At 65.4% G+C, this 45,235-nt stretch carries 44 protein-coding genes; 23 read left to right on the forward strand and 21 right to left on the reverse strand.

The features are described 5' to 3' along the window. Positions 1 to 92: 92 nt before the first annotated feature. On the reverse strand, positions 93 to 869 hold the full coding sequence (locus tag D7Y61_RS08275; RefSeq protein WP_180865882.1) for a DUF481 domain-containing protein: 777 nt from the start codon (positions 867 to 869) through the stop codon (positions 93 to 95). A 106-nt stretch (positions 870 to 975) separates the two neighbouring features. Then, positions 976 to 1,578 (reverse strand): hypothetical protein, encoded by a 603-nt coding sequence (locus D7Y61_RS08280; protein ID WP_180865883.1) that lies wholly within the window; start codon positions 1,576 to 1,578, stop codon positions 976 to 978. Positions 1,579 to 1,659: 81 nt separating this feature from the next. On the opposite strand from D7Y61_RS08280, the gene D7Y61_RS08285 reads away from it, so the two are divergent. Both D7Y61_RS08285 and D7Y61_RS08290 read left to right on the forward strand, forming a co-directional pair. Next, positions 1,660 to 2,631 (forward strand): helix-turn-helix transcriptional regulator, encoded by a 972-nt coding sequence (locus D7Y61_RS08285; protein WP_046987544.1) that lies wholly within the window; start codon positions 1,660 to 1,662, stop codon positions 2,629 to 2,631. A 26-nt stretch (positions 2,632 to 2,657) separates the two neighbouring features. Continuing rightward, positions 2,658 to 3,452 carry a MetQ/NlpA family ABC transporter substrate-binding protein gene (locus tag D7Y61_RS08290; protein ID WP_180865884.1) on the forward strand — a complete coding sequence of 265 codons (795 nt, stop codon included), beginning with the start codon at positions 2,658 to 2,660 and terminating at the stop codon, positions 3,450 to 3,452. A gap of 177 nt (positions 3,453 to 3,629) precedes the next feature. Here D7Y61_RS08290 and glpK read toward each other — a convergent pair whose 3' ends face one another. The 3 genes from glpK to D7Y61_RS08305 all read right to left on the reverse strand — a co-directional run bounded on the left by glpK (position 3,630) and on the right by D7Y61_RS08305 (position 7,413). Next, entirely contained in the window at positions 3,630 to 5,129 is a 1,500-nt protein-coding gene (glpK, locus tag D7Y61_RS08295) for a glycerol kinase GlpK (RefSeq protein ID WP_180865885.1), read from the reverse strand. A gap of 31 nt (positions 5,130 to 5,160) precedes the next feature. Further along, complete coding sequence (gene glpD / locus D7Y61_RS08300) at positions 5,161 to 6,648, reverse strand: glycerol-3-phosphate dehydrogenase (protein WP_180865886.1); 1,488 nt, start codon at positions 6,646 to 6,648, stop codon at positions 5,161 to 5,163. Positions 6,649 to 6,777: 129 nt separating this feature from the next. Continuing rightward, positions 6,778 to 7,413: an OmpW/AlkL family protein gene (locus tag D7Y61_RS08305; RefSeq protein ID WP_010481310.1), complete on the reverse strand. Its 636-nt coding sequence runs from the start codon at positions 7,411 to 7,413 to the stop codon at positions 6,778 to 6,780. Between the two features lie 186 nt (positions 7,414 to 7,599). Here D7Y61_RS08305 and D7Y61_RS08310 point away from each other — a divergent pair, with 186 nt between their 5' ends. The 3 genes from D7Y61_RS08310 to lpdA all read left to right on the forward strand — a co-directional run bounded on the left by D7Y61_RS08310 (position 7,600) and on the right by lpdA (position 11,911). Then, positions 7,600 to 8,115 (forward strand): DNA-deoxyinosine glycosylase, encoded by a 516-nt coding sequence (locus tag D7Y61_RS08310; protein ID WP_430543702.1) that lies wholly within the window; start codon positions 7,600 to 7,602, stop codon positions 8,113 to 8,115. Between the two features lie 167 nt (positions 8,116 to 8,282). Then, positions 8,283 to 9,995 (forward strand): dihydrolipoyllysine-residue acetyltransferase, encoded by a 1,713-nt coding sequence (gene aceF, locus D7Y61_RS08315; protein ID WP_180865888.1) that lies wholly within the window; start codon positions 8,283 to 8,285, stop codon positions 9,993 to 9,995. 107 nt (positions 9,996 to 10,102) lie between these two features. Beyond that, positions 10,103 to 11,911 (forward strand): dihydrolipoyl dehydrogenase, encoded by a 1,809-nt coding sequence (gene lpdA, locus D7Y61_RS08320; protein WP_180865889.1) that lies wholly within the window; start codon positions 10,103 to 10,105, stop codon positions 11,909 to 11,911. Here lpdA and D7Y61_RS08325 read toward each other — a convergent pair. Further along, a complete protein-coding gene (locus D7Y61_RS08325) occupies positions 11,866 to 12,216 on the reverse strand; it encodes a hypothetical protein (protein ID WP_180865890.1) in 351 nt (116 codons plus the stop codon). The two genes, lpdA and D7Y61_RS08325, sit on opposite strands and share 46 nt — an antisense overlap. An 88-nt stretch (positions 12,217 to 12,304) precedes the next feature. Here D7Y61_RS08325 and D7Y61_RS08330 point away from each other — a divergent pair, with 88 nt between their 5' ends. Then, complete coding sequence (locus D7Y61_RS08330; RefSeq protein ID WP_180865891.1) at positions 12,305 to 13,123, forward strand: hypothetical protein; 819 nt, start codon at positions 12,305 to 12,307, stop codon at positions 13,121 to 13,123. Positions 13,124 to 13,203: 80 nt separating this feature from the next. Here the strand turns inward: D7Y61_RS08330 and D7Y61_RS08335 are convergent, their stop codons facing one another. Continuing rightward, a complete protein-coding gene (locus tag D7Y61_RS08335) occupies positions 13,204 to 14,022 on the reverse strand; it encodes a hypothetical protein (RefSeq protein ID WP_049435856.1) in 819 nt (272 codons plus the stop codon). 461 nt (positions 14,023 to 14,483) lie between these two features. Between D7Y61_RS08335 and D7Y61_RS08340 the strand changes: the two genes are divergently transcribed. From D7Y61_RS08340 to D7Y61_RS08380, 9 genes are all read left to right on the forward strand, one after another. Then, complete coding sequence (locus D7Y61_RS08340; protein WP_006394654.1) at positions 14,484 to 14,849, forward strand: hypothetical protein; 366 nt, start codon at positions 14,484 to 14,486, stop codon at positions 14,847 to 14,849. A gap of 31 nt (positions 14,850 to 14,880) precedes the next feature. Then, positions 14,881 to 15,681, forward strand: a complete 801-nt coding sequence (gene atpB, locus D7Y61_RS08345) for a F0F1 ATP synthase subunit A (protein ID WP_010481316.1) — start codon at positions 14,881 to 14,883, stop codon at positions 15,679 to 15,681. Between the two features lie 73 nt (positions 15,682 to 15,754). Next, entirely contained in the window at positions 15,755 to 16,060 is a 306-nt protein-coding gene (gene atpE / locus D7Y61_RS08350; protein WP_005411133.1) for a F0F1 ATP synthase subunit C, read from the forward strand. 106 nt (positions 16,061 to 16,166) lie between these two features. Continuing rightward, on the forward strand, positions 16,167 to 16,637 hold the full coding sequence (locus D7Y61_RS08355; RefSeq protein ID WP_005419512.1) for a F0F1 ATP synthase subunit B: 471 nt from the start codon (positions 16,167 to 16,169) through the stop codon (positions 16,635 to 16,637). Positions 16,638 to 16,639: 2 nt separating this feature from the next. Next, positions 16,640 to 17,167 carry a F0F1 ATP synthase subunit delta gene (locus D7Y61_RS08360; protein WP_180865892.1) on the forward strand — a complete coding sequence of 176 codons (528 nt, stop codon included), beginning with the start codon at positions 16,640 to 16,642 and terminating at the stop codon, positions 17,165 to 17,167. A 44-nt stretch (positions 17,168 to 17,211) separates the two neighbouring features. After that, complete coding sequence (atpA, locus tag D7Y61_RS08365; RefSeq protein ID WP_108750368.1) at positions 17,212 to 18,759, forward strand: F0F1 ATP synthase subunit alpha; 1,548 nt, start codon at positions 17,212 to 17,214, stop codon at positions 18,757 to 18,759. A gap of 97 nt (positions 18,760 to 18,856) precedes the next feature. Then, entirely contained in the window at positions 18,857 to 19,720 is an 864-nt protein-coding gene (atpG, locus tag D7Y61_RS08370) for a F0F1 ATP synthase subunit gamma (RefSeq protein WP_010481324.1), read from the forward strand. 37 nt (positions 19,721 to 19,757) lie between these two features. Next, the gene (gene atpD / locus D7Y61_RS08375; RefSeq protein ID WP_010481327.1) at positions 19,758 to 21,164 is read left to right on the forward strand and encodes a F0F1 ATP synthase subunit beta; all 1,407 of its coding nucleotides are present in this window, start codon (positions 19,758 to 19,760) and stop codon (positions 21,162 to 21,164) included. Between the two features lie 2 nt (positions 21,165 to 21,166). Beyond that, positions 21,167 to 21,589 (forward strand): F0F1 ATP synthase subunit epsilon, encoded by a 423-nt coding sequence (locus tag D7Y61_RS08380; RefSeq protein ID WP_005411127.1) that lies wholly within the window; start codon positions 21,167 to 21,169, stop codon positions 21,587 to 21,589. Positions 21,590 to 21,811: 222 nt separating this feature from the next. Here D7Y61_RS08380 and D7Y61_RS08385 read toward each other — a convergent pair whose 3' ends face one another. Beyond that, positions 21,812 to 22,195 (reverse strand): GtrA family protein, encoded by a 384-nt coding sequence (locus D7Y61_RS08385; RefSeq protein ID WP_180865893.1) that lies wholly within the window; start codon positions 22,193 to 22,195, stop codon positions 21,812 to 21,814. Positions 22,196 to 22,277: 82 nt separating this feature from the next. Here D7Y61_RS08385 and glmU point away from each other — a divergent pair, with 82 nt between their 5' ends. Next, positions 22,278 to 23,645, forward strand: coding sequence for a bifunctional UDP-N-acetylglucosamine diphosphorylase/glucosamine-1-phosphate N-acetyltransferase GlmU (gene glmU / locus D7Y61_RS08390; RefSeq protein WP_180865894.1), 1,368 nt, complete (start codon positions 22,278 to 22,280; stop codon positions 23,643 to 23,645). Then, positions 23,614 to 24,162: a GNAT family N-acetyltransferase gene (locus tag D7Y61_RS08395; RefSeq protein ID WP_180865895.1), complete on the forward strand. Its 549-nt coding sequence runs from the start codon at positions 23,614 to 23,616 to the stop codon at positions 24,160 to 24,162. The genes glmU and D7Y61_RS08395 overlap by 32 nt, the downstream gene beginning before the upstream one ends. Before the next feature lie 413 nt (positions 24,163 to 24,575). Here D7Y61_RS08395 and D7Y61_RS08400 read toward each other — a convergent pair whose 3' ends face one another. The 7 genes from D7Y61_RS08400 to D7Y61_RS08430 form a co-directional block, all read right to left on the reverse strand. Continuing rightward, a complete protein-coding gene (locus D7Y61_RS08400) occupies positions 24,576 to 25,928 on the reverse strand; it encodes a sensor histidine kinase (RefSeq protein ID WP_180865896.1) in 1,353 nt (450 codons plus the stop codon). Continuing rightward, positions 25,925 to 27,271, reverse strand: a complete 1,347-nt coding sequence (locus D7Y61_RS08405) for a sigma-54-dependent transcriptional regulator (protein ID WP_180865897.1) — start codon at positions 27,269 to 27,271, stop codon at positions 25,925 to 25,927. The genes D7Y61_RS08400 and D7Y61_RS08405 overlap by 4 nt, the downstream gene beginning before the upstream one ends. Before the next feature lie 123 nt (positions 27,272 to 27,394). Then, positions 27,395 to 27,772 carry a PDZ domain-containing protein gene (locus D7Y61_RS08410; protein ID WP_180865898.1) on the reverse strand — a complete coding sequence of 126 codons (378 nt, stop codon included), beginning with the start codon at positions 27,770 to 27,772 and terminating at the stop codon, positions 27,395 to 27,397. A 16-nt stretch (positions 27,773 to 27,788) separates the two neighbouring features. Next, a complete protein-coding gene (locus D7Y61_RS08415; RefSeq protein ID WP_180865899.1) occupies positions 27,789 to 29,006 on the reverse strand; it encodes an ABC transporter permease in 1,218 nt (405 codons plus the stop codon). A gap of 20 nt (positions 29,007 to 29,026) precedes the next feature. Beyond that, positions 29,027 to 30,325 carry an ABC transporter permease gene (locus tag D7Y61_RS08420; RefSeq protein WP_043035642.1) on the reverse strand — a complete coding sequence of 433 codons (1,299 nt, stop codon included), beginning with the start codon at positions 30,323 to 30,325 and terminating at the stop codon, positions 29,027 to 29,029. 10 nt (positions 30,326 to 30,335) lie between these two features. After that, positions 30,336 to 31,061, reverse strand: coding sequence for an ABC transporter ATP-binding protein (locus D7Y61_RS08425; RefSeq protein ID WP_049429240.1), 726 nt, complete (start codon positions 31,059 to 31,061; stop codon positions 30,336 to 30,338). A 35-nt stretch (positions 31,062 to 31,096) separates the two neighbouring features. Further along, positions 31,097 to 32,380 carry an efflux RND transporter periplasmic adaptor subunit gene (locus tag D7Y61_RS08430; protein ID WP_180865900.1) on the reverse strand — a complete coding sequence of 428 codons (1,284 nt, stop codon included), beginning with the start codon at positions 32,378 to 32,380 and terminating at the stop codon, positions 31,097 to 31,099. A gap of 203 nt (positions 32,381 to 32,583) precedes the next feature. Here D7Y61_RS08430 and glmS point away from each other — a divergent pair, with 203 nt between their 5' ends. The 4 genes from glmS (at position 32,584) to D7Y61_RS08450 (ending at position 37,814) form a co-directional block, all read left to right on the forward strand. After that, on the forward strand, positions 32,584 to 34,422 hold the full coding sequence (gene glmS, locus D7Y61_RS08435) for a glutamine--fructose-6-phosphate transaminase (isomerizing) (RefSeq protein WP_180865901.1): 1,839 nt from the start codon (positions 32,584 to 32,586) through the stop codon (positions 34,420 to 34,422). A 250-nt stretch (positions 34,423 to 34,672) separates the two neighbouring features. Beyond that, positions 34,673 to 35,134, forward strand: coding sequence for a DUF2846 domain-containing protein (locus tag D7Y61_RS08440; protein ID WP_053518720.1), 462 nt, complete (start codon positions 34,673 to 34,675; stop codon positions 35,132 to 35,134). A gap of 416 nt (positions 35,135 to 35,550) precedes the next feature. Further along, a complete protein-coding gene (locus D7Y61_RS08445) occupies positions 35,551 to 35,982 on the forward strand; it encodes a CBS domain-containing protein (protein WP_164137747.1) in 432 nt (143 codons plus the stop codon). Positions 35,983 to 36,119: 137 nt separating this feature from the next. Next, positions 36,120 to 37,814, forward strand: coding sequence for a hypothetical protein (locus D7Y61_RS08450; protein ID WP_180865902.1), 1,695 nt, complete (start codon positions 36,120 to 36,122; stop codon positions 37,812 to 37,814). A gap of 64 nt (positions 37,815 to 37,878) precedes the next feature. Here the strand turns inward: D7Y61_RS08450 and D7Y61_RS08455 are convergent, their stop codons facing one another. Beyond that, positions 37,879 to 38,307 carry a VOC family protein gene (locus D7Y61_RS08455; protein ID WP_107231948.1) on the reverse strand — a complete coding sequence of 143 codons (429 nt, stop codon included), beginning with the start codon at positions 38,305 to 38,307 and terminating at the stop codon, positions 37,879 to 37,881. 93 nt (positions 38,308 to 38,400) lie between these two features. Continuing rightward, positions 38,401 to 38,916 carry a lactoylglutathione lyase gene (gloA, locus tag D7Y61_RS08460; protein ID WP_180865903.1) on the reverse strand — a complete coding sequence of 172 codons (516 nt, stop codon included), beginning with the start codon at positions 38,914 to 38,916 and terminating at the stop codon, positions 38,401 to 38,403. Between the two features lie 124 nt (positions 38,917 to 39,040). On the opposite strand from gloA, the gene D7Y61_RS08465 reads away from it, so the two are divergent. Next, on the forward strand, positions 39,041 to 40,153 hold the full coding sequence (locus D7Y61_RS08465; protein WP_180865904.1) for a PLP-dependent cysteine synthase family protein: 1,113 nt from the start codon (positions 39,041 to 39,043) through the stop codon (positions 40,151 to 40,153). 160 nt (positions 40,154 to 40,313) lie between these two features. On the opposite strand, the gene D7Y61_RS08470 is transcribed toward D7Y61_RS08465, so the two are convergent. After that, entirely contained in the window at positions 40,314 to 40,718 is a 405-nt protein-coding gene (locus D7Y61_RS08470; protein ID WP_180865905.1) for a hypothetical protein, read from the reverse strand. Between the two features lie 170 nt (positions 40,719 to 40,888). Between D7Y61_RS08470 and D7Y61_RS08475 the strand changes: the two genes are divergently transcribed. Continuing rightward, entirely contained in the window at positions 40,889 to 42,919 is a 2,031-nt protein-coding gene (locus tag D7Y61_RS08475; RefSeq protein WP_180865906.1) for a M3 family metallopeptidase, read from the forward strand. 283 nt (positions 42,920 to 43,202) lie between these two features. Here the strand turns inward: D7Y61_RS08475 and D7Y61_RS08480 are convergent, their stop codons facing one another. The 3 genes from D7Y61_RS08480 to D7Y61_RS08490 form a co-directional block, all read right to left on the reverse strand. Beyond that, positions 43,203 to 44,006 carry an SDR family oxidoreductase gene (locus tag D7Y61_RS08480; RefSeq protein ID WP_180865907.1) on the reverse strand — a complete coding sequence of 268 codons (804 nt, stop codon included), beginning with the start codon at positions 44,004 to 44,006 and terminating at the stop codon, positions 43,203 to 43,205. Beyond that, positions 44,003 to 44,569: a DUF1415 domain-containing protein gene (locus tag D7Y61_RS08485; RefSeq protein ID WP_180865908.1), complete on the reverse strand. Its 567-nt coding sequence runs from the start codon at positions 44,567 to 44,569 to the stop codon at positions 44,003 to 44,005. Before D7Y61_RS08485 ends, D7Y61_RS08480 begins: the two co-directional genes overlap by 4 nt. A gap of 102 nt (positions 44,570 to 44,671) precedes the next feature. Continuing rightward, the gene (locus D7Y61_RS08490) at positions 44,672 to 45,154 is read right to left on the reverse strand and encodes a YajQ family cyclic di-GMP-binding protein (RefSeq protein ID WP_006471121.1); all 483 of its coding nucleotides are present in this window, start codon (positions 45,152 to 45,154) and stop codon (positions 44,672 to 44,674) included. Positions 45,155 to 45,235 lie beyond the last annotated feature (81 nt).

Here is a 45,235-nt window from a genome sequence, read left to right on the forward strand (position 1 = left end):
GGCCGGCAACCTTGCGTTCCCAGTTGAATGCAGTTGCCGGCCAGCGGCCGGCACTACCGAAAGCAGAACGGGCGCCTTGGCGCCCGTTCTGATTACTTGAACTTGTAGACCACGTTCATCGTGGTCAACGTATCGGTCTTGCGCTTGTCTTCGGCCACGTCGCTGTTGTAACGCGCCTGCCAGCCGGCCTTCAGCGCCAGGTGCTCGTTCATGCTCACCGAGACGCCGAAATCGTTCTGGCCGAAGGTGTTGTATGAGCCGGATTCGACCAGCAGGGTGTTGATCAGATCGGTGTTGTCGGTCAGCGAGTACTTCAGGTCGAACAGCCCTCGGCCGATCATGCCGGTGCGGGTGCGGTCGTCCTCGGTGCTGTGGGTGCGGCGCACACCGGGGCCGATCTGCGCGTCGAAGGAGAAGCGCTCGGTGTTCCACAGGCGGGTGCCATAACCCAGGCCGAACGAGCTCTGGCGGTCGTAGGTGGCGAAGTCGTCGCGCTCGGTACGCACGGTGGCGGTCAGCTGGCGGTGCTCACCCAGCTGCAGCGCGCTGCCGGCACTGCCGGTGTAGCGGTTGGCGGTGGTGTTGTTGCGGCGGCTGGTGGAGCCATCGTCGCGGGTCTCGATCACCTTGGAGCTGGAGCGCAGACCGGCCAGATCCATGCTGTGCACCCAGTCGCCATCGGTGTAGCGCAGGCGCAGGCGACCGTTGAAGCTCTCGGTGCTGCTGTTGCCGCGTGCCGAGGCGAAGCCGAGTTCGCCGCCGCTGCCGCTCCACGGCGAGGACATCGCCGCCAGTTCGGAAGCGTCCTGTGCATACGCCAGCGGCGCGCATAGCAGCAGGGGGATCAGCAGGGACACGCGCAGGGACATCGAGGCTTCTCCGAAGCGGTTGACAGCCGGTGATGATACTGGAAGCGTGATGGCGGTCCGAATCGATCCAATGCGCGCTTCAGCGAACGTTGTCGGGATCGCCCATTCAGGGCAGATCGATGCGCAATGCAGGGTCGTTGAAGCGTGAATAGCGCAGCCGCAGCTGGAAACTGCGGCCATTGCTGCTGCCGCTGCGCACGATCTGCCGCGGCAGGCCCTGGGCGTCCAACCAGTACTCCAGGCGTTCGCCGGCCTGCGCACCGCGCAGGCGGTAATGCCGGGTTTCGATCCCGTCCAGTGCCTGGCTGCCGAGGTCTTCGGCCTGCAGGTCGGCGGGCAGGGCGTCGACCGGCAGCGGGTTGCGCCACTGCTCGAGCAGGCCCGGCGGGGTTGGTACCTGGCGGACTGCACCGTCGCCCTGCAGGAACATGGTGTCGCCAATGATCGTCTGCGCCCCGGCCGGGGTCAGAACCCGGAAGCGGTCCGGAGCGACGAAGTCCATGGCACTGCGTACCGGTTGCGGTGCACCCAGCACCTCCAGTTCGGCGTGGAAGCTGTGCAGGGCAGCAAAGCGCTGGCTGGCGCCCAGCACCGCCTGTGCCGGATCGGCTGCGGGTACGGGGGCTTCGGTGCTGGCCGGCGCCGGTGCGCGATCGCAGGCAGCCAGCAGCAGGCAGGCCAGCAGGGACAGGGCGGGCAACCGGCGCATCGGGCGTTCCATGGGGGTGGGGGCGACCACGATAGCCCAAACGTCCCACACAAGACCCGCGACTCGGACATAATCGGGGGTATGGACCGATACGAACGCATCACCGCCCTGCATCGTCTGCTCAAGTCCGCGCGCTATCCGGTGACGGTGGCGACCCTGCAGGACAAGCTCGGTTGTTCCCGTGCCACCGTCTACCGCGACCTGGCCTTCCTGCGCGATGCGCTGATGGCACCGATCGAGGGCGACGGCGAGGCCGGCTTCCGCTACCAGGCCGACGAAAGCGACCGCTTCGAGCTGCCCGGCCTGTGGCTGAGCTCGGAGGAGCTGCATGCCCTGCTGGCCTCGCAGCACCTGCTGGCGCGAACCGGCGGCGGCGTGCTGTCCTCGGTACTGGCGCCGCTGCAGCAGCGTATCGAGAGCCTGTTGGCAGCCCAGGCCGGTGTTTCCAACTGGCCGGTTGACCGCGTGCGGGTGATTCCGCACCGCGGCCGCAAGTTCGATGAAGGCAGTTTCCGCAGCGTGGCCTCGGCGGTGCTGGAGCGCCGCCAGTTGGCATTCGAGTACCGGGCCCGTTCCACCGACGAGCCGACCAAGCGCACCGTCTCGCCGCAGCGCCTGACCCACTACCGCGACAACTGGTACCTGGACGCCTGGGACCACGATCGCGAGGCACTGCGCAGCTTTGCAGTGGACCGCATCCACAAGGCGCGGGTGGTCGACAGCACCGCCCGCGACGTGGCCGACAGTGAGCTGGACGAGCAGCTGGGCGCCAGCTACGGCATCTTCTCCGGCGCGCCGAAAGGCTGGGCGACCATTCTGTTCAGCGCCAAGGCTGCACGCTGGGTGGCCGACGAGCACTGGCATTCCAAGCAGCAGGGCCGCTTCCTGGCCGATGGCCGTTATGAACTGAAGGTGCCGTACAGCGTCTCGCGAGAGCTGCTGATGGACGTGCTGCACTACGGCTCGGACGCCGAGATCGTCGAACCGGTGATGCTGCGCGAGCAGGCCAAGGCGCTGCTCGAGCTCGCCCTGAGCAACTACGACAACTCCTGACACTCCCCCCGAGAACCCTTCCGCCCATGAAAAAGACCCTGTTGCTGCCCCTGCTCGCCGCTGCGTTGGCCCTGACCGCCTGCGGCAAGTCCGGCGAGCCCTCGCAGAAGCTGGTGGTGGCCGCCACGGCCGTGCCGCACGCAGAGATCCTCGAGGTGGTCAAGCCGATCCTCAAGCAGGAAGGCGTGGATCTGGAGGTGCGCGTGTTCAACGACTACGTGCAGCCCAACGATCAGCTGGTGCAGAAGCAGGTGGATGCGAATTACTTCCAGACCGAGCCGTACCTGGATGCCTACAACCGCGACCGTAAGACCGACCTGGTGAAGGTGATCGGCGTGCACATCGAACCGTTCGGTGCGTACTCGCGCAAGATCAAGTCGCTGGCCGAGCTGCGCGAAGGCGCCGACGTGGTGATCCCGAACGACCCGAGCAACAACAGCCGCGCGCTGATCCTGCTGCACAAGGCCGGCGTGATCGCGCTGAAGGACCCGACCAACGCGCTGTCGACCCAGCGCGACATCATCGCCAACCCGAAGAACCTGAAGTTCCGCGAGCTGGACTCTGCCATGCTGCCGCGCGTGCTGGACCAGGTCGACCTGGCCTTGATCAACACCAACTACGCGCTGGATGCCGGCCTCAACCCGACCCAGGACGCACTGGCGATCGAAAGCAAGGATTCGCCGTACGTGAACTTCCTTGTCGCGCGCCCGGACAACAAGGACGACGCCCGCGTGCAGAAGCTGGCCAAGGCGTTGACCAGCCCGCAGGTGAAGACCTTCATCGAGACCAAGTACAAGGGCGCGGTGCTGCCGGCGTTCTGATCGCGGCTGATCTGTTGATCTGAATGGTGGGTGTCGACCTTGGTCGACACTGCCTTCCCTGTAGAGCCGAGCCCACGCTCGGCTCTGCTGTTTTCGACGTTCCACCAACGGCAGCCGAGCATGGCTCGGCTCTACAGAGTCAACCCAGGTGCCGCAGCAGGACGGGGTGGCGCGGTTTCAATCGACGTGGAAGGCGAGGGTGGCGGCAACGGCCTGCTGCCATCCGGCATACAGCTTTTCGCGCCGGGCCACCTCCATCTGTGGCTCGAAGCGCCGGTCCAGACCCCACTGCGCGGCGATCTGCTCGCGGCTGGACCAGAACCTCACCGCCAGACCAGCCAGGTAGGCCGCGCCCAGCGCAGTGGTCTCGGTCAACCGCGGCCGCAGCAGCGGAACGCCGAGGATGTCGGCCTGGAAGCCGGCCAGGAAGTCGTTGCCGATCGCACCGCCATCTGCGCGCAGTTCGGTCAGCGCGATACCGGCATCGGACTGCATCGCATCGAGCACGTCGCGGGTCTGGTAGGCCATCGCTTCCAGCGCCGCGCGCACGAAGTGCGCCTTGCGCGTGCCCCGGGTCAGGCCGAACATCGCGCCGCGCACATCACTGCGCCAATAGGGCGCGCCCAGGCCGACAAACGCCGGCACCAGGTAGGCACCGCCGCTGTCGGGCACCTGCGCGGCCAGTGCCTGGCTGTCGCTGGCGCGTTCGATCATCCGCAGGCCGTCGCGCAGCCACTGCACCACCGAGCCGGCGATGAAGATTGAACCTTCGAGTGCATATTCCACGCGCCCGTCCAGGCCCCAGGCGATGGTGGTCAGCAGTCCGTTGCGCGAACGCACCGCCTGCGTGCCGGTGTGCATCAGCATGAAGCAGCCGGTGCCATAGGTGTTCTTGACCATGCCCGGCTGGAAGCAGGCCTGGCCGAACAGCGCCGCCTGCTGGTCTCCGGCGATGCCGGCGATCGGGATCGGGTGATCGAAGAAGAACTGTGGCCGTGTATGCGCGTATACGGCGCTGGAATCGCGCACCTGCGGCAGCATCGCGCGCGGGATGTCCAGCAACGCCAGCAGGTCGTCGTCCCAGTCCAGCGTGTGTATGTTGAACAGCAGGGTGCGCGCGGCGTTGCTGTAGTCGGTCACATGCGCCTGGCCGCCACTGAGGTTCCACACCAGCCAGCTGTCGATGGTGCCGAACAGCAGTTCGCCACGCTCGGCGCGCTGCTGGGCGCCTTCCACGTGATCGAGGATCCAGCGCACCTTGGTCGCGGAGAAATAGGCGTCGATCAGCAGGCCGGTACGCTCGCGGATCAGTGCCTCATGCCCTTCGGACTTCAGTCGCTCGCAGATCGCGTGGCTCTGCCGCGACTGCCAGACGATGGCGTTGTGGATCGGCTGGCCGCTGGCGCGGTCCCAGACCACGGTGGTTTCGCGCTGGTTGGTGATGCCCAGCGCGGCGATATGCCGTGGGTCGATCTGTTCACGGCTGAGCAGTTCGGTCAGCGTGGCATAGACGCTGGTCAGAATCTCGCGCGGGTCATGCTCGACCCAGCCCGGTTTCGGGAACATCTGTGCAAATTCGCGCTGCGCACTGCCGACAATGTCGCCGGCGCGGTCGAACAGGATCGCGCGCGAACTGGTAGTGCCCTGGTCAATGGCCAGCACGTAGCGGGGCGTCATGCAGCGTCTCCGGTAGTACGGGCAGGGTAACTTACCTTTCTCTCTGTAGCGCCATCCACGCCTGCAGCCGCGCGACCTGCGCAGCATCCAGCCGCAGGCCCAGCTTGCTGCGCCGCCACAGCACATCCTCGGCGGTACGCACCCACTCACGGTCGCGCAGGAAGGCCACCTCGCGTGCATGCAGTCCAGCACCGAAATCTTCGCCAAGATCGGCCATGCCCACGGCATCCTGCAGCAGGGCCTCGCTGCGGCTGCCGTAGGCGCCCGCCCAGCGTCGCGCGATATCTGCAGGCAGCCACGGTGCCAGTGCCCGCAGGCGTACGCCTGCCTGCGCAGCGTCGCCCCAGTCGCTGCCCGGCAGCGGCGCACCTGTTGCAGTCCAGGCCGGTCCCATATTCGGCAGGGCAGGGCGCAGCAGTTCCAGGGCCTCTTCGGCCAGCACCCGATAGGTGGTGAGTTTGCCGCCCAGCACATGCAGTGCCGGGGCCGGCTCGGTCTGCAGCTGCAGGCGGTAATCGCGGCTCAGCTTGGCCGCGCGCGGGTCCGGATCGGCCAGCAATGGGCGCACACCGGCGAAATGCCAGACCACATCGTCCGCAGTGATGGGCTCGCGCAGGTAGCGATTGGCGGCCTCGCACAGGTAGGCCACTTCGGACGGCAGTACGCTGCACCGGGCCGGGTCGCCGCGGTAGTCGGTATCAGTGGTGCCGACCAGCAGATGGTCGTGGGCGAACGGCAGCAGGAACACAACACGGCCGTCGGGTTGTTGCAGCAGGCAGGCGCTGTCAGCGGGCCAGGGACGGCGCAGCACGATGTGGCTGCCCTGCACCAGGCGCAGCGCAGGGCCACCGCTGCGCGCCTGCATCCGCTCCAGCAGGCCGCCGGCCCAGGGGCCCGCGGCATTGACCACGGCACGCGCGGTCACATACTGCTGACCATCGGCAGATTCCAACGTGGCCTGCCAACGGCCCTGCACAGGGTTCAGCTCAATGCAGCGGCTATGCACATGTACCTGCGCGCTACGCTGGGCAGCGTCCAGGGCGTTGAGCAGCACCAGGCGCGCGTCATCGACCTGCGCGTCGGCGTAGCTGAAGGCCTGCCGCAGGTCCGGGGAGAGCCAGAGGCCGAGCGGATCACGCTGAAGGTCCAGGGCGCTCGAGGCGGGAAATGCTGGACTGAGCCGGCCCAGGTGGTCGTACAGCCACAGTCCCGCGCGCAGCATCCAGCGCGGTCGCAGGTGCGGTTCCCACGGCAGCACGAAGCGCAGTGGATGGACCAGATAGGGGGCCTGGCGGCGCACCACCTCGCGCTCACCCAGCGCCTTGCGCACCAGGCCGAGCTCGCCCTGTTCCAGGTAGCGCAGGCCGCCGTGGATCAGTTTGCTGCTGGCACTGGAGGTATGCGCGGCCAGGTCGTGCTGCTCGCAAAGCGTCACGCGCAGGCCACGGCCGGCCGCATCACGGGCGATGCCGGCACCGTTGATGCCGCCACCGATCACCAGCAGGTCGACCTCGTCCATCGCGCCTCCGTGTCCTGTGTGTGTGCGTAGAGTCGACTGACAGTCGACTCTACAGACAGCAGGTGACGGAAACGACGACGGGCCCCGCAGGGCCCGTCGCGTTACATCATTGAAGCAGGTACAGCTGGATCAGAAGCGGGCACCGATGCCGAAGCCGACGGTCCACGGATCCATCTTGGCTTCGCCGATCTTCTCGCCGCCAACCTTCACGTCCGGACGCGAACGCATGTAGCGGGCGTCAGCACGGGCGAACCAGGTGGAGTTGATGTTCATGTCCACGCCGACGGTACCGATCACGCCCTTGGCATCCTTGAAGCGGATGTCGGTGTCGGCGCCGTTGCCCAGCTTCTCGTTGCTGAAGCTCGACTGGTAGTAGCCCACGCCCACGAACGGACGGAACACGTTGTCAGCCTGGCCGAAGTGGTACTGGCCGCTCAGCGCGATCGGCTGCTGCTCGACCGAGCCCAGGCGGGCGTTGTCCGGGCCCTTGAACTTGTTGTCGAACTTGTCGGCAGCGCCCCACAGCTCAACGGCCCAGTTGTCGTTGATGTAGTAGCTGAAGCTGACGGTCGGCGCCGGGCCACCATCGGTCTTCTTCACGCCGGTGATCGGGTCGTTCTTCGGTTCCAGCAGCGAGATGCCGCCAACAACGGCAAAATGCTTGCCCGAAGCGGTGTCGGTGCTGCTGCTGTCCTGGGCGAAAGCGGCCGGCGCGAAGGCGGCGGAGGTCAGCAGGGCGAGACTCAGGATACGGATGGAGCGCATGGGGGTATCTCCTAATGTTTCTTGTTTTGGGCCCCCGGTTGCGGGGCGAGCACACCGTAGTCGCCCCAACATGAATCGAATCCGACGCACGTTAAAAAATAGTTTTCCTTGTTCAGCGACTAGAGCGAAAAGCCTGTTTTCATGGGCTTTCCGGCCCTCGGAGACATTCATTCAGTTGGAGAAGATGTGAGCGAAGCAACGTTGTGCATCGGCCTGCAAGCGCAGGTGAACATGGAGTGCCGGGTCTTGCTGTTGGGTTCGATGCCCGGCGTTGCGTCATTGCAGGAGCAGCGCTACTACGCGCATCCGCGCAATCGCTTCTGGCCGCTACTGGCCGATATCTGTGGCTTCGACGCGGGTCTTCCCTATGCGCAGCGACTGCAGGCACTACGGGCGGCAGGTGTCGGCCTATGGGATGTGATCGGCCAGTGCGAGCGGCGTGGCAGCCTGGATGCCGACATCGTGCGTGGCACGGAAGTACCCAATGCGCTGCCGGCATTGATCGCTTCGCTTCCTGAGCTGGAGCTGATCGGCTGCAACGGTGCCGCAGCGCTGAAGGCATTCCAGCGCTGGGTGCTGCCCTGCCTGGAGACCCCGCCAAGGCTGCTGCCACTGCCGTCCACCAGTCCGGCCAATGCGGCCTGGTCGCTGCCGCGCCTGCGTGTGGCCTGGCAGCCGGTGGCCGACGCACTGGCGACATGAAGCGGACATCGTCCGGACAATACGCTACCGACTGGTCGCGGCCGCACCCCATGGGCAACAGCCTGTCCCGGCTGCGTGCGTACTGAAAACACCTGTAACGGTTGGCGCTGGCCCCCGCTGGCCGCACAATAGACGTTTCCCTACACCAGATTGCCGGAGTTATCCCCATGGCCGAAATCAAGGAAGCACTTGTCCCCGATATCGGTGACTACAGCGATATCCCGGTAATCGAGGTGCTTGTCGCCGTCGGCGACACGGTCAAGAAGGACCAGGGGCTGGTGACGCTGGAAAGCGACAAGGCCACCATGGAAGTACCGTCCTCGGTGGCGGGCGTGGTCAAGGAACTCAAGGTCAAGGTCGGCGACAGCCTGTCCGAAGGCAAGGTCGTGGCCCTGATCGAAGTGGCCGAAGGTGAGGCCGAAGCCGCCAAGTCGGCCGCTGCGCCGGCCCCGGCCAAGGCTGCTGCCCCGGCGGCCGCAACCCAGAGCGCGCCGGCCCAGGCCGCAGCTGCGCCTGCCGCTCCGGTTGCCAGCGGTGGTGCGGTTGAAGCGCTGGTGCCGGATATCGGCGACTACTCCGGCATTCCGGTCATCGAAGTGCTGGTCGCCGTCGGCGATACGGTCAAGAAGGACCAGGGCCTGGTCACGCTGGAAAGCGACAAGGCCACCATGGAAGTGCCGTCGTCGGTGGCCGGCGTGGTCAAGGAGATCAAGGTCAAGGTCGGCGACAATCTGTCGCAGGGCAATGTGGTCGCCATCATCGAAGCCGAGGGCGCCGCCGCGCCGGCGCCGACCAAGGCTGCCGCTGCGGCCGCTCCGGCTGCCGCCGAGACCGCCACCAAGGTCGAGCCGGTCGCTGTTCCCGCGCAGCCGGACAAGCTGGCGGCCCGCGAGATTGCCTCGGCCGGTACTCCGAGCAGCCCGCCGGTGCAGTTCAACGCCGAAGGCGTGCTGCCGGCCAAGGTGCCGTATGCCACCCCGGCGGTGCGTGTGTTCGCCCGCGAGCTGGGCGTGGACCTGCTGCAGATCAACGGCACCGAGAAGGGTGGCCGCATCACCAAGGGTGACGTGCAGAAGTTCGTCAAGGCCGCGCTCAGCGGTGGCGTCCCGGCTGCCGGCGGTGCCGTTGCTGCTGGCGGTGGCCTGAACCTGCTGCCGTGGCCGAAGGTCGACTTCAGCAAGTTCGGCGAGACCGAAGTCCAGCCGCTGTCGCGCATCAAGAAGATCTCGGGTGCGAACCTGGCCCGCAACTGGGCCATGATCCCGCACGTCACCCAGTTCGAACAGGCCGACATCACCGATCTGGAAGGCCTGCGCGTGGCGCTGAACAAGGAAAACGAGAAGGCCGGCATCAAGCTGACCATGCTCGCCTTCCTGATCAAGGCCAGCGCCGCGGCGCTGAAGAAGTTCCCGGAATTCAACGCCTCGCTTGATGCCAGCGGTGAAAACCTGACCCTGAAGAAGTACTTCCACATCGGCTTTGCCGCCGACACGCCGAACGGCCTGGTCGTGCCGGTCATCCGCGACGTGGACAAGAAGGGCGTGGTGCAGATCGCGCAGGAAACCGGCGAACTGGCCAAGAAGGCACGCGACGGCAAGCTCGGCCCGGCCGACATGAGTGGTGGTTGCTTCTCGATCAGCTCGCTGGGCGGCATCGGCGGCACCGCGTTCACCCCGATCGTCAATGCACCGGAAGTGGCCATCCTCGGCGTCTCCAAGTCGTCCATCCAGCCGGTCTGGAACGGCAAGGAGTTCGCACCGAAGCTGATGCTGCCGCTGTCGCTGAGCTACGACCACCGCGTCATCGACGGCGCACTGGCCGCACGCTTCACCACGTACCTGTCGCAGGTACTGGCCGACATGCGCCGCGTGCTGCTGTAAGGCACCGCTTCGCCCCCACCGTGCGGCCGCCGCCCCTGGCGCGGCCGTGTGAACAGATGCAGTGACAGCCCGCCGGCACCGTCGCGCGGGCACGAGGAAAACCCACCATGGCCACGATTGAAGTCAAGGTTCCCGACATCGGCGATTACAGCGATGTGCCGGTGATCGAAGTGTTGGTCGCCGTCGGCGACACGGTGAAGAAGGATCAGGGTCTGGTGACCCTGGAGTCGGACAAGGCCACCCTGGAAGTGCCGTCCTCGGCCGCCGGTGTGGTCAAGGAAATCAAGGTCAAGTTGGGCGACACCCTGTCCGAAGGCGCTGTGGTCGTGGTGCTGGACGCCGAAGGCGCCGCCGAAGCCCCGGCCAAGGCCGCCGCGCCGGCCGCAGCTGCGGCCGCCCCGGCCAGCAAGCCGCCGGTGACCCCGTCGCACCGCGCCCCGGCTGAGCCGGCGGCGCCGAAGCCGGCGTTGTCCAGCGGCAAGCCGGCCGACATCGAATGCGAAATGGTCGTGTTGGGCTCGGGCCCGGGCGGCTATACCGCCGCCTTCCGCGCTGCCGACGTCGGCCTGGACACCGTGCTGGTCGAGCGCTACGCCAGCCTCGGCGGCGTCTGCCTCAACGTGGGCTGCATTCCGTCCAAGGCCCTGCTGCATGCCGCAGCGGTGATCGACGAAGTGGCCCATGCCGGTGATTTCGGCGTCGAATTCGGCAAGCCGACCATCACCCTGGACAAGCTGCGCCAGTACAAGGAAAAGGTCGTCAGCCAGCTGACCAAGGGCCTGGCCGGCATGGCCAAGCAGCGCAAGGTCCGCAGCGTGCAGGGCGTCGGCAAGTTCGTTTCCGCCAACGAGCTGGAAATCACCGCGGCTGACGGCAGCACCCAGCTGCTGCGCTTCCAGAAGTGCATCATCGCCGCCGGTTCGCAGGCGGTGAAGCTGCCGAACTTCCCGTGGGACGACAAGCGCGTGATGGACTCCACCGACGCGCTGGAGCTGGCCGAAGTGCCGGGCTCGCTGCTGGTCGTCGGTGGCGGCATCATCGGCCTGGAAATGGCTACCGTGTACGGTGCGCTGGGCAGCAAGGTGACCGTGGTCGAGTTCATGGACCAGCTGATGCCGGGCGCCGACAAGGACCTGGTCAAGCCGCTGGCCGACCGCCTGAAGAAGCAGGGCATCGAAGTCCACCTGAAGACCAAGGCTTCGGGCGTCACCGCCGATGCCAAGGGCATCACCGTGACCTTCGACGCCGCCGAGGAAGGCCAGGCACCTGCGCTGGCGCAGGGTACCTTCGACCGCGTGCTGGTGGCCGTGGGCCGTTCGCCGAACGGTAAGAAGGTCGATGCCGAGAAGGCCGGCGTGCAGGTCACCGACCGTGGCTTCATCCCGGTCGACCGCCAGATGCGCACCAACGTGCCGCACATCTTTGCCATCGGCGACATCGTCGGCAACCCGATGCTGGCCCACAAGGCCACGCATGAGGGCAAGCTGGCCGCCGAAGTGGCTGCCGGCCACAAGAAGGAATGGGTCGCCCGCGTGATTCCGTCGGTGGCCTACACCAACCCGGAAATCGCCTGGGTTGGCGTGACCGAGACCGAAGCCAAGGCCAAGGGCTTGAAGGTCGGCGTGGCCAAGTTCCCGTGGGCCGCCAGCGGCCGCGCAATCGGCATCGGTCGTACCGAGGGCTTCACCAAGCTGATCTTCGACGAAGAGACCCACCGCATCATCGGTGGTGCCATCGTCGGCGTGCACGCCGGTGACCTGCTGGCCGAGATCGGCCTGGCCATCGAAATGGGTGCCGAAGCCGAAGACATCGGCCACACCATCCATGCCCACCCGACGCTGAGCGAGTCGGTGGCGATGGCCTCGGAAATCTACGACGGCACGATCACCGATCTGTACATGCCGAAGAAGAAATAAGGCGCCTGCGCCTGGTAGCGCCGGACCATGCCCGGCGGGTACTGCGTGCGGCACGAAAAACCCGGCGAAAGCCGGGTTTTTTGTTGCCGCCTGATCACGCCAATTCTGTCGTATTTGCCCTGATGCGACCCGTGGCGCTCCTCGCGCCCGGCGCGCGCGGGAGTGAGTTTCATCGGGAGCCAGTCCGTGTCGCTCAATGCGCAGATAGGGGCATTGCGCGGCCAATTGCGGCGGTGAATGGCGTGAACGGCCTCGAGCGCGTCTCGGCATCGCCTGTGCAGGTTTGATGGAGCGGCGAACGTCATCGCGGTGAACAGTCGGTATTTGATGTGGCCGGAAATCAGGAGCTATCTTCTCCCGCCCAATCATCGGCCAACCGGCGCGACCCCAACCATGACGCAGCTGCAATCTCCTCAGACCGGGGAGCTGATCGAAACCTTCACATACCGCAAGTGGCCGCTTGTACTGATGTACGCCTTGGCAGGGATATTCTTTCTGGCAGCTGCATTCGTGCTCGTGCTGGAGAGCCAGGTACAGGTCGATGACTCAAAGATCATCCTGCAGGCCATTGCGCTACCGGTGGTGTGTGGACTGGCTGTTCTGGGTCTGACGGTATGGCAGGGAACGCTGCGCAAGGCCCGGTATGAAGTCTATGAGCGCGGGATTACAGAGGTTGTCGGCAGGAAGCGCACCTATATCGCGTTCGCTGAGATGCAGGACCTCTACCTGTTTGGTACAGGCAAGCTGGGAGCGGCGGGGTTTCTTACCGATGTCGCCTACCGCCTCGCACCAACGACCGCCTTCCACTGGGCAAACCAACATCTTGGGCGGCATCTCGAATTCATGCAGCTGGTCTGCCAGCTGCACGTGCGGGAACGCCTCCCGGTGATGATCACGGCATTGAGCTCGAACTCAGTGGTTACCTTCAACTACGTCTTCAGCGCACAGGTCTGGAAAAAGCGCATCCTGGGGAAATACCTTGATGTCACAACCCAGTCCATCCTGTTGACCCGCAACCACATCGACGTGGGTGGGCGCCGCATTCCAACGGCAACGCTGGCCCAGGTCGATATCAACCAGTGGAGCGAGCGCATCACGATCAAGGATGCATCAGGTGCCGTGGCGCTTTCCACGATAGCGAGCGGGATCTTCAGTCTGGATCTCTTCCTGGAAACGTTGGCCTGGATCCTTCGAGATGAAAATCGCGCCTGACTGAACGGGCAACAAAAAGCGCGGCCCCGATGTTCCGGAGGCCGCGCCAGGAGAGAGAGTGCCGTGGAAGGGGCGTGGGATCAGAACACGAAGCTGACGCCGGCCACCGGGCCCTTGAATTCCTGCTTCAGGCCGATGGTGCCATCGCTGCCCTTCTTGTCCGCGTCGAGCTTGAACCAGTCGTAGCCAGCGAACACACCGAAGTTCTTCGTGAAGCGGTAATCCACGATGGCGTTGGCGCGGCTCAGGTCGCCCTTGTAGTCATCGAAGCTGCCCCAGCGCGTGTTGAGGTACTGGCCCTGCAGCGTGATCATCCACTTTTCCGACGGGGTGAAGCTCAGGCGCGCACCGACCACCGGCGCCACGCCGTCGGTCTTCTCATTGAGGAACTGGCCTTCGTAGACGGTGCCCAGATCCGCGTAGGCCTTGGTGCTGACCTTGGCGTACTCGGCACCCAGCTGCAGGCCGAGGTCGAAGGTATCGGTGTCCACCACCGAGTAGTCATAGACCAGGCTGGCGACCTGGTACTTCAGTTCGCCCTTGACGAAGCTGCCGGACGGCACGTTGACGTCACCGAAGGAGATGTCCTGGCCAAGGGTCTCGCGGCGGTCCTTGTCGTACTTGAAGTAGTTGAACAGGAGGCGCTGGCGGTTGCTGATGCGGAACATGCCGTCGATGCGCGGTTCCCACTCCTTGCCACCCAGCTTGAAGTCCTCCGAGAAGCCGATGTCCTGGCCGGCGACGTTGGTCTTGCCGCGAAGGGTGTTGTCCGAGTCGATGTTCATCGCACCCAGGCGCAGGGCGAAGCGGTCGTCGCCTTCAGCGGCGTGGGCGGCAGTGGCGAACGAAGCGCCGACGGCGAGCAGGGAGAGGGCGAGCAGGGTGGGTACGGGGCGCATCGAAGAGTCCTTGCAGTGGTTCATCAGAATGAAGACCACTGTGCCGGACAGGCCCGTCCACCATCCGTGAACGTATGGTCCACGAAGTGTGCACGGTTCAGCGCTGTCGCGACGATGCAAAAAGATGGCCCCGGAGCCGGGCTTCGGGGCCATCGTGGGACCTGCGGGGCGGAGCGTCGACGAGGTTGCTGCAGGCAGGTCGAAAGATCGGACCGGCGCATTCGGCGAAAGTTCCGCGGCCTGCGACCAAAGTTCAATACTGCGCTGCAACATCATACGGACGTCATTGTCCCCTGGGTGGCACGCAAAAATGTAACCGTTACCGCAACTTGCGGCCTCCCGGGATGAACAGGGAGCGGTTGTCTCGCAAATTGTCCCATTGCTATAATTTGGCGGCTCGATGAGGCCCCCCCCTGCTGTAGTCGCCTCAGCCCTCCACTTGCAACCACGCGGGACGTCCTGTGCTGAACTCCGTTGATGCGGGTCGGCGACTGATGCTGCGCGCCGCGGTCTACCCGCTGGCCGCAGTGGCTGTCCTGGCCCTGGCCTTCCTGCTGGTAGGTCCGAAATATGCCCTCGGCGCGCTGGCGTCCGGTGTGGCCATTTCGGCCGGTGGCTGGGTGGCGGCACGGATGGCACTGGGCGGTGGGGCACTGGCCGCAGGATCGGCGATGGCTCGCCTGATCATTGCGATCGTGGCCAAGTGGGTGGTGGTTTTCGGCGTCCTGCTGGTGGGGTTCCTGGTCTTCAAGCTGCCTGCATTGGCGCTGTTGGCCGGTATCGCCGTCGGCTTGATGTTCCAGGTCCTGGCGATGGCCAGGCGTTGACAGAATTCAATTAACTGAAGGTTCCGGACACATGGCGGGCGAGGCTCTAACCCCTACCAGCTACATCCAGCATCACCTGCACAACCTGACCGCGCCGGTCGGCAAGGGTGAGGGTATGTTCTGGCATATCCACGTCGATACCTTCCTCACCGCTGTCCTGATGGGCCTGGTGATCGTTGTCGCGTTCTGGCTGGGCACCCGCAAGGCCACCGCCGGCGTGCCGGGCAAGTGGCAGGCCTTCGTCGAGATCTGCCTGGAGTTCGTCGACCGCCAGGCCAAGGACACCTACCACGGCAAGAGCAAGCTGGTCACGCCGATCGCCATCACGATCTTCTTCTGGATCCTGTTGATGAATCTGCTGAAGATGATCCCGGCCGATTTCATCGCCAAGCCGCTGGAATGGGTGGGCGTGCACTACTGGAAGCCGGTCCCGACCGCTGACGTCAATGCCACCCTGGGCATGGCCATCAGCGTGTTCTTCCTGATGTTGTTCTTCGCGCTCAAGTCCAAGGGCCTGGGCGGCTTCATCAAGGAATTCCTGACGGCGCCGTTCGGCAAGTGGATGATGCCGTTCAACCTGATCCTCAACATCGTCGAGTGGCTGAGCAAGCCGATCTCGCTGGCGATGCGACTGTTCGGCAACATGTTCGGCGGCGAAATCGTGTTCCTGCTGATCTGGGTGCTGGGTGGTGCCGGTTTCTTCGGTGCCATTGCCGGTGGTGTGTTCGGCCTCGGCTGGATGCTGTTCCACCTGCTGGTGATCCCGCTGCAGGCCTTCATCTTCATGATGCTGTCGATCGTGTACCTGAGCCTGTCGGAAGACGCTCACTGAGTTTCAAGCTTCAACGCGTTTCAACCTTCATCCGTTTCATCACCCTTAGCAACTTAAGTTCCTGGAGATAACCATGTACTTCGCCGTCCTGACCAACTTCGCGCAGATTCAGAGCTCCACCGCCCTTGCCGTCGGCATCATGATCGGCCTGGCCGCGCTGGGCGCCGGTCTGGGTCTGGCCATCATGGCTGGTAAGTTCCTGGAGTCGGCCGCCCGCCAGCCGGAACTGATCCCGGTCCTGCAGGTCCGCATGTTCATCACCGCCGGCCTGATCGACGCCGCGTTCATCATCTCGGTCGCCGTCGGCCTGCTGCTGGCCTTCGCCAACCCGCTGTCGGCTGCCTTCGCTGGCGCCGTCACCAAGGCTCTGGCCGGCTGATACAGCGGTTTGAGACGACCGGGTGCTGATGCACCCGGTTTCGGATGAAGGCCGGATGCGCCGCTACGGCGGCGCGTCCACCCCGAAACCAGCGATCGAGCTAACCATGAATATCAATTTCACCCTTCTTGCGCAGGCGCTGGCCTTCGCTGGTCTGATCTGGATCATCGCGACCAAGATCTGGCCGCCGCTGATGAACGCGATCGAAGAGCGCCAGCAGAAGATTGCTGAAGGCCTCGCTGCTGCCGACCGCAGCCAGAAAGATCTGGCCCAGGCGCAGGAGAAGGTCAACGAAGCGCTGAAGGAAGCACGTACCAAGGCCAACGAGATCATCGATCAGGCCCACGCACGTGCCAACCAGATCGTTGATGCTGCCCGTAACGAAGCGATCACCGAAGCCACCCGTCAGAAGGAACTGGCCCAGGCTGAAATCGACGCCGCCGCCAACCGTGCCCGTGAAGATCTGCGCAAGCAGGTGTCTGCGCTGGCCGTGACCGGTGCCGAAAAGCTGCTCAAGCGCGAAATCGACGCCAACGCCCACAAGGCGCTGCTCGACGAGCTGGCCTCGGAGATCTAAGGATGAGCCAGGCCCTCACGCTTGCCCGCCCGTACGCCCGCGCCGCGTTCGCGACCGCGCGCGACGAAGGCGCGTTCGCGCCGTGGTCGGACGCCCTCGCGTTCTCCGCCCACGTCGCCGCCGATCCGCGCGTGGCGGCCCTGCTCGCCAACCCGGAGCTGGGTCGTGACGACGCCGTCGCCCTGCTGGCGCCGGTGTCCCACGGCGAGACCTACTCGCGCTTCCTGGCCATCCTGGCCGAATCGCATCGTCTGCCGCTGCTGCCGGAAATCGCCGGCATGTTCGACGCCCTGCGCGCCGAAGCCGAGCACGTGGTCAAGGCCACCGTCACTTCGGCCGCCGAACTGTCGGCCGGTGAACTGGACGCGATCAAGGTCGCGCTGCGCAAGCGCTTCAACCGCGAGGTCGACGTGACCACCGCGGTCGATGCCTCGCTGATCGGCGGCGCCGTGATCGATGCCGGCGACGTGGTCATCGATGGTTCGCTGAAGGGCAAGCTGGCCCGTCTGCAGACCGCGCTCGCTAACTGAATTCATTTAACGTCCGGCCCCGCTGCCGGCACTAGGACTTGACGATGGCAACCACGCTCAACCCCTCCGAAATCAGCGAACTGATCAAGAACCGCATCGAGAAGGTCAAGCTGGCCGCGGAATCGCGCAACGAAGGCACCGTGACCAGCGTGTCCGACGGCATCGTGCGCATCTTCGGTCTGGCCGACGTGATGCAGGGCGAAATGATCGAACTGCCGAACAACACCTTCGCCCTGGCCCTGAACCTGGAGCGCGACTCGGTCGGCGCCGTGGTCCTGGGTGACTACGAGCATCTGCGCGAAGGCGACGTCGCCAAGACCACCGGCCGCATCCTGGAAGTGCCGGTCGGTCCGGAACTGCTGGGCCGCGTGGTGAACGCCCTGGGCGAACCGATCGACGGCAAGGGCCCGCTGGGCACCGACGTCACCGCCCCGGTGGAGCGCGTTGCTCCGGGCGTGATCTGGCGCAAGTCGGTCGACCAGCCGGTGCAGACCGGTTACAAGTCGGTCGACTCGATGATCCCGATCGGCCGTGGCCAGCGCGAGCTGATCATCGGTGACCGCCAGACCGGCAAGACCGCGATGGCGATCGATGCGGTGATCAACCAGAAGGGCACCGGCATCAAGTGCGTGTACGTTGCGATCGGCCAGAAGGCTTCGACCATCGCCAACATCGTGCGCAAGCTGGAAGAGAACGGCGCGCTGGCCCACACCATCGTGGTCGCCGCCACCGCTTCCGAATCGGCCGCCATGCAGTACATCAGCGCCTACTCGGGCTGCACCATGGGTGAGTACTTCATGGATCGCGGCGAAGACGCGCTGATCGTGTACGACGATCTGTCCAAGCAGGCTGTCGCCTACCGCCAGATCTCGCTGCTGCTGAAGCGCCCGCCGGGCCGTGAAGCCTACCCGGGTGACGTGTTCTACCTGCACTCCCGTCTGCTCGAGCGCGCAGCCCGCGTGTCCGAGGAGTACGTCGAGAAGTTCACCGAAGGCAAGGTCACCGGCAAGACCGGTTCGCTGACCGCGCTGCCGATCATCGAAACCCAGGCCGGCGACGTGTCCGCCTTTGTTCCGACCAACGTGATCTCGATCACCGACGGCCAGATCTTCCTGGAAACCGACCTGTTCAACGCCGGCATCCGCCCGGCCGTGAACGCCGGTATCTCGGTGTCGCGCGTCGGTGGCTCGGCCCAGACCAAGATCATCAAGAAGCTGTCGGGTGGCATCCGTATCTCGCTGGCCCAGTACCGTGAACTGGCTGCGTTCGCGCAGTTCGCCTCGGACCTGGACGAAGCGACCCGCAAGCAGCTGGAGCGTGGCCAGCGCGTCACCGAGCTGATGAAGCAGAAGCAGTACGCGCCGATGTCGATCGCCAACCAGGCGCTGTCGATCTACGCCGTCAACGAGGGTTATCTCGACGACGTGCCGGTCAACAAGCTGCTGGCGTTCGAAGAAGGCCTGCACGCCCACTTCGCCAACACCCAGGGCGAACTGGTCAGCAAGGTCAACGCCACCGGCGGTTGGGACAACGACATCGAAGGTGCCTTCAAGAAGGGCATCGCCGAGTTCAAGACCACCGGCAGCTGGTAATCGCGGTCCTGTAGAGCGGAGCCGATGGCTCCGCTGGACCAGATGACAAACGGTTGAACAACGCGGGGCATCAGCCCCGCGCCACGGGAAACAAGAGATGGCAAGCGGACGCGAAATCAAAACCAAGATCAAGAGCGTGCAGAACACCCGCAAGGTGACGCGCGCCCTGGAAATGGTCTCGGCCTCCAAGATCCGCAAGGCGCAGGATCGGATGAAGACCTCGCGTCCGTACGCGCAGGCGATGAAGCAGGTGATCGGCCACCTGGCCCAGGCCAGCACCGATTACCAGCATCCGTTCCTGGTCGAGCGAGAGCAGGTCAAGCGGGTCGGTTTCATCGTGATCTCCTCCGATCGCGGCCTGGCCGGCGGCCTGAACAACAACCTGTTCCGCAAGATGCTGGGCGAAGCCAAGGCATGGCAGGACAAGGGTGCAGAAGTGGACCTGGTGACCATCGGCCAGAAGGCATCGACCTTCTTCCGCCGCGTGAAGGTCAACATGGTCGGCAGCGTGACCCACATCGGCGACGTGCCGAAGCTGGAATCGCTCATCGGTGTGATCAAGGTCATGCTCGACGCCTTCACCGAAGGCAAGGTCGACCGCGTGTACCTGGTCTACAACCGCTTCGTGAACACCATGGTGCAGAAGGCCAGCTTCGATCAGCTGCTGCCGCTGCCGCCGGCTGAGAAGCAGGTCGCTCACCACGACTGGGATTACCTGTATGAACCCGATGCCGCGACCGTGCTGGAGCACGTGATGACGCGTTACATCGAGTCGCTGGTGTACCAGGCACTGCTGGAAAACGTCGCCTCCGAGCATGCCGCACGCATGGTCGCGATGAAGGCGGCGAGCGACAACGCCAACAAGCTGATCGGCACCCTGCAGCTCGTCTACAACAAGGCGCGCCAGGCAGCGATCACCCAGGAAATCTCCGAAATCGTCGGCGGCGCGGCAGCAGTCTGACCGCGTTCGTTCAAAGCACACATTAGAGGATGCAGCAATGAGTCAGGGCAAGATCGTTCAGATCATCGGCGCGGTCGTCGACGTCGAATTCCCGCGTGAGTCGGTGCCGAAGGTGTACGACGCACTGAAGGTCGACAACACCGAAATCACCCTTGAAGTCCAGCAGCAGCTGGGCGACGGCGTGGTACGTACCATCGCCCTCGGTTCCACCGACGGCCTGAAGCGCAACCTGGTCGCTACCAACACCAACCGCGGCATCTCCGTGCCGGTCGGTGCTGGCACGCTGGGCCGCATCATGGACGTGCTCGGCCGTCCGATCGACGAAGCCGGCCCGGTGGCCGCCAGCGACAGCTGGGAAATCCACCGTGCAGCCCCGTCGTACGAAGACCAGTCCCCGGCCACCGAACTGCTGGAAACCGGCATCAAGGTCATCGACCTGATGTGCCCGTTCGCCAAGGGCGGCAAGGTCGGCCTGTTCGGCGGCGCCGGCGTCGGCAAGACCGTCAACATGATGGAACTGATCAACAACATCGCCAAGGCGCACAGCGGTCTGTCCGTGTTCGCCGGCGTGGGTGAGCGTACCCGTGAGGGCAACGACTTCTACCACGAAATGAAGGACTCCAACGTCCTCGACAAGGTGGCGATGGTGTACGGCCAGATGAACGAGCCGCCGGGCAACCGTCTGCGCGTCGCCCTGACCGGCCTGACCATGGCCGAGTACTTCCGCGACGAGAAGGACGAAAACGGCAAGGGTAAGGACGTCCTGCTGTTCGTCGACAACATCTACCGCTACACCCTGGCCGGTACCGAAGTGTCGGCACTGCTGGGTCGTATGCCGTCCGCCGTGGGCTACCAGCCGACCCTGGCCGAGGAAATGGGCGTCCTGCAGGAGCGCATCACCTCGACCAAGAATGGTTCGATCACCTCGATCCAGGCCGTCTACGTTCCCGCGGACGACCTGACCGACCCGTCGCCGGCGACCACCTTCGCCCACCTGGACTCGACCGTCACCCTGTCGCGTTCGATCGCCTCGCTGGGTATCTACCCGGCCGTCGATCCGCTGGATTCCACCAGCCGCCAGATGGACCCGCTGGTCATCGGCCACGAGCACTACGACACCGCCCAGCGCGTCCAGCAGACCCTGCAGAAGTACAAGGAACTGAAGGACATCATCGCCATCCTGGGCATGGACGAACTGTCCGAAGAAGACAAGCAGGCCGTGTCGCGCGCCCGCAAGATCGAGCGCTTCTTCAGCCAGCCGTTCCACGTGGCCGAAGTGTTCACCGGTTCGCCGGGCAAGTACGTGCCGCTGAAGGACACCATCCGTGGCTTCAAGGCCATCGTCGATGGCGAATACGACCACCTGCCGGAGCAGGCGTTCTACATGGTCGGCGGCATCGAAGAAGCGGTCGAGAAGGCCAAGAAGATGGCTGAGAAGGCCTGATCATGAGCACCATTCGTTGCGACATCGTCAGCGCTGAACAGGAAATCTTCCGTGGCGAAGCGACCCTGGTCGTGGCGACCGGTGAGCTGGGCGAGCTGGGCATTGCGCCCAAGCACGCCCCGCTGATCACCCGACTCAAGCCCGGCAAGGTCGTGGTCACCACGCCGAACGGCGAGCAGCTGGATTTCGCCATTTCCGGCGGTATCCTGGAAGTGCAGCCGCAGGTAGTGACCGTGCTGGCCGACACCGCCATCCGTGCCCAGGACATCGACGAAGCCTCGGTCCGCAAGGCCAAGGAAGAAGCCGAGCGCATCCTGGCCAACCGTGGTGAAGCGATGGAAGTGGCCGAAGCCCAGCAGAAGCTGGCCGAAGCCGTGGTCCAGCTGCAGGCCCTGGAACGTCTGCGCAAGACCCTCAAGCACTGAGGTTCACGCGCTGCATCCACGAAAACGCCGGCCCTGTGCCGGCGTTTTTGTTTGGAGCGCGGCAGGGCCGATTGGGTAGAGTCGACTGGGTAGAGTCGACTGTTAGTCGACTATCGCGCGCTGATGGAAGAGCAGTCGACCAACAGTCGACTCTACCGTTCTCGTTCTCGTTCTCGTTCTCGTTCCCGTTCCCCGATCCGGCTTCCCGAATCCCGCCTCGCATCAGCGATACACGACATACCGCATCAGCAGGAAAGACACACACGCCAGCGCACCTTCCACCAGTGGCTTGGCCAACCAGGTGTACTGCAGGCCCAGTGCGTGATCGACCAGGCTCACCAGCAGCGTGCTCGCCGCTGTCAGCACCAGCCACAGCCCGAAGAAGCGTGCGAAGCGCTTCCAGCCCAGTTTGTGGGCGCCCGCTTCGGCAAAGGTATAGCGGCCGTTGAGCCAGAAGCCCAGCAACATTCCGGCAAGGCGCCCGCCGATGTTGGCCGGTGCCACCGGCACGCCCAGCGCCGTGGTCGCCACGAACACCAGCCAGTCCACCAGCAGCTGCACGAGCCCGACGATGAGGTAGGCGCTTCCCTGGCGGACGAGGCTCATCGGCATGCTGAAGGAGGGGAGCTGCCCATGTTAACGGCCCACGCTCTAGAATCATCGGCAACGAACTACGGATTGCCGTCCCATGACCCAAGCCCTGCACGTCATCATCCTCGCCGCTGGCGCTGGCAAGCGCATGAAGTCGGTGTTGCCGAAGGTGCTGCAGCCGATCGCGGGCCAACCCATGCTGGCGCACGTGATCGACGCGGCGCGCGAACTGCAGCCGGCCGCCATCCACGTGGTGTATGGGCACGGCGGCGAGGCCGTCCGCCAGCATTTCGCCGACCAGCCCGACCTGCTGTGGGCCGAACAGGTGCAGCAACTGGGCACCGGCCATGCGGTGGCGCAGGCGATGCCGGAGGTGCCGGATGCGGCGCAGGTGCTGGTGCTGTACGGCGACGTACCGCTGATCCGAGCGGACACGCTGCGCCACCTGCTGGCGCAGCCTGGCCGGCTGGCCGTGCTGGTCGCCGATGTCGATGACCCGACCGGTTACGGCCGCGTGCTGCGCGATGCCGAAGGCAAGGTCGGCTCGATTGTCGAACAGAAGGACGCTACCGACGACCAACTGCGTGTGCGCACGATCAACACCGGCATCATTGCCGCCGAGTCGACCGCGCTGCGCCGCTGGTTGTCGCAATTGTCCAACAGCAATGCGCAGGGCGAGTATTACCTGACCGACGTGTTCGCATTCGCCGCACACGAGTACACCCCGGCCGAGATGGCACTGGTGGCCGATGCGCAGGAAGCCGAAGGCGCGAACGATCCGTGGCAGCTGTCGCAGCTGGAGCGTGCCTGGCAGCGTCGCGCGGTGCGTGCGCTGTGCGCGCAGGGCGCACGGGTGCGCGACCCGGCGCGACTCGACATCCGTGGCACCGTCACCGTCGGCAGCGACGTGCTGATCGACGTTGATGTCGTGCTGGAAGGCCACATCGTGCTGGGCGACGGCGTCACCGTGGGTCCGTTCAACCGGCTGAAGGACGTCAACCTGGGGCCAGGCACCGAAGTGCGCGCACATTGCGACCTTGAGGGCGTGGTGGCCGAAGGCGCCGCGCAGATCGGCCCGTTCGCGCGCCTGCGCCCGGGTACCGTGCTGGCCGATGGCGTGCATGTCGGCAACTTCGTCGAGACCAAGAAGGTCACCCTCGGTGTCGGCAGCAAGGCCAACCACCTCACCTACCTGGGTGATGCGGTGATTGGCAGCAAGGTGAACATTGGTGCGGGCACCATCACCTGCAACTACGATGGCGTGAACAAGTCGACCACAACCATCGGCGACAACGCGTTCATCGGCTCCAACAGTTCGCTGGTGGCGCCACTGACCGTTGGCGAGGGCGCGACCATCGCCGCCGGTTCTGTCATCACCCGCGACGCACCGGACGGCAAGCTGACACTGGCGCGTGCACGACAGGAAACCATCGATGGCTGGAAGCGCCCGCTCAAGAAGTCCTGAGCCTCGTGTTCCGCACGCCGATGAGCTGGACGTGCTGCCCGGGATTGAACAGCGCGCTGGTGAACTGCTGAAGGGCCATCAGGCCTACCCGGTGTTCGCCGGTCATGGCCTGGACCGGCCGACGCTGCAGGAAGGCCTTGAGCGCGGGCAGCTATGGGTGGTGGATGCGGCGGGCGGCGGCATTGCCGGCTACCTGCTGGGCGGCGAACTGGCAGGTGAGTTCCATGTGCTGCAGATGGACGTGGACCCCGCGCACGCGCGGCGGGGCCATGGTCGCGCGTTGCTGCGTCACGCGTTGGCTCAGGCCAGGGCCGACGGCTACGCGGTAGCGGTGCTTACTACGTTGTCCGACGTGCCTTGGAATGCCGACTTCTATGCCAGCGAAGGGTTCGTCAACGTGCCGGAGGCAGAGTGGGGTGCAGGACTGCAGGCGGTGATGGCCGAAGAGGCCGCGCTCGGGTTCCCGATGCATCTACGCGTGGCCATGCGGCGATCCATCTCTTCGCTGGACGGCTGAAGGTCGGCCAGCGGTCATGGGCGTTACTTTTCTTTGTGCGCAAAGAAAAGTAACCAAAAGAAACGCTCCGCTGGTCGCGAGCCGATGGTGCGCATCGGTGCCCTGCGCTTCTCGGTGAATCAGGGGACGGCGCCGAACTCGCTGCGCTCAGACACCGGCGCCTCTACGCCCCAGATTCCCCTGCGATGCTCGGCTCGCTCAAGGCGGAACCAAGATCCAAAGCCACAGCCGCACCCAGTCGCTTCAAACTAGGCGTGGTTGCCGTTGCTCTTGATGCTCCCGTTTCCCTTGAGCGCAGGGTGGCGATGCGCCGGCCTTGGTAGCTGCCGACCTTGGTCGGCTTATCCACGCATGGCGTGAATCTACCCACGTGCCGACCAAGGTCGGCAACCACCGGAGCGCGATCAGCCCGCTCAACCCACCGGCAACAGAATCGACACGCACAGCCCGCCATCGCCGCGGTTCTGCAACGACACCCGACCACCGTGCGCCTCCACGATCTCGCGCGTCAGCGCCAGCCCCAGCCCGGTGCCGTTGCGCTTGGTCGAATAGAACGGCATCAACGCGTTCTGCAGCACCTGCTCGTTCATGCCCTTGCCACGGTCGAGCACGTCCAGGCGCAGCCACTGCGGCAACCGCGTCAGTTGCACCTGCACATCGTCGTTCGGCGGATCCGCCTCGGCGCAGGCTTCATGCGCGTTCTTCAACAGATTCAACAGCGCCTGCCCGAACTGCGCAATATCGATGCGGCTGCTCAGCTCCTCATCCGGCTCGCGGTCCATGCCGAACGGGATCTGCTGGCGGAGGCTGGACAGGAACGGTGCCCAATGCACGGTCTGCAGCTGCGGCTGCGGCAGCTTGGCAAAGCGCGCATAACCGCGGATGAAGCCTTCCAGATGGCGCGCGCGGTCCTCGATGGTGGTGAAGATCTCCGGCAGCCGATCGAAGCGCTCACGCTGCACCATTACACCGCCGGAATGGGCCAGCGAGGCAATCGGCGCCAGTGAATTGTTGAGTTCGTGGCTGATCACCCGGATCACCTTCTTCCAGGTCTGCACTTCCTGGCGGCGCAGTTCGGCGGTCAGCAGGCGCACCAGCAGCAGATCGTGCGGGCGGCCGTTGAGCTGGAAGGCGCGCCGCGAGAGGTGGTAGACCTGCTCGTCATCCTCATCGCCATCCTCGGCCTCGGCATGCACCGCGAACAGGCTGTCTCCGCCACGAGCGATGGCATCGCGCAGTTCCACCGGCACCTGTTCCAGCACGTCCTCCAGGCGCTGGCCTTCCAGCTTCCAGCCGCCATGCAGCAGCTTGCGTGCAGCCAGATTGGAGAACACCACCCGTGCGATGCCATCGCCGCCGGCGGCGATCAGCAGCATCGCCACCGGCGTGTTCTGCACCATGGTGTCCAGCAGCAGCTCGCGCTGCACCAGGCCCTGTCGCTGCGCACGCAGCACGTCGCCCAGCTCGCGGTGCGCCTGCACCAGGTCGCCCAGTTCATCGTTGCCCGGCCAGTGCACGCCGAAGTTGTACTCACCGTCGCGATAACTGCTGGTGGTCCCCGCCAGGGCACGCATCAGCGAGCGCACCGGCGCGGTGGCGCGGCGCAGAGTCCACCACATCAACGACAGCAGGATCAGCGCCGATACCGTGGTCACCACCCAGCCATGGTCCATCCAGTAGGCCAGCAGCCACGGCAATGCGGCGGCCAGCGCCAGCACCGGCAGCAGGCGCAGGAACAGGCGGAAGGTGAACGAGCGCCGCTTCATTCGCGCGGAATACCGTGGCGGTCCATGCGCCGGTACAGCGCCTGACGGCTCAGGCCGAGCTCGGCCGCAGCCTGGGCGATCACGCCGTGGTTGCGTGCCAGCACATCCTCGATGCGTGCGCGGTCGGGGTCATTGCCGGCGCTGGGGGCAGGGCGTGGTGCAGGCGCTGCGCGCGGCAGGTTGAGATCGGCCACTTCGATGCGGTTGCCGGTGGCCAGCAGCTCGGCGCGCTGGATCACGTTGCGCAGTTCGCGCACGTTGCCCGGCCAGGGGTGCCGCTGCAGTGCCGCTGTGGCGGCACTGGACAGCGGCTTGCCGGCGGTCAGGAAGCGCTCGGCCAGCGGCACGATGTCGCCCGGTCGTTCGGCCAGCGGCGGCAGCACCAGTTCTACCGTGTTGAGGCGGTAATAGAGGTCTTCGCGGAAGGTACCGTCGCGGATCATCGCCGGCAGGTCAGCGTTGGTGGCGCTGACCACGCGCACCTTGACCTGGCGTTCGCGGTTGGAGCCCAGGCGTTCGAAGCGGCCGGTTTCCAGTACGCGCAGTAGTTTCATCTGGCCGCCCAGCGACAGGTTGCCGATCTCATCCAGGAACAGGGTGCCACCATCGGCGGCCTCGAACTTGCCTTCGCGCGCCTTGTTGGCGCCGGTATACGCACCGGCTTCGGCACCGAACAGTTCGGCTTCGATCAGTTCCGAGGGCAGCGCGCCACAGTTGACCGCCACGAACGGACCCTTGGCCACCAGGGAATTGGCCTGGATGATCTGCGCGATCTTTTCCTTGCCGGCACCGTTGGGGCCGGTGATCAGCACCGGCAGTTCCGAGCGTGCGACCTGGCAGGCCAGCGCGATCACGCGCTCGCTGGCGGGGTCGGCGAAGACCGCGCCGCACAGGTCGTACTTCTCTTCCAGCGCGTTGCGCTGGCGCAGTTCACGGCTGCGGCGCCGGTCCAGTTCGCGGCGCGCCTCGGACAGTTCCAGCAGGTTGTTGACCGTGGTCATCAGCTTGCGGTCGTCCCAGGGCTTGGCCAGGTAGTCGGCGGCGCCGGCCTTGACTAGGTCCACGGCGCTGCTCAGATGGGTCCACGCCGTGAGCAGGATCACCGGCAGGTCCGGATGGCGCGCGCGGATCTGCGCGAACAGGGCCTCGCCTTCTTCGCCCGAGGTGGTGTCCTCGCTGAAGTTCATGTCCTGGATCACCAGGTCGACTGGCTGCGATTCGAGCAGGGCCAGCCCTTCGGACGGGCTCTGCGCCTGCAGGGTGTCGATGTCGTGCAGGGAGAACAGCACGTCCAGCGCGGTACCCACGCTGGCGTTGTCGTCGATGATCAGGATCGCAGGCATCAAGCAGTTCTGCAGAAAGGGATGGGCGGCGCCGTTGGAGCCGTTCGTGTCCACGCACCGGGAGAGCCCGGCGCCACCCATCAAGCATAGCCAAACCCGTGGCTGTGCAGGAGCGGGCCCCGCTCAGCGCCGGGGAGGGGCCGGGGGCGCTGGCGGCGCAGGTGGCGGCGGCACCTCCAGCGCCTGGCGCCAGGCTGCGGCGTCGACCGCCACCGTCAGTTCGCGTCTGTCGCGGCGCAGCAGCAGATAGGCGGTGGCTGCGTGGGAATGGCGCAGGGCCTCGGCCAGATGATCGACCCGGCGCACCGCCGTGTCGTCCACGCGCAGGATGCGATCGCCACTGCGCACGCCGAAGCGCGCTTCCGGGCTGGCAGCCTGCACTTGCACCTGGCCTTCGGTCGAGCGCAGCGACAGCTGCGCGGCATCCTGGCGCCATTCCAGTGTCTGCGCGTTGCCGCCGCCGGCCAGAGCCGGCAGTGGCAGGAGCAGCATCAGGGACATCGCGCGGGCACGCATCTCACGCGCCCCGCGTGGCGACCGCAGGCGGTACCGCCGCCGCACGCCGTGCCGGACCGAACACGGCGATCTGGCCCAGCACCCACAGCAGCAGCGCACCCAGCGGCAGGTAGTACAGCGGCATGCGCGGCAGCTCGTACAGGTTCATCAGGGCCAGGTTGATCGCGTAGGCGGCCAGCATGCCCAGCACGATGCCCAGTGTGGCCAGCAGGAAGTTCTCGGTCTGGAAGTAGCGCAGGATCTGCCCGCGGGTCGCGCCCAGCGCACGGCGGATGCCGATCTGCTTGCTGCGCTGCTGCACCCAGAAGCTGGCCAGGCCGATGATGCCCAGCGCAGTGACCACCAGCAGCGAGATGCTGACGGTGATCAGCAGGCCGACCATCGCGCGGTCGTTCTTGAAGAAGTCCTTGCGCTGGTCTTCATAGGTCAGCTTGTCGCGCATCAGCCGGTTGGGGTCGTTGCGTTCCAGCGCGGCGGCACCGGCATCGAGTACCTCCTGGCGGCGTTCCGGCGAAGTGCGTAGCACATACGTGCCACCTTCGTCGAAGGTGCGCCGCATGGGCAGCAGCATCGAGTTGGTCCAGTTGTCATTCCAGCCATTGGGCGTGCTGAGCGTATCGACGATGCCGACCACGTGCAGCGGCTGCTTGCCCATGTAGTAGGTCTTGCCCAGCGCACTGCCGTTGGGTTCCATCTTGGCGGCGGTGGACTGGGTGAGGATGACCGGAATCGCCTTTTCCTTGGCGCCGCCCTTGCTGGCGTCTTCGAAGTTCTGGTACTCGTCGGGCAGGAAATCGCGGCCTGCGATCAGATTCATGCCCATCGTGGCCAGCCCGTTTTCGGAAAGCGTGTACATCGAGGCGTTGGTGGTCGGCCGTTCCTGGTCGACCTCGCGCGAGATGCTGCTGCTGGAGGAGCCGTTGCGGAAGGGAACCTGGTTGATGATCGTGACATGGCTGACGCCGGGGATCGCACGCAGCGATGCCAGATCCTCGCGGGTGCGGGCCATGGCGTCGGTCTGCTTGCCGATACCGCTGACGCGCAGCATCACCAGTTCGCTCTCGGCGATGCCGCTGGGCATGCTGATCTTCTCCACACGCTGGCTGACCAGGAACAGCGCGTTACAGACGATGGCACAGGTCAGTGCGACTTCCAGCACGATCAGGGCAGCGGCGGTCTTGTGCCGGCGCAGCGTGCTGAGGATGGGGCGGATGTCCATGGGAGTCCTCGTTCGGGTGCTTACTGCGACTTGAGCTGGATGGCCGGGGTGACCTGCATGGCGCGCCAGGCGGGCAGGAAACCGGCGGCGAGGCTGGCAAACAGGGTCAGGCCCAGCGCGAGCAGCAGCATGTTGCCGTCCAGGTGGGCCAGCTTTGCGTACTCCACCGGCTGCTGGCGCACCGCGAACAGGCCGAGCAGGGCCAGGCCGATGCCCAGCACGCCACCGACCACGCCGACCGCGCCGGCTTCCACCAGGCACTGCAGGAAGATCTGGCCGCGGCTGGCACCGAGGGCGCGGCGCACGCCGATCTCACCGCTGCGGCGCAGGAACTTGGCCAGCAGCAGGCCTACCGTGTTGACCAGACAGACACCGAGGAATCCCAGCGCCAGCCACAGCTGCAGGCGCACGTCGCTGGGCACCGCGCCGTTGAAGTCCAGCCACTCCATCACGGTGCGCAGGCGCACGTTCGGCGGATGCTTGAAGCGGCCGGCTTCACGCTGCTGGGTCGAGTAGTTCTCCAGGTAGCGGCGGTAGTCGCCGGCCTTGGCCGGGTCCATTTCCACCCAGTACTGCAGCCATGCGCACGGTGCATTGAGCGAGTAGCTGTTGCCGTCGGGGTTCTCGCCGAAGCAGTTCATGTTGCCGTTGTTGCCCAGCTTCAGGTCGAACGAGGTGGAGATCGGCAGCAGCAGGTCTTCGTTCTTGCCGTAGCTGCCGGTGGTCAGGTCGTAGAAGTGCGGCTCTGGGCTCCATTCCTTCATCACGCCGACGATGCGGTAGCTCTGGCCTTCCATCCGCAGGTCGCGTCCCACGCTGTTGGCGCCTTGGTACAGCTTGTCATTGAGCGCCTTGGAGATGACCACCACGCGTGCGCGACCTTCATCGTCCTCGCGCGTCCAAGGGCGGCCGTACTGCATGGGCACCTCGAACATCGGGAAGAAGTCGGCCGAGGTCCAGCGGGTGTCGATGCTGAAGGGCTTGAGGGTGCTGTTGTCCGGTTCGATGGTGCCGCCGCCGCCGCTCATCAGCGCCTGGCGCTCGCCCTTGGCTTCGCGCAGCAGCGCTTCACCGTCGAAGCGGGTCAGCTGGGTTTCCGGCTCTTCGCCGGCGACGTAGGCACCGGTAGCGGCATCCAGCTGGACGTAGAACAGGCGGTCACTCTTGCCGGGAATCGGGTCACCGGACAGCACGTGGAATACGGTCAGCGTGGTCATCGAGGCGCCGATGCCAAGTGCGATGGCGATCACCATCAGCGCGGTCAGGACCTTGTTGCGGCGAAAACTGCGCGCCGCCAATCGGGCGTAGTAAGCGAACATGGTCGGGCCCTCACTCGTTCACTGCGACGATGTGGCGCACCGGCGTGGCCAGCACCGGCTCGCGCACCAGGTCGGTGACCTGGCCGTCGACGATGTGCACGTTGCGCTGCGCGCGTGCGGCCAGTTCCGGGTCGTGGGTGACCATCACGATGGTGGTGCCGGCGGCGTTGATTTCCTCCAGCAGTTCCATCACGCCGCGGGCCATCTGCGTATCCAGGTTGCCGGTCGGTTCGTCGGCCAGCAGCAGGCGCGGGCTGCCGGCCAGGGCGCGGGCGATGGCCGCACGCTGCTGCTGGCCGCCGGACAGTTCGTTCGGGTAGTGCTTCATGCGCGAGCCCAGGCCGACCTGGGTGAGCGCCTTCTCGATGCGTTCGCGGCGCTCGTTGGCACTCATCTTCCGGTAGCGCAGCGGCACGTCGACGTTGTCGAACAGGTTGAGGTCCGGGATCAGGTTGAAGCCCTGGAAGATGAAGCCGATCTTCTGGTTGCGCAGGCGGCTGCGCGCATCATCGCCCAGCGTGCTCACGTCCTGGCCGTCCAGCATGTACGTGCCGCTGGTGAAGGTTTCCAGCAGGCCGGCAATGTTGAGGAAGGTGGTCTTGCCGGAGCCGGACGGACCGGTGACGGCGACGAACTCGCCTTCCTTGACCTGCAGTTCCAGCGAGCGCAGTGCGTGGGTTTCCACCTGTTCGGTGCGGAAGACCTTGGCGACCGAACGCATTTCGAGCATGTACATGGGGTGTCCTCTCTCCAGGATTCAGGTATCAGGTATCAGTTGACGGAGACGCGTTCTGCGTCCTTGAACAGGTCGCTGCCGGAGACCACGATGCGGTCGCCCGGTTGCACACCCGACTTGATTTCCACTTCGCCCAGGCTGCTGACGCCCAGTTCCACCGGACGGCGCACGGCGGTGCGGCCATCCATCACGTAGGCCATGCCATTGCCCTGTTCGACGAACGGGCCGCGCTCGACCTTCAGCACGTTCTTGCGGGTATCGAGCAGCACGCGCACCGACATCCGCTGGCTCTGGCGCAGGCCTTCCGGTTGCGCACTGGCGAAGCGCACGCGGGCGTTGACCTCGCCGTTGACCACTTCTGGCGACACCGCGCTGATCTCGCCCGGGAACGGCTGGCCGTTGCCACCGGTCAGCTGCGCAGGCATGCCGATCGCCAGGTCGCGGGCGAAGCTCTCCGGTACCTTGATCTCGACTTCGAACTTGGACAGATCGACCACGCCCAGCACCGGTGCGTTGGCGGCCAGGTTGGTGGACTGCACCGCCTGCACCTGGCCGACCTGGCCATCGAACGGCGCACGCAGCGTCAGCGCATCGACCTGGCGCTGCACTTCGGCCACCACCGCCTTCTGGCGATCGGCCAGCAGGCGCTTGTTGCGGGCGTCCAGGTCGGCGCCCTGGCTTTGCAGGCGCGCATCGGTGGTGGCGTTGGCCAGGGTGATGTCGGCCTTCTTCAGCGAGTCCTTGGCCTTGGCCAGGTCGATCTGCGGTACTGCACCGCCGTCGTAACCGCGCTGGTAGCGCTGCAGGTCGCGGTCGGCGGCCTGCCGCTCGATGGTGGCCTGGTCGGTTTCCTTGCGCGACTTGGCGCGGGCCAGGGTGGCGTCCAGCGCGGCGCGGCTGGCCTCGGCTTCCAGGCCGGCCAGGGTGGCCTGTTCCTGGGCCAGCTTGCTGCGCAGTTCCGGGCTGTCGATGATCGCCAGCTCCTGGCCCTTCTTCACCACATCGCCGGCGACCACCTTCAGGTCCACGGTACCGGCCGAGATGGCGTACAGGATCGGGCTGTTGGCGGCGATCACGCGGCCGTCGGCGGCGATGTCGCGGACCAGGTCGCCGCGCTTCACTTCGGCGATGCGCACGCGGCTGCTGTCGAAAGAGCGGCTGGCATTGGACCAGGCGTGCACGGCCCAACCGATGCCGGCGAGCAGGGCGATCGCGCCCAGCGCCGGCCAGCGGTAGCGGTAGCGGTGCCAGTTGGCGCGCGGGGCGCTGGCCGGGGCGGAGGAAACGATCTGGTCCTGTGCGGAAGTGTCGCGGATCATCGGGTGCGTGCCTGACGGTGGTAATCAATACCAAGCACGTAGCGTGCCAACTTTATTTCATTTATTTTCAATGAGTTGGCGTTTATGTGGACGTGTCCGGGTGTCCGCGGACACCTTTCCGGACACTTTCATTAAGCGGACAGGAGGGGGAAGGCGGACACGCACGCTAGAATGCCGCGATCGTCTTCAAGGAAACGCGTGACATGTGTGGAATCGTGGGTGCGATCGCCGATCGCGACGTAGTGCCGGTACTGATCGAGGGTCTGAAGCGCCTTGAGTACCGGGGTTACGATTCCTCCGGCATCGCCGTGATCGACCAGGGAGAGCGGCCGGAAGTGCGCCGTGTGCGTCGTACCGGTCGCGTGTCGGAAATGGCCACGGCGGCCGAGGCCGAGGGCTTCAACGCGCTGCTGGGCATCGGGCACACCCGTTGGGCCACCCATGGCGGTGTCACCGAGGCCAACGCGCATCCGCACATCAGTCACGGCGTAGCGCTGGTGCACAACGGCATCATCGAGAACCACGAGGAACAGCGCGAGAAGCTGCGCGCACTGGGCTACACCTTCGAATCGCAGACCGATACCGAAGTCATTGCCCATCTGATCCACCATCACCTGAAGGACGGCGATGACCTGCTGGTGGCACTGCAGCACACAGTGAAGGAACTGACCGGCGCCTACGCGCTGGCCGTGGTCAGCCGTGCCGAGCCGGAACGCTTCGTGTGCGCGCGCATGGGCTGCCCGCTGCTGGTCGGCCTGGGCGAGGGTGAGAACTTCGTTGCCTCGGATGTGTCGGCAGTGATCTCGGCCACGCGCAAGGTGATCTTCCTGGAAGAGGGCGACACCGCCGAAATCCGTCGCGACGGCGTGCGCATCTTCGACGGCCATGACCAGCCGGTCGAGCGCGAGGTGCACCTGTCCGACGTGTCGCTGGCCTCGCTGGAGCTGGGCCCGTACCGCCACTTCATGCAGAAGGAAATCCACGAGCAGCCGCGTGCGCTGGGGGACACCATCGAGGCGGCGATCGACGCCGGCGGTTTCCCGGCCGAACTGTTCGGTAAGAATGCCGAGGCCGTGTTGTCGGGCATTGAAGGCGTGCAGATCCTCGCCTGCGGCACCAGCTACTACGCCGGCCTGACCGCACGTTACTGGATCGAGGCGATCGCCGGCCTGCCATGCAGTGTGGAAATCGCCAGCGAGTATCGCTATCGCGCGGCCTATGCGAACCCGAAGCACCTGATCGTCACCATTTCCCAGTCCGGCGAAACGCTGGATACGATGGAGGCGTTGAAGTACGCCAAGTCGCTGGGGCACACGCACACGCTGTCGATCTGCAACGTGCCGGAAAGTGCGATTCCGCGCGCCAGTGAGCTGGTCTGCTACACCCGCGCCGGCGCCGAGATCGGCGTGGCCTCGACCAAGGCGTTCACCACCCAGCTGGCCGCACTGTTCCAGCTGACCGTGGTGCTGGGCAAGCTGCATGGCCGCATCGACGCGGCACAGGAAGTGGATTACCTGGAGCAGCTGCGCTTCCTGCCGGGCAGCGTGCAGCACGCGCTGAACCTGGAGCCGCAGATCGCGGCATGGGCCGAGCGCTTCGCGCGCAAGGCCAACGCATTGTTCCTGGGGCGCGGCCTGCATTACCCGATCGCACTGGAAGGCGCGCTCAAGCTCAAGGAAATCTCCTATATCCACGCTGAGGCCTATCCGGCCGGTGAACTGAAGCACGGCCCGCTGGCGCTGGTGGACGAGGATATGCCGGTGGTGGTGATCGCCCCCAACGACAGCCTGCTGGAGAAGGTGAAGTCGAACATGCAGGAAGTGCGTGCGCGTGGCGGCGAACTGTTCGTGTTTGCCGACCAGGACAGCAATTTCAACGAGTCCGAAGGCGTGCATGTGATCCGCACGCCGCGCCATGCCGGCGTGCTCAGCCCGATCGTGCACACCATTCCGGTGCAGCTGCTGGCTTACCACACCGCACTGGCGCGCGGCACCGACGTGGACAAGCCGCGCAATCTGGCCAAGAGCGTGACGGTGGAGTAAGGCCTGGCCGATCTGCTGGCAGTACCGACGAGGGCGGCCCGATGGGTCGCCCTTTTTTCATGCCGGCATGGCATTCTCTGCGGCCGAACCCGCGCATCACGGAGGATGCCTGTGCAGGCTGCCATGCGACGATCCATGCCCTGCACAGTGATGCCGGAGCTTCATTTCACTGTTGGCAGTGCACACCCGCAACGGGTGTGCCTGGCCATGTCCATTCCGCGCGCGATGGCGCGCATTACAGGGGCTGTAGATGAAAAAGCTGCATGGAGTCGCGTTGGCGGTGGCAATCAGTGCGCTGTCCGGTTGCGCGAGCGTTCCGATGACCGAGAAGAGCGTGGTGGATACGGCCAAGACCTTCCCGGCACCGCAGGACGGCAAGTCCGGGGTGTACGTGTTCCGCAACAGTTTCGTCGGCAAGGCACTGAAGAAGGATGTGCTGATCGATGGGCAGTGCCTGGGCGAAACCGCCGACAAGGTGTTCTTCTATACCCAGGTTGCCGGTGACCAGGAACATGTGATCTCCACCGAGTCGGAGTTCTCGCCCAACGACCTCAAGCTGTTTACCGAAGCCGGTCGCAACTACTTCATCCAGCAGTCGATCAAGATGGGCGTGTTCGTTGGCGGCGCGAAGCTGACGGTGGTTCCGGAAGCGGAAGGGCGCAGCCAAGTGATGCAGCTGAAGATGGCCCAGAACGGGCGTTGCTCGAAGTAACCCCGGTGGCCGGCGGGAGGCTGCGCCTTTCGCCGGCCCACCCGAAGTGGGACGGCGCAGGGCCGTTCTGTCCGTGCCCGGCCGCGGAAGATCAATCTTGAGTGCGCGGAACCGCCGGTGTTCAGCCTCGGTTTCAGCGGCGGTGCCATTCTCTGGATCGTCGGTGGGTTCCCACGACGAACTGTCCCATCGGTGCCGGTAGTGGCCGTGGTCGGCAGTCGTAGAATCGAACCGACCGAGATACGGGTTGCGCTGCCGGACCCGCCTCGTTGGCGTTGCAGCACGTGGTCTGCCGGTCCGGTCCAGGAGCGCGCAGCCGGTGCGCCAGACGTGCGCTGAAAGGTCTGTTCCCGGGGAGGGGGCGTATCGGAAGAGCACACTTTTTTGACTTCAGTGACCTGCACCAGGAAACAAGAATGAACGTCCGCGAACTCCTGCAATCCAAGAAAGAAGCTGTCATCACCATCGATGCGGAAGACACCATCGGTGCCGCCGCCCACAAGATGAGCGCGAACAAAATCGCTGCGCTGGTGGTGATGAAGGACGATGCCCCGGTCGGCATCATCTCCGAAAAGGACATCGTGCGTACCCTGGCCGATGACGGCCCGCAGGCCGGGCGCCGGGTGATTTCCAGCGTGCCCTCCACCGGTCTGGAAGGCATCGCGCCGGAAGCCACGCTGAAGCAGGCCATGTCGCTGATGACGTACTCACGGCGCCGTCATCTGATGGTTACCGACGGCACGCGCCTGGTCGGCATCCTCAGCCTGGGCGACATCGTGAAGAACCTGCTGGGCGAGCTGGAGCTGGAAAAGGCCGTGCTGCAGGACATCTACATGGCGGCGCATTGACGCTGCAACAGAAGCCTCGCTGGTAGCAGAACAACGGCCGGGTGCGGATGCACCTGGCCGTTTTCCTGTGCGCGCTTTGATTCGGCTAGTCTGATCAGGCGTGAACGTGCACGTTGCAGACAGCGAGAGGAAATGGAATGTTCCAGAATGCGAGAAGGGAATTACTGGGCCCGCTGCATAGCCTGCTGAAGCGGCCGCTGGAGTTCCGCGCGGTGGACAGCATTGAGAAGCATCTGCGCCGGTTGCTTGAAACACGCCCGGACTACGACGCATTGCGTGAGCTTGCGCGCTGGTACGACGCACAGCGGGCGGCCGTATTGCCGCTGTTGCCGGCACTGCATGCGGAGTTGCAGGATCGGCTCTCCATCATCCTGCCTGCCGGTGCCTGTGTAGATCGCGTAGCGACCAGCGTGCGGCACGGGCAGGGCGGCGCCGAGCCATTCCCGCAATGTGCGCAGGCATCGGCGCAGATCCAGCTGGAGCGCCTCTCCGACCTGCTGGAGCTCGCCCAGTGCGGAGCGGGCGATCCATCGCAGGACGACGTTGTATGCCAGACCCTGCAGGTCATGCTGCTGAGCGAGGCGCTTGCGCTGGTGCTTTCCGGATTGGCGTGCGCCTCCCGGCAGAGTGACGGATCGCTGCTGCTTGAACCCGGCGATGACCACAGCCTGGGTCTGCTGAAGCAGGCCTGGTTCGCGCGGTGGCTGGACAGCAACAGCGCGATGGCGTTGATGTTCCGCATTGCCGAGTGTTCCGCTCAGGCCGCGGGGCGTTCCACGCAACTGGATGAGCTGCTGGCCCATGCGGTACTGGACCGGGCACTGACCGTTACCTGGGCGTTTCTGGAATCGGATGCCACCTCGCACAGAAGCATGGCCTTTGCCCATGACGCTGCTCGTCTGGTCGTTTTCATGCTTTCCCGCCATGGAGCAGGAGAGATTTTCATTGGACGAGCACAGCTGCGCGAAGCGCACCTGGATGATGTCCTGCAGACCATCCTGGCGTGGCAGTCAAAGGGATTGAGAACCGATTGGATGGTGGTGCCGGGGCCGACGGGCTACATGCTGGCCGGTGGCTGGGACAAGGCGCTGCGCTGTGTGCTGGTGCAGTTCGCGCAGTCGGCCGGTGAGACCGAGCTGCTGCGTAGGCTGATCGGCGGTGATGGATTCGAACGGAGCTATATCCGAAGCCGCCTGGAACGCCAGCTGATCCAGCCGCAGCGCTATTCCGTGCACGAGGGAATCCAGAAGCACCATGTGCTGAAGGATCCGCCAGCCGATCTGGATGTGGAGTACATCCTTCACGACTCGCTGTTGCAGCATCACTACTTCATTCAGGCCAAGCACGCCGCCAGGGGCGAGGTGGGGTATCTGGACAGCGTGGTCGCGGCGCTGCAGAAGGATCTCAGCGATGGCCTGCGGCAGTTGCGAGGGGCCAAGGCCTGCCTGGAAGATGGCCGGCTGGAGCCCCTGTGGGCGTCACGCGGGTTGTCGGGCGTGACCGCCGCCAACAGCAGTTTCCTGCTGGTCCATAACATCGCGCATCTTGACCTGCAGGTGACCGACGATGGCATCGCGCTTTATGACTGGCGGACGCTGCGGAATCTACTGGATGACGCGGCCGTCACTGTCAGAAGGCCTGGGGAGCAGGAGATCCTTCGGCGCGCTGCTTCACCACTGAGCGTCGCCAATCCGATGGATGTGGTGCACACGTTGCTTTCCGAACACGGCATCTATGCGGGAGCCGAACAGGCCGTGTGGGCACCCTTGGCCGTCACCAGTTCGATGGAGCTGGTGGCCGGCCGTGTGCATATGCGCGCCTTGGGGATCTGAGGGCGCCGCGCGCATCCAAGCGGACACCGCGTCGGCACCGGGCAGCTCCGATCGCAGCCAGGGCCTAGAACGTCACCTTGACCGAATCCGCGCTGTAGTTCGCCGGGCCGTGGTAGACCACCTCGATGTTGTTGCCATCCGGGTCCAGCACGAACGCCCCGTAGTAGCCCGGATGGTAGGGACGCTCGCCCGGCGCGCCGTTGTCGGTGCCGCCGGCGGCGATCGCGGCGGTGTGGAAGGCATCCACGGTGGCGGCATCGCGGGCCTGGAAGGCCAGGTGATGGCGACCGGTCAACTGGCCGGCCGCAGCCTCGCTGCTGGCGCTGGAAATGAACAGCTCGTCGGCCCAGAAGTAATCATCGCCTTCGCCGGCGATCGGGATGCCGATGGTGTCGAACACCGCCTGATAGAAGCGGCGGCTGGCGGCCAGATCACGCACCACCAGCTGGATGTGGTCGATCAGGCGGCCACGGTGCAGTTCCATCGTTTCCATACGAACCTCGCAGAAAAAGGGGACGGAGGGGATTAAGTCACTTTCGGCCCAATAGTGCCAGAAACGACTTAATCCCCTCCGTCCCCTTTTTTGTCAGTTGGCGATGATCTCGACCCAGTAGCCGTCCGGGTCCTTGATGAAGGCCAGATTCTTCATGCGGCCGTCGGTCAGGCGCTTCTGGAAGGTGACGCCAAGGGCCTCGAAGCGCTGGCAGGCGGCTTCGATGTCCGGCACCGACACGCAGATATGGCCGAAGCCGCGCGGGTCGCTGTTGCCGTCGTGGTAAACCGCGCCGTCCTGGTTCTCGGTGCCGTGGTTGTGGGTCAGTTCCAGCACGCCCGGAAGGCCGGCCATCCACAGGCGGCGCTGGGCATCGTCTTCCGGTACCAGCGCGCCGGCCGGCACGTAGGCCAGGAAGTACAGGCTGAACTGGGCGTCCGGGAAGTCGCGCTTGTCGATCAGCTGGTAGCCCAGCACGCGGGTGTAGAAGTCCAGCGAGGCAGTGATGTCCTTGACCCGCAGCATGGTGTGGTTGAACACGAAGCCGTTGGTCTCGGCCGGGGCCTGGGCGGCGACGCCGGGAACATCGCGCAGGGCGGGAATGGTCATGGGGGAGTCCTTCAGACAGGGCCGTTGCCGGCCGGATGGTGTCATTCTACCGGCCAGCACCTGACAGCACCGCGACGTACAATGGCCGGATCGCACCGTTCCGTCCTGACAACGATTGCCCGCCATGTCGCAGCGTGAATGGGTGGCCTCCGCCATCCGCAAGATCGAAGCCGATTTCAACCGTTCCGCCGATACCCACCTGATCCCGTTGGCGCTGCCAGGGTTCGAGGGCATCGACCTGTACCTGAAGGATGAATCGAGCCATCCCACCGGCAGCCTGAAGCACCGGCTGGCGCGCTCGCTGTTCCTGTATGCGTTGACCAATGGCTGGTTGCGCGAAGGGCGCCCGGTGATCGAGGCGTCCAGCGGATCGACTGCCGTCTCCGAAGCCTATTTCGCGCGCCTGCTTGGTTTGCCGTTCATCGCGGTGATCCCGGCCACGACCTCGCCGGAGAAGATCGCGGCGATCGAGTTCCACGGTGGCCGCTGCCATCTGGTCGAGCGTGCCTGCGACCTCAACTGTGATTCGGAAAAGCTGGCCCGTGAAACCGGCGGCCACTTCATGGACCAGTTCACCTATGCCGAGCGCGCTACCGACTGGCGTGCCAACAACAACATCGCCGAATCCATCTTCAAGCAGATGGCCGAGGAGCCCAGCCCGGTTCCGGAATGGATCGTGTGCAGCCCCGGCACCGGCGGCACGGCGGCCACGCTGGGCCGCTATGTCAGCTACCGGCGGCATGACACCCGCATCCTGTGCGCGGACCCGGAAGTGTCGGTGTTCTTCGATGGCTACAAAGCGGCTGTGGCCGGTGAGCAGGATTGGCGCGGCCTGACCTGCAGCGGTGGCTCGCGCGTGGAAGGCATTGGCCGGCCGCGGGTGGAGCCGAGCTTCATCCCGACCAGCGTCGATGCGATGGTGAAGGTGCCCGATGCGCTGAGCCTGGCCGCGATGCGCCATGTCAGCCGCCAGCTGGGCCGTCGCGTCGGTGGCTCCACCGGCACCAACTTCATCGGCGTGCTGCAGGCGGCACAGTGGATGCGCGAGGCCGGTCACCAGGGCAGCATCGTCAGCATTCTGTGCGACAGCGGCGAGCGTTATGCGCAGAGCTACTATGACCCGGCGTGGTATGCGCGGCAGGGCATCGATGTTGATGGCGCTGATGCACAGCTGGCAGCCGCAGTGGCTGGGCAGGGGCTGCCGGCATTGCCGTGGTGCAGCCTGGAAGCGCTGTAGGACGGTCGACGTTGTCGCCGGGGAGCAGCGCAGAGGCGTGCGTCGATTGGGTAGAGTCGACTGTTAGTCGACTGCTCTACGCTCAGGTCGCGAAAATCCCGCGCTGCGCGCGATAGTCGACTAACAGTCGACTCTACCGGTCACCGGTCACCAGGGCGTCTCAATACCCCGCCGCGGTGAACGCATCCAGCACCGCATCGCGCAACGCGTCGGGCAGCGCCTCGATGTCCATTGCGCGGTCGTCCAGATGCAGGCTCGGGTCCAGCGTGCTGGCACGGCCCTGGGCCAGTGCCTGCAGCCACAGCAGCACGCAGATCACGAACTCGCGCTCGTGGCCCAGCTGCAGCTGGCTGGCGCCGCGCTCGACCACTTCGAACGGGTACCACTCCTGGGCATCGTTGAACGTGCCACCCTGCTGCAGCACTGTCTGCAACTGCTGCAGGTGGCGCGGGGCGTCGTCGCCGGCGTCGCACAGCGCGGCGATCCAGGTCAGTTCGGCCGTACTGGCGGACAGCGCCAGCGACCGTGCCGGTGAGGCGGATGCAACTGCAGCCAGACCTTCCATGTGGGGCCTCGTTCGATACCTACCGCTGCGGACTCCCCCGCAGCCAGAGCTTCGGCGCCGAACCGTAAGGCCGACGTGAATGCCGGGCCGTGCCCCCTTGTCAGCCATGCCTGGCAGCGCCATATCTACCGGGCTGCCCGCCTGCCGGGCCCGTACCCTGGAGACCTGCCGTGACCGTTGCCAACCCCCTGCTCGATTTTTCCGGCCTGCCGCGATTCGAGGCGATCCAACCCGAGCACGTGGCGCCGGCGCTGGATGTGCTGCTGGCCGAGGCCGAAGCCGCCGTCAGTACGGCCGAACAGGTGCAGTCGGTGCGCTGGCAGACCTTCGTGGCCCCGCTGGATGACGCCACCGAACGCCTCTGGCGTGCCTGGGGCCTGGTCGGCCACCTGCAGGGCGTGGTCAACACCCCCGAGCTGCGCGAAGCCTACAACAGCAACCTGCCGCGGGTGACCCGCTTCGCCAGCGCGCTGGGCCAGAACCTGGCCCTGTATCGCCAGTATCAGGCACTGGCCGCCAGTCCGGAGGCCGCAGGCTTTGATGAATCCCAGCGCAAGGTGCTGGACAACACCCTGCGTGATTTCCGCCTTGGTGGTGCCGAGCTGGCGCCTGAGGCGCAGCAGCGCTTCGCCGCGATCAAGGAGGAGCTGTCGGCGCTGTCGGCGAAGTTCTCGCAGAACGTGCTCGACGCTACCGATGCGTGGTCGCTGATCATCGAGGACGAAGCACGACTGAAGGGCCTGCCGGATGACGTGAAGGCCGCCGCGCATGCCGCGGCAGAGAAGGACGGCAAGACCGGCTGGAAGCTGACCCTGCAGATGCCGTGCTACCTGCCGGTACAGACCTGGGCCGAAGACCGCGACCTGCGCGAGATCCTGTACCGTGCCAGCGCACAGCGTGCGTCCGAGTTCGGCGACGACGCGCTGGACAACAGCGGCAACATCGACCGCATCCTGACACTGCGCGCGGAACTGGCTGCATTGCTTGGTTTCGGCTCGTACGGCGAGTATTCGGTGGCGACCAAGATGGCGCAGGATCCGGCGGAAGTACTCGGCTTCCTGCGTGACCTGGCGGCGCGCGCCAAACCGTTCGCGGCCAAGGACCGCGCCGAGCTGGAGCAGTTCGCACGCGAGCAGCTCGGTATCGAACAGCTGCAGGCCTGGGACCTGGCCTTCGCCGCCGACCGCCTGAAGCAGGCGCGTTACAGCTATTCCGAGCAGGAAGTGAAGCAGTACTTCACCGAGCCGAAGGTGCTCGGTGGTCTGTTCTCGGTGATCGAGCAGCTGTACGGCCTGCGCGTCCAGGAAGACAGCGCACCGGTCTGGCACGAGGACGTACGCTTCTTCCGCCTGGTCGATGCGCAGGGCGCGCTGGTCGGCCAGTTCTACCTGGATCTGTACGCACGCGAAGGCAAGCGCGGCGGCGCCTGGATGGATGATTGCCGCAACCGCCGCGTGCGCACCGATGGCAGCGTGCAGACGCCGCTGGTCTACCTGGTGTGCAACTTCGGCCGCGGCGCGAACGGCAAGCCGGCCACCTTCAGCCACAACGAGGTGACCACGCTGTTCCATGAAATGGGCCATGGCCTGCATCAGCTGCTGACCCGCATCGGCGAGCTGGGCGTGGCCGGCATCAATGGCGTGGAATGGGATGCGGTGGAACTGCCCAGCCAGTTCATGGAGAACTTCTGCTGGGAGTGGGACCACCTGCAGGGCATGACGGCGCATGTGGAAACCGGCGAACCGCTGCCGCGCGCGCTGTACGAGCGCATGCTGGCCGCGCGCAATTTCCACAGTGGCATGGCCACCGTGCGCCAGCTGGAATTCGGTCTGTTCGACATGCTGCTGCACAGCCAGTACGAGCCGGCGCAGGACAGCGTGCTGGCGCTGCTCGATCGCGTGCGCGGCGAAGTGGCGGTGAACCATCCGCCGGTCTGGAACCGCTTCCCGCATCAGTTCAGCCACATCTTTGCTGGCGGCTATGCGGCCGGCTATTACAGCTACAAGTGGGCCGAGGTGCTCAGCGCCGATGCCTACGCCGCGTTCGAGGAAGCACCGCAGGCACTGGCGGAAACCGGTGCACGCTTCCGTGATGAGATCCTGTCGCGGGGTGGCAGCCGTCCGGCGGCGGAGAACTTCAGGGCTTTCCGTGGCCGCGCGCCGCAGATCGACGCGCTGCTGCGCCACTCGGGCATGGCGTAAACCGCTCTGGTAGGTGCCAACCCTGGTTGGCACGTTCTGGCAGTGGTGCGGACCAAGGTCCGCACCCACCGAAAAGCGGTGGTGGGGGCAACCCTGCATGACCGCTGTGGTGGGTGCCAACCTTGGTTGGCACTTTCTGGCAGTGGTGCGGACCAAGGTCCGCACCCACCGAAAAGCGGTGGCGGGGGCAACCCTGCATGACCGCTGTGGTGGGTGCCAACCTTGGTTGGCACTTTCCGACAATGGTGCGGACCAAGGTCCACACCTACCGAAAAGCGGTTCTCTATTCGGCGTAGATCATCTTCCGGGTCATGCCGCCGTCGACGATGAAGTCCTGTCCGGTGCTGAAGCCGGACAGCGACGACAACAGGTACACCGCCAGTGCACCGATGTCCTCGGGTTGGCCGACACGGCCAACTGGGTGCTGGGCATGGTCGATGGTCGAGTAGTCCGGCTCGTGGCGGCGCGAGGGCGCCTGCCAGGCCGTAGTGCCGATCCAGCCGGGACTGATGCTGTTGACCCGCACTGCCGGTCCGGCGCTGATCGCCAGTGCATGGGTGAAGGCCACCAGCCCGCCCTTGGCCGCGGCATAGGCTTCGCTGTGGGCTTCCGACTGCCAGGCACGGGTGGAGGCGATGTTGATCACCGCGCCTGCGCCACTGGCGGTCAGTGCCGGCAGCGCATGCTTGCAGCACAGGAAGGCGCCGTGCAGCGAGGACAGGCGGCGCTGCCACTCATCCCAGTCCATGTCCTGCAGCCGCGTGCCGTGCGGGCCGGCGATGCCCGCATTGTTGACCAGCCCGTCGATGCGGCCGAAGCGCTGCAGTGCCACTGCGATGAACGCGCACACGCTGGCTTCGTCGGTGATGTCCAGGTGCTGGAACGCGGCATCCTCATCGCGCTGCCATTCGTCCAGGCAGGCCCGTCCGGCCGCGTCGTCGAGGTCGCCGATCAGTACGCGTCCACCGGCACCGAGCACGGCCTGGGCGATGCCACGGCCGATGCCGTTGGCGCCACCGGTCACCAGCACCACCTTGCCTGCCAGCGGCGCGGCCGGCCACGCGGCAATTGGCGGCACGCGGCTCATGACAGGTCTTCGCCGCGCAGGCGGCGATGCCAGCCGTCCACGCCGATGCGGTCCAGGGTCTGGATGTTGCGCTCCACGATCACGTCCGGGTCCGGATAGACATCCACCGCGCGTGCCACGCTGTCTTCGCGCAGCAGGTGCAGGGTGGGGAAGGGGGCGCGGTTGGTGTAGTTGCTGGCGTCGTCTGCGGCCACGCCATCGAACTGGTAGTCCGGGTGGAAGCTGGCCACCTGCAGGATGCCCTGCAGGTCCAGCGCCTCGATCGCTGCGTCGGCGTTGTCGAGGAAGTCGTTGTAGTCAAGGAAGTCGGTCAGCACCTGCGGATGCACGATCAGCGTCGTGTCGATCTGCTCGGCCGGCGTGTCGCGCAGCAGCACCAGTTCCTCGGCCAGCTGTTCGACCAGCGCTTCCGGTGTGGTCGCATCGCTGAGCACGAAGCGGACCTGGTCTTTCACGTAGACCGCCTTGGCGAACGGGCACAGGTTCAGGCCGATGACGATGCGTTCCAGCCACTGGCGGGTGGCGGCGATCGGATCATCGGTGGGCAGCTGGGAATCGGTCATGGCGGGCACGTCGGCTGGCGGGGGCCGCCATTGTAGGCGCGTGACTGGCAACGCGCCGTCGTGCCTGCCGCTGGCAGCGCCGGGCCATGCCCGGCGGAAGCCTCAGTCGCGGAAATTGTTGAACTGCAGTGGCAGCTCGAACTTGCCCGCCTTGAGCACGGCGATGGCGTCCTGCAGGTCATCGCGCTTCTTGCCCTGCACGCGCAGCTTGTCACCGTTGATCTGGCTTTCCACCTTCAGCTTGGCGTCCTTCAGTGCGGCGGCGATCTTCTTGGCGATCTTCTGCTCGATGCCCTGCTTGACGGTGATCTTCTGCCGGGCCTGGGCCAGGTTGGTCTCGATGTCGCCGAATTCCAGGCTCAGCACGTCGATACCGCGTGCGGCCAGGCGCGCGCGCAGGATGTCGTTCATCTGCTTGAGCTGGAACTCGGTCGGCGCGGTCTGATTGATGACATCGCCGTCGCGCTCGAACTTGGCGTCCACGCCCTTGAAGTCGAAGCGGGTGGCCAGTTCGCGGTTGGCCTGGTCGATGGCGTTGGTCAGCTCGTGGGTGTCGACTTCAGACACGACGTCGAAGGAGGGCATGGGCGAGGCTCCGCAGGTTTCAGTGACGGCCATTCTATCGCGAGGGCCGCTTACCCGCCCTCTGTAGAGCCGAGCCCACGC

The sequence above is a fragment of the Stenotrophomonas maltophilia genome, from assembly GCF_013464485.1.
Taxonomy (GTDB): Bacteria; Pseudomonadota; Gammaproteobacteria; order Xanthomonadales; family Xanthomonadaceae; genus Stenotrophomonas; species Stenotrophomonas maltophilia_AW.

Excerpts from the sequence above, each read along its gene's own strand:
- D7Y61_RS08485 (WP_180865908.1), bottom strand. The coding sequence starts at position 44,569 with ATGACCGATTCCCAGCTGCCCACCGATGATCCGATCGCCGCCACCCGC.
- D7Y61_RS08400 (WP_180865896.1), bottom strand. The coding sequence starts at position 25,928 with ATGAAGCGGCGCTCGTTCACCTTCCGCCTGTTCCTGCGCCTGCTGCCG.
- D7Y61_RS08445 (WP_164137747.1), top strand. The coding sequence starts at position 35,551 with ATGAACGTCCGCGAACTCCTGCAATCCAAGAAAGAAGCTGTCATCACC.
- D7Y61_RS08285 (WP_046987544.1), top strand. The coding sequence starts at position 1,660 with ATGGACCGATACGAACGCATCACCGCCCTGCATCGTCTGCTCAAGTCC.
- glpD (WP_180865886.1), bottom strand. The coding sequence starts at position 6,648 with ATGGACGAGGTCGACCTGCTGGTGATCGGTGGCGGCATCAACGGTGCC.
- D7Y61_RS08425 (WP_049429240.1), bottom strand. The coding sequence starts at position 31,061 with ATGTACATGCTCGAAATGCGTTCGGTCGCCAAGGTCTTCCGCACCGAA.
- D7Y61_RS08360 (WP_180865892.1), top strand. The coding sequence starts at position 16,640 with ATGAGCCAGGCCCTCACGCTTGCCCGCCCGTACGCCCGCGCCGCGTTC.
- atpE (WP_005411133.1), top strand. The coding sequence starts at position 15,755 with ATGTACTTCGCCGTCCTGACCAACTTCGCGCAGATTCAGAGCTCCACC.
- atpD (WP_010481327.1), top strand. The coding sequence starts at position 19,758 with ATGAGTCAGGGCAAGATCGTTCAGATCATCGGCGCGGTCGTCGACGTC.
- atpG (WP_010481324.1), top strand. The coding sequence starts at position 18,857 with ATGGCAAGCGGACGCGAAATCAAAACCAAGATCAAGAGCGTGCAGAAC.
- D7Y61_RS08305 (WP_010481310.1), bottom strand. The coding sequence starts at position 7,413 with ATGCGCTCCATCCGTATCCTGAGTCTCGCCCTGCTGACCTCCGCCGCC.
- atpA (WP_108750368.1), top strand. The coding sequence starts at position 17,212 with ATGGCAACCACGCTCAACCCCTCCGAAATCAGCGAACTGATCAAGAAC.
- glmS (WP_180865901.1), top strand. The coding sequence starts at position 32,584 with ATGTGTGGAATCGTGGGTGCGATCGCCGATCGCGACGTAGTGCCGGTA.
- D7Y61_RS08355 (WP_005419512.1), top strand. The coding sequence starts at position 16,167 with ATGAATATCAATTTCACCCTTCTTGCGCAGGCGCTGGCCTTCGCTGGT.
- D7Y61_RS08470 (WP_180865905.1), bottom strand. The coding sequence starts at position 40,718 with ATGGAAGGTCTGGCTGCAGTTGCATCCGCCTCACCGGCACGGTCGCTG.
- D7Y61_RS08450 (WP_180865902.1), top strand. The coding sequence starts at position 36,120 with ATGTTCCAGAATGCGAGAAGGGAATTACTGGGCCCGCTGCATAGCCTG.
- lpdA (WP_180865889.1), top strand. The coding sequence starts at position 10,103 with ATGGCCACGATTGAAGTCAAGGTTCCCGACATCGGCGATTACAGCGAT.
- D7Y61_RS08330 (WP_180865891.1), top strand. The coding sequence starts at position 12,305 with ATGACGCAGCTGCAATCTCCTCAGACCGGGGAGCTGATCGAAACCTTC.
- D7Y61_RS08405 (WP_180865897.1), bottom strand. The coding sequence starts at position 27,271 with ATGCCTGCGATCCTGATCATCGACGACAACGCCAGCGTGGGTACCGCG.
- D7Y61_RS08335 (WP_049435856.1), bottom strand. The coding sequence starts at position 14,022 with ATGCGCCCCGTACCCACCCTGCTCGCCCTCTCCCTGCTCGCCGTCGGC.
- D7Y61_RS08280 (WP_180865883.1), bottom strand. The coding sequence starts at position 1,578 with ATGCGCCGGTTGCCCGCCCTGTCCCTGCTGGCCTGCCTGCTGCTGGCT.
- D7Y61_RS08440 (WP_053518720.1), top strand. The coding sequence starts at position 34,673 with ATGAAAAAGCTGCATGGAGTCGCGTTGGCGGTGGCAATCAGTGCGCTG.
- D7Y61_RS08420 (WP_043035642.1), bottom strand. The coding sequence starts at position 30,325 with ATGTTCGCTTACTACGCCCGATTGGCGGCGCGCAGTTTTCGCCGCAAC.
- D7Y61_RS08430 (WP_180865900.1), bottom strand. The coding sequence starts at position 32,380 with ATGATCCGCGACACTTCCGCACAGGACCAGATCGTTTCCTCCGCCCCG.
- D7Y61_RS08325 (WP_180865890.1), bottom strand. The coding sequence starts at position 12,216 with ATGACGTTCGCCGCTCCATCAAACCTGCACAGGCGATGCCGAGACGCG.
- D7Y61_RS08290 (WP_180865884.1), top strand. The coding sequence starts at position 2,658 with ATGAAAAAGACCCTGTTGCTGCCCCTGCTCGCCGCTGCGTTGGCCCTG.
- gloA (WP_180865903.1), bottom strand. The coding sequence starts at position 38,916 with ATGACCATTCCCGCCCTGCGCGATGTTCCCGGCGTCGCCGCCCAGGCC.
- D7Y61_RS08455 (WP_107231948.1), bottom strand. The coding sequence starts at position 38,307 with ATGGAAACGATGGAACTGCACCGTGGCCGCCTGATCGACCACATCCAG.
- atpB (WP_010481316.1), top strand. The coding sequence starts at position 14,881 with ATGGCGGGCGAGGCTCTAACCCCTACCAGCTACATCCAGCATCACCTG.
- D7Y61_RS08410 (WP_180865898.1), bottom strand. The coding sequence starts at position 27,772 with ATGTCCCTGATGCTGCTCCTGCCACTGCCGGCTCTGGCCGGCGGCGGC.
- glpK (WP_180865885.1), bottom strand. The coding sequence starts at position 5,129 with ATGACGCCCCGCTACGTGCTGGCCATTGACCAGGGCACTACCAGTTCG.
- D7Y61_RS08275 (WP_180865882.1), bottom strand. The coding sequence starts at position 869 with ATGTCCCTGCGCGTGTCCCTGCTGATCCCCCTGCTGCTATGCGCGCCG.
- D7Y61_RS08465 (WP_180865904.1), top strand. The coding sequence starts at position 39,041 with ATGTCGCAGCGTGAATGGGTGGCCTCCGCCATCCGCAAGATCGAAGCC.
- aceF (WP_180865888.1), top strand. The coding sequence starts at position 8,283 with ATGGCCGAAATCAAGGAAGCACTTGTCCCCGATATCGGTGACTACAGC.
- D7Y61_RS08395 (WP_180865895.1), top strand. The coding sequence starts at position 23,614 with ATGGCTGGAAGCGCCCGCTCAAGAAGTCCTGAGCCTCGTGTTCCGCAC.
- D7Y61_RS08380 (WP_005411127.1), top strand. The coding sequence starts at position 21,167 with ATGAGCACCATTCGTTGCGACATCGTCAGCGCTGAACAGGAAATCTTC.
- D7Y61_RS08480 (WP_180865907.1), bottom strand. The coding sequence starts at position 44,006 with ATGAGCCGCGTGCCGCCAATTGCCGCGTGGCCGGCCGCGCCGCTGGCA.
- glmU (WP_180865894.1), top strand. The coding sequence starts at position 22,278 with ATGACCCAAGCCCTGCACGTCATCATCCTCGCCGCTGGCGCTGGCAAG.
- D7Y61_RS08415 (WP_180865899.1), bottom strand. The coding sequence starts at position 29,006 with ATGGACATCCGCCCCATCCTCAGCACGCTGCGCCGGCACAAGACCGCC.
- D7Y61_RS08385 (WP_180865893.1), bottom strand. The coding sequence starts at position 22,195 with ATGAGCCTCGTCCGCCAGGGAAGCGCCTACCTCATCGTCGGGCTCGTG.
- D7Y61_RS08490 (WP_006471121.1), bottom strand. The coding sequence starts at position 45,154 with ATGCCCTCCTTCGACGTCGTGTCTGAAGTCGACACCCACGAGCTGACC.